Origin of the sequence: Xanthomonas sp. A1809 (assembly GCF_017746015.1) — a bacterium.
GTDB lineage: Bacteria > Pseudomonadota > Gammaproteobacteria > Xanthomonadales > Xanthomonadaceae > Xanthomonas > Xanthomonas euvesicatoria.
On the sequence record NZ_JAGHWZ010000010.1, the window covers coordinates 1 to 57,671 of the forward strand.

At 64.5% G+C, this 57,671-nt stretch carries 43 protein-coding genes and 7 pseudogenes; 29 read left to right on the forward strand and 21 right to left on the reverse strand.

Annotated elements, in window-relative coordinates; translation table 11 throughout:
• Positions 1 to 6: 6 nt before the first annotated feature.
• Positions 7 to 417, reverse strand: a complete 411-nt coding sequence (locus J7396_RS14365) for a hypothetical protein (protein WP_244669676.1) — start codon at positions 415 to 417, stop codon at positions 7 to 9.
• Positions 418 to 879: 462 nt separating this feature from the next.
• On the opposite strand from J7396_RS14365, the pseudogene J7396_RS22585 reads away from it, so the two are divergent.
• The 5 genes and pseudogenes from J7396_RS22585 (at position 880) to xopAF (ending at position 4,460) form a co-directional block, all read left to right on the forward strand.
• Positions 880 to 1,145: pseudogene (locus J7396_RS22585) on the forward strand (hypothetical protein).
• Entirely contained in the window at positions 1,142 to 1,537 is a 396-nt protein-coding gene (locus J7396_RS14370) for a SymE family type I addiction module toxin (RefSeq protein WP_029818555.1), read from the forward strand. The pseudogene J7396_RS22585 and the gene J7396_RS14370 overlap by 4 nt, the downstream one beginning before the upstream one ends.
• 856 nt (positions 1,538 to 2,393) lie before the next feature.
• Positions 2,394 to 2,636, forward strand: a pseudogene (locus J7396_RS22590) (peptidoglycan-binding protein); the annotation flags it as partial.
• Positions 2,637 to 2,950: 314 nt separating this feature from the next.
• Positions 2,951 to 3,157, forward strand: a pseudogene (locus J7396_RS22595) (XVIPCD domain-containing protein); the annotation flags it as partial.
• Between the two features lie 646 nt (positions 3,158 to 3,803).
• Positions 3,804 to 4,460, forward strand: coding sequence for a XopAF/AvrXv3 family type III secretion system effector (gene xopAF / locus J7396_RS14380; RefSeq protein WP_083347870.1), 657 nt, complete (start codon positions 3,804 to 3,806; stop codon positions 4,458 to 4,460).
• 484 nt (positions 4,461 to 4,944) lie between these two features.
• Here the strand turns inward: xopAF and J7396_RS14385 are convergent.
• Positions 4,945 to 5,103: pseudogene (locus J7396_RS14385) on the reverse strand (oxidoreductase); the annotation flags it as partial.
• On the opposite strand from J7396_RS14385, the pseudogene J7396_RS22740 reads away from it, so the two are divergent.
• The 3 genes and pseudogenes from J7396_RS22740 to J7396_RS14400 form a co-directional block, all read left to right on the forward strand.
• A pseudogene (locus tag J7396_RS22740) lies at positions 5,102 to 5,194 on the forward strand (AraC family transcriptional regulator); the annotation flags it as partial. The pseudogenes J7396_RS14385 and J7396_RS22740 overlap by 2 nt on opposite strands.
• Positions 5,195 to 5,470: 276 nt before the next feature.
• Entirely contained in the window at positions 5,471 to 6,238 is a 768-nt protein-coding gene (locus J7396_RS14395; protein WP_209261638.1) for a DJ-1/PfpI family protein, read from the forward strand.
• Positions 6,239 to 6,401: 163 nt separating this feature from the next.
• Positions 6,402 to 6,815 carry a hypothetical protein gene (locus J7396_RS14400; RefSeq protein ID WP_209261639.1) on the forward strand — a complete coding sequence of 138 codons (414 nt, stop codon included), beginning with the start codon at positions 6,402 to 6,404 and terminating at the stop codon, positions 6,813 to 6,815.
• 58 nt (positions 6,816 to 6,873) lie between these two features.
• Here J7396_RS14400 and J7396_RS22605 read toward each other — a convergent pair whose 3' ends face one another.
• Positions 6,874 to 7,218 (reverse strand): hypothetical protein, encoded by a 345-nt coding sequence (locus J7396_RS22605; protein WP_244669685.1) that lies wholly within the window; start codon positions 7,216 to 7,218, stop codon positions 6,874 to 6,876.
• A 42-nt stretch (positions 7,219 to 7,260) separates the two neighbouring features.
• A pseudogene (locus tag J7396_RS14405) lies at positions 7,261 to 8,370 on the reverse strand (hypothetical protein); the annotation flags it as partial.
• 302 nt (positions 8,371 to 8,672) lie between these two features.
• Between J7396_RS14405 and J7396_RS14410 the strand changes: the two are divergent.
• Together J7396_RS14410 and J7396_RS14415 are read left to right on the forward strand one after the other, a co-directional pair.
• Entirely contained in the window at positions 8,673 to 8,984 is a 312-nt protein-coding gene (locus J7396_RS14410; protein WP_209261641.1) for a hypothetical protein, read from the forward strand.
• Between the two features lie 440 nt (positions 8,985 to 9,424).
• Positions 9,425 to 10,012 carry a hypothetical protein gene (locus J7396_RS14415; RefSeq protein WP_031420895.1) on the forward strand — a complete coding sequence of 196 codons (588 nt, stop codon included), beginning with the start codon at positions 9,425 to 9,427 and terminating at the stop codon, positions 10,010 to 10,012.
• Between the two features lie 337 nt (positions 10,013 to 10,349).
• Here J7396_RS14415 and J7396_RS14420 read toward each other — a convergent pair whose 3' ends face one another.
• Positions 10,350 to 11,936 carry an SDR family oxidoreductase gene (locus tag J7396_RS14420; RefSeq protein ID WP_033479339.1) on the reverse strand — a complete coding sequence of 529 codons (1,587 nt, stop codon included), beginning with the start codon at positions 11,934 to 11,936 and terminating at the stop codon, positions 10,350 to 10,352.
• A gap of 360 nt (positions 11,937 to 12,296) precedes the next feature.
• Between J7396_RS14420 and J7396_RS14425 the strand changes: the two genes are divergently transcribed.
• The 3 genes from J7396_RS14425 (at position 12,297) to J7396_RS14435 (ending at position 14,681) form a co-directional block, all read left to right on the forward strand.
• A complete protein-coding gene (locus tag J7396_RS14425; protein ID WP_014089266.1) occupies positions 12,297 to 13,076 on the forward strand; it encodes an SPFH domain-containing protein in 780 nt (259 codons plus the stop codon).
• Between the two features lie 162 nt (positions 13,077 to 13,238).
• Positions 13,239 to 14,213 (forward strand): glutathione S-transferase family protein, encoded by a 975-nt coding sequence (locus tag J7396_RS14430; protein WP_042841487.1) that lies wholly within the window; start codon positions 13,239 to 13,241, stop codon positions 14,211 to 14,213.
• Between the two features lie 72 nt (positions 14,214 to 14,285).
• Positions 14,286 to 14,681, forward strand: coding sequence for a VOC family protein (locus tag J7396_RS14435; RefSeq protein WP_008577582.1), 396 nt, complete (start codon positions 14,286 to 14,288; stop codon positions 14,679 to 14,681).
• A 132-nt stretch (positions 14,682 to 14,813) separates the two neighbouring features.
• Here J7396_RS14435 and J7396_RS14440 read toward each other — a convergent pair whose 3' ends face one another.
• The 3 genes from J7396_RS14440 to J7396_RS14450 all read right to left on the reverse strand — a co-directional run bounded on the left by J7396_RS14440 (position 14,814) and on the right by J7396_RS14450 (position 17,175).
• Complete coding sequence (locus J7396_RS14440) at positions 14,814 to 15,275, reverse strand: membrane protein (protein ID WP_014089269.1); 462 nt, start codon at positions 15,273 to 15,275, stop codon at positions 14,814 to 14,816.
• A gap of 255 nt (positions 15,276 to 15,530) precedes the next feature.
• Positions 15,531 to 16,469 carry an alpha/beta hydrolase-fold protein gene (locus J7396_RS14445; RefSeq protein ID WP_041470000.1) on the reverse strand — a complete coding sequence of 313 codons (939 nt, stop codon included), beginning with the start codon at positions 16,467 to 16,469 and terminating at the stop codon, positions 15,531 to 15,533.
• A gap of 85 nt (positions 16,470 to 16,554) precedes the next feature.
• Positions 16,555 to 17,175, reverse strand: a complete 621-nt coding sequence (locus tag J7396_RS14450) for a YiiX/YebB-like N1pC/P60 family cysteine hydrolase (RefSeq protein ID WP_209261642.1) — start codon at positions 17,173 to 17,175, stop codon at positions 16,555 to 16,557.
• Positions 17,176 to 17,403: 228 nt separating this feature from the next.
• Here J7396_RS14450 and J7396_RS14455 point away from each other — a divergent pair, with 228 nt between their 5' ends.
• Both J7396_RS14455 and J7396_RS14460 read left to right on the forward strand, forming a co-directional pair.
• Positions 17,404 to 17,739, forward strand: a complete 336-nt coding sequence (locus J7396_RS14455) for a DUF3817 domain-containing protein (protein ID WP_071117402.1) — start codon at positions 17,404 to 17,406, stop codon at positions 17,737 to 17,739.
• Between the two features lie 47 nt (positions 17,740 to 17,786).
• Positions 17,787 to 18,091, forward strand: a pseudogene (locus tag J7396_RS14460) (prolyl oligopeptidase family serine peptidase).
• Positions 18,092 to 18,137: 46 nt separating this feature from the next.
• Here J7396_RS14460 and J7396_RS14465 read toward each other — a convergent pair.
• Entirely contained in the window at positions 18,138 to 20,465 is a 2,328-nt protein-coding gene (locus J7396_RS14465; RefSeq protein ID WP_209261643.1) for a S9 family peptidase, read from the reverse strand.
• Between the two features lie 415 nt (positions 20,466 to 20,880).
• Between J7396_RS14465 and J7396_RS14470 the strand changes: the two genes are divergently transcribed.
• A complete protein-coding gene (locus J7396_RS14470) occupies positions 20,881 to 22,314 on the forward strand; it encodes a GAD-like domain-containing protein (RefSeq protein WP_031420902.1) in 1,434 nt (477 codons plus the stop codon).
• Between the two features lie 41 nt (positions 22,315 to 22,355).
• Here J7396_RS14470 and J7396_RS14475 read toward each other — a convergent pair whose 3' ends face one another.
• Entirely contained in the window at positions 22,356 to 23,447 is a 1,092-nt protein-coding gene (locus J7396_RS14475) for a DUF1615 domain-containing protein (protein WP_209261644.1), read from the reverse strand.
• Between the two features lie 504 nt (positions 23,448 to 23,951).
• Between J7396_RS14475 and J7396_RS14480 the strand changes: the two genes are divergently transcribed.
• From J7396_RS14480 to J7396_RS14495, 4 genes are all read left to right on the forward strand, one after another.
• Positions 23,952 to 25,826 carry a GGDEF domain-containing protein gene (locus tag J7396_RS14480; protein ID WP_209261645.1) on the forward strand — a complete coding sequence of 625 codons (1,875 nt, stop codon included), beginning with the start codon at positions 23,952 to 23,954 and terminating at the stop codon, positions 25,824 to 25,826.
• A gap of 108 nt (positions 25,827 to 25,934) precedes the next feature.
• Positions 25,935 to 26,408, forward strand: coding sequence for an Rrf2 family transcriptional regulator (locus tag J7396_RS14485; RefSeq protein ID WP_008577562.1), 474 nt, complete (start codon positions 25,935 to 25,937; stop codon positions 26,406 to 26,408).
• A gap of 103 nt (positions 26,409 to 26,511) precedes the next feature.
• Positions 26,512 to 27,411: an NAD(P)/FAD-dependent oxidoreductase gene (locus J7396_RS14490; protein ID WP_029818568.1), complete on the forward strand. Its 900-nt coding sequence runs from the start codon at positions 26,512 to 26,514 to the stop codon at positions 27,409 to 27,411.
• Positions 27,412 to 27,771: 360 nt separating this feature from the next.
• Positions 27,772 to 27,966 (forward strand): hypothetical protein, encoded by a 195-nt coding sequence (locus tag J7396_RS14495; protein WP_057681184.1) that lies wholly within the window; start codon positions 27,772 to 27,774, stop codon positions 27,964 to 27,966.
• Positions 27,967 to 28,193: 227 nt separating this feature from the next.
• Here J7396_RS14495 and J7396_RS14500 read toward each other — a convergent pair whose 3' ends face one another.
• Together J7396_RS14500 and J7396_RS14505 are read right to left on the reverse strand one after the other, a co-directional pair.
• On the reverse strand, positions 28,194 to 28,739 hold the full coding sequence (locus tag J7396_RS14500) for a hypothetical protein (protein WP_209261646.1): 546 nt from the start codon (positions 28,737 to 28,739) through the stop codon (positions 28,194 to 28,196).
• Between the two features lie 194 nt (positions 28,740 to 28,933).
• The gene (locus tag J7396_RS14505; RefSeq protein ID WP_209261647.1) at positions 28,934 to 29,848 is read right to left on the reverse strand and encodes an SAM-dependent methyltransferase; all 915 of its coding nucleotides are present in this window, start codon (positions 29,846 to 29,848) and stop codon (positions 28,934 to 28,936) included.
• Positions 29,849 to 30,013: 165 nt separating this feature from the next.
• On the opposite strand from J7396_RS14505, the gene J7396_RS14510 reads away from it, so the two are divergent.
• Positions 30,014 to 30,889 carry a DMT family transporter gene (locus tag J7396_RS14510; RefSeq protein ID WP_008577555.1) on the forward strand — a complete coding sequence of 292 codons (876 nt, stop codon included), beginning with the start codon at positions 30,014 to 30,016 and terminating at the stop codon, positions 30,887 to 30,889.
• Between the two features lie 97 nt (positions 30,890 to 30,986).
• Here J7396_RS14510 and J7396_RS14515 read toward each other — a convergent pair whose 3' ends face one another.
• Positions 30,987 to 31,760, reverse strand: coding sequence for a transporter substrate-binding domain-containing protein (locus J7396_RS14515; protein WP_014089280.1), 774 nt, complete (start codon positions 31,758 to 31,760; stop codon positions 30,987 to 30,989).
• A gap of 298 nt (positions 31,761 to 32,058) precedes the next feature.
• Between J7396_RS14515 and J7396_RS14520 the strand changes: the two genes are divergently transcribed.
• On the forward strand, positions 32,059 to 32,274 hold the full coding sequence (locus J7396_RS14520) for a hypothetical protein (RefSeq protein ID WP_029818572.1): 216 nt from the start codon (positions 32,059 to 32,061) through the stop codon (positions 32,272 to 32,274).
• A 769-nt stretch (positions 32,275 to 33,043) separates the two neighbouring features.
• Positions 33,044 to 34,420, forward strand: coding sequence for a D-serine/D-alanine/glycine transporter (cycA, locus tag J7396_RS14525; RefSeq protein ID WP_209261648.1), 1,377 nt, complete (start codon positions 33,044 to 33,046; stop codon positions 34,418 to 34,420).
• An 86-nt stretch (positions 34,421 to 34,506) separates the two neighbouring features.
• Here cycA and xopV read toward each other — a convergent pair whose 3' ends face one another.
• Complete coding sequence (gene xopV / locus J7396_RS14530) at positions 34,507 to 35,493, reverse strand: XopV/AopV family type III secretion system effector (RefSeq protein ID WP_209261649.1); 987 nt, start codon at positions 35,491 to 35,493, stop codon at positions 34,507 to 34,509.
• A gap of 237 nt (positions 35,494 to 35,730) precedes the next feature.
• On the opposite strand from xopV, the gene J7396_RS14535 reads away from it, so the two are divergent.
• Positions 35,731 to 36,642 (forward strand): CorA family divalent cation transporter, encoded by a 912-nt coding sequence (locus J7396_RS14535; RefSeq protein ID WP_014089285.1) that lies wholly within the window; start codon positions 35,731 to 35,733, stop codon positions 36,640 to 36,642.
• Between the two features lie 165 nt (positions 36,643 to 36,807).
• On the opposite strand, the gene J7396_RS14540 is transcribed toward J7396_RS14535, so the two are convergent.
• The 3 genes from J7396_RS14540 to J7396_RS14550 all read right to left on the reverse strand — a co-directional run bounded on the left by J7396_RS14540 (position 36,808) and on the right by J7396_RS14550 (position 40,645).
• On the reverse strand, positions 36,808 to 37,503 hold the full coding sequence (locus J7396_RS14540; RefSeq protein WP_011346285.1) for an AIM24 family protein: 696 nt from the start codon (positions 37,501 to 37,503) through the stop codon (positions 36,808 to 36,810).
• 426 nt (positions 37,504 to 37,929) lie between these two features.
• Positions 37,930 to 39,603, reverse strand: coding sequence for an alpha,alpha-trehalase TreA (treA, locus tag J7396_RS14545; RefSeq protein WP_029818577.1), 1,674 nt, complete (start codon positions 39,601 to 39,603; stop codon positions 37,930 to 37,932).
• Positions 39,604 to 39,874: 271 nt separating this feature from the next.
• Positions 39,875 to 40,645, reverse strand: coding sequence for a DUF72 domain-containing protein (locus tag J7396_RS14550; RefSeq protein ID WP_057681177.1), 771 nt, complete (start codon positions 40,643 to 40,645; stop codon positions 39,875 to 39,877).
• A 104-nt stretch (positions 40,646 to 40,749) separates the two neighbouring features.
• Between J7396_RS14550 and J7396_RS14555 the strand changes: the two genes are divergently transcribed.
• Complete coding sequence (locus J7396_RS14555) at positions 40,750 to 41,502, forward strand: DNA-formamidopyrimidine glycosylase family protein (RefSeq protein WP_008577537.1); 753 nt, start codon at positions 40,750 to 40,752, stop codon at positions 41,500 to 41,502.
• A gap of 594 nt (positions 41,503 to 42,096) precedes the next feature.
• Positions 42,097 to 43,002: a hypothetical protein gene (locus J7396_RS14560; RefSeq protein WP_209261720.1), complete on the forward strand. Its 906-nt coding sequence runs from the start codon at positions 42,097 to 42,099 to the stop codon at positions 43,000 to 43,002.
• A 37-nt stretch (positions 43,003 to 43,039) separates the two neighbouring features.
• Here J7396_RS14560 and J7396_RS14565 read toward each other — a convergent pair whose 3' ends face one another.
• Together J7396_RS14565 and J7396_RS14570 are read right to left on the reverse strand one after the other, a co-directional pair.
• The gene (locus J7396_RS14565; RefSeq protein WP_008577841.1) at positions 43,040 to 43,969 is read right to left on the reverse strand and encodes a GAF domain-containing protein; all 930 of its coding nucleotides are present in this window, start codon (positions 43,967 to 43,969) and stop codon (positions 43,040 to 43,042) included.
• 563 nt (positions 43,970 to 44,532) lie between these two features.
• The gene (locus tag J7396_RS14570; protein WP_209261650.1) at positions 44,533 to 47,412 is read right to left on the reverse strand and encodes a pitrilysin family protein; all 2,880 of its coding nucleotides are present in this window, start codon (positions 47,410 to 47,412) and stop codon (positions 44,533 to 44,535) included.
• 257 nt (positions 47,413 to 47,669) lie between these two features.
• Between J7396_RS14570 and J7396_RS14575 the strand changes: the two genes are divergently transcribed.
• Positions 47,670 to 50,246 (forward strand): PAS domain S-box protein, encoded by a 2,577-nt coding sequence (locus J7396_RS14575; RefSeq protein WP_209261651.1) that lies wholly within the window; start codon positions 47,670 to 47,672, stop codon positions 50,244 to 50,246.
• 584 nt (positions 50,247 to 50,830) lie between these two features.
• Here J7396_RS14575 and J7396_RS14580 read toward each other — a convergent pair.
• Both J7396_RS14580 and J7396_RS14585 read right to left on the reverse strand, forming a co-directional pair.
• Positions 50,831 to 53,017, reverse strand: coding sequence for a methyl-accepting chemotaxis protein (locus J7396_RS14580; protein ID WP_209261721.1), 2,187 nt, complete (start codon positions 53,015 to 53,017; stop codon positions 50,831 to 50,833).
• 266 nt (positions 53,018 to 53,283) lie between these two features.
• On the reverse strand, positions 53,284 to 54,714 hold the full coding sequence (locus J7396_RS14585; RefSeq protein ID WP_039416984.1) for a glycoside hydrolase family 5 protein: 1,431 nt from the start codon (positions 54,712 to 54,714) through the stop codon (positions 53,284 to 53,286).
• Positions 54,715 to 54,926: 212 nt separating this feature from the next.
• On the opposite strand from J7396_RS14585, the gene J7396_RS14590 reads away from it, so the two are divergent.
• Both J7396_RS14590 and J7396_RS14595 read left to right on the forward strand, forming a co-directional pair.
• Positions 54,927 to 56,414, forward strand: a complete 1,488-nt coding sequence (locus J7396_RS14590) for a SulP family inorganic anion transporter (RefSeq protein WP_209261652.1) — start codon at positions 54,927 to 54,929, stop codon at positions 56,412 to 56,414.
• A 237-nt stretch (positions 56,415 to 56,651) separates the two neighbouring features.
• A complete protein-coding gene (locus J7396_RS14595; RefSeq protein ID WP_011346297.1) occupies positions 56,652 to 57,632 on the forward strand; it encodes a GGDEF domain-containing protein in 981 nt (326 codons plus the stop codon).
• Positions 57,633 to 57,671 lie beyond the last annotated feature (39 nt).

A 57,671-nucleotide genomic window follows, 5' to 3' on the forward strand; every position in this document is an offset into this window, starting at 1 on the left:
TCAAGTTTACGGGGAGTCGACATGCAGGGTTGCTGCCGGATACTTCTTCAGCCAACTCACCTCCTGCATAAATTGCTCTAGCTGATGATCAGTGCGCATTGCTTGATCTACTGTCCATCGACGTAGATCACTGACTATCCCATAGATGCTAATTATCATCAGGATGCCTAGCGCTATCAACGCAACCCAGAAGCCAGCCGTTGCTGCCTTCTTTAGCAACTGGGGAGGAACATTGGTAAAGCTTAAGAACGAAGCAACGAGGGTCAGGGCGATTCCTAATGCCATAACGATGGCGGCGCCGCGCACGAGGCGGCTTGGGCTGGCAGTGTCGGCAGGAAACTCTGGTAGCGCGCGCAGGCGTTCTTCTAATGCCTTGAAGGTCAAGGGCACGATCGGTCCCACATCGCTACTTTCCATGACACCTACCATCGTTGGGTGATACGGCAAGATTAAAGGTGTCAGGTCTACACAGCCAGGTAGAAGTGATGGGACGGCGCGAAATTTCTTTCGTAGTGCATCCGGTGCAAGCGTAGCGGGCCTGTGACCTCAAATATCTGATCACACAGATCGTGTGTCGCTACTTTTCGGATCTGCCTTCTGAGCACAGATGGCCTCGGTTGACATCGCGATTGGTGCGTTGCAATCTCCAGCCTAAGGAGCGTCGAAACTCCTCACACAGCGGTACCCACCTCCGTCAAACCGGTGGGTTTTTTGTGCCTGCATCCTGCAGGTACAAGCCGACGCGATGCCTGCGTCGGGAGGGCGGCTAATACAACACCCGCAAGGGAAATACGCCCGCCGGCTGTGTGCGGTTTCGAACCTCCCGACATCCCGTCGCCGTTGGCGGCGGTTCTTGGGTTGTTCCAGGAGGGCGTTGCCATGTCTACCGCACCATCCATGCCGGCATCTGTGCCGGTTGATCTATTGCCAGCTTCCGCTCACCGCCTGCTGTTAGATGTAGCCGAGGTGCTACGCCGGCTCGTCGCACGCGCAGCTGTTGAGCAGGCGAGCATCCATCCCGCGCATCCGCTGAGTCGCCAGCTTGGTGCGCTGCTGCACACCTTGCGCCGCCGGGTCGCGCGCAGTGCTGGGGGGTGCAGCAGCGCGTTGCCGCATCCACCAACCACCAGCCGGAGGTGCCATGACACGCCGCCGCCCACCCACGGCATCTGCCAGCGCACGGCCCACCCGCACGCGTGCGCGCCCCACGCCGCCCAAGCGCGTGCAGTGGGTCGTGGTGGAACCCGACCGCACCAAGCTGCCACCGATGCTGCCGCCCGACCCGGACGTCTCTCCGCAAGGCCCCGGCACGCTACGCGCAGCCCGCCGTGCCCGCCGCCCGCGCCAATGCACCGTCAGCTACACCCATTACCCCGGCGCCCACGACCACGCCGGCGACCAGCACGTACCGCACGTCCGCCTCAGCGGCCTATGGCTGGAACAACTGGGCTTTGCCATCGGCACCAAGCTGCGTATCACCGCCAGCGCGGGGCAGCTGTTGATGGAGGTGTTGCCACCGGTGGAGGTGCCGCTGTAGCCGCGGTGCTAGATGTTGCCCACGCAGCATGCAAGACAATCCGTCCAGAGGCATAAGACACGTGCTGCGTAATGATGTCTCTGCCTGATTAGTGCTTAGCTATAGTGGTCGCGCGCCTTCTATCAGGCTTGCGCGCCGACCATGACTACTGAGTAGAGGTAAGTATGCGGATGTTGACTGCGTTCCTTTCAGTTTCCCTTCTATTGCCTAGCTGCAGTGCGGTGTCAGCCACCAAGGCGCGGCACTCCATTGCATATCCCACAGAACTCCAGGGGATGTGGGATCTGGGGCCACAATCGTGCAAGCTACCCTTGAATCCTGATTCTGATTCACCCATACGCATCGAGAAGACCCGGCTGCGTGGGTACGAGCACGAGGAGGTTCCGGTAGCAATCAAGCTTGTTTCCACCGGCCCGCACGCCTGGGTTGTTTCCGCCAAGTCGGATATTGCGCCAGATATAAGAACTGATGACTTGTACATTTTGAAGGGCGAGCATCTAGTGATTTCCGACGGTGAATCAGTGAAGCAGTATCGTCGGTGTAAATAATTTAAAAAGTTATCGCATGATCAAGGAGAGACGTCATGGCAGGTGAAGACGGGAATGTCGTTCAACCTGCGCCGTACAGGCTGCAGCAGTTTCATAGCCCCAGGCTCGGCAATCAGCGTGTCGAAGATTTCGAAGGTTTGGTCACCCATCATCCAGGGGCAAATGCGCGTGCTCAAGTGGTGGACGGCATTCCTGTCAATGTCGAAAACCCGCGTACCCGGTCTTAGGGTGTGATTGGCGGGGAAATTCAGGAGCTGGAGACACGTAGAACTGACGGCGGATCTTCCAGCGCTCTGGGCGCGGATCAGATGCTCTTGACCAAGGATTTCTTGCTTGAAGATAGCCGGATCCCGCCAAGTGGTGCCAACGTTCGCGCCGTTGATGTGCCTTCGCCTGTTGCAGGCTATGTAGCCCGTGTTGATGCCGGCCGGTTTGGTGCCGTAGATATCTACGATCGCAAAGGCGGCGAATTGGTCGCGCGCATCTTGCATCTGGATCCAGTCGGTGTTTCGGTAGGAGACAGCGTGGAATACGGTCAGTTGCTCGGTACGCAGAGCAACAAGGGGCTCCCTAACGCCGGCAAGCATGTCCATATGGAGATGGACAAGCGTTACTACCAGCAATCCGAAGACTACATGGAAGACCCGCGAGCGGGCGTCTATCGGTTGATGCCCAGACACGGAGTGGTGGCATCGAGCCAAGGCCAATTGTGGACGATGGCACCATCCGCATTGGCGAATCGTCTGACATCGTGCGGCATGTGCAGCGCACATAGAATGCTGAGGGATTCCGAGGCGCAGATAACCAGCCGCTTCAGGAGGATGGCGTGTACCGTCTGTCGATGCAGCCGGCTGTCATCAACTACCAGCAAGTCTTCATTGTCCAAGGTGCCATCAACGACCCGGCACACCAGCGCGCACACATGCCGACCGTGGAAGCCGTGCAGACGCCAGAGATCCAGTCATTTGATCGCCTGCAGGCAATCAACCAGACCCAGGCGCGCGAACAACAGCAGGCGCTGGAGCAATCGCAGCAACCCGTCAGCCAAACCGGTCCATCAATGACGCGCTGAACGTCATGCCACGCGGCGACTTCTGGTCGTGGGCTTGCATCGCTTCCGTCGGGTTGGGAGATCGCACTTGGGTGACTGCCACTGCAGCCTTGCACGCGTCGGTTGCCGCCACGCTGGCCGATGCCGGACAGATAGATCGCCGACGACGCACTTACTCCTTGGGTTTCGATCGATACGCTGCTTAAACGGCAGGGAAGTAATTAAGCGAGCGACTCATGCAAGCCCGTGCGACGCTGTGCAATAGCGTGCCGGCTTCGCTTCCGTCACGATAATTTCTTCTTGAATGCGAGATGTTGGCGACGTCGCGTTAGCTGCGTCCGGACCTTTCCGTACCTGATGCGCGTCATCCAGCAGGGTGGGGATCGTTGTGGATCTTCTTGGCTGATGATCACCGGCATCACCAAAATGCCACGCACGATCTGGGTCACCGGGTAGGTTTGAAGGTGTGCTGGGCAGACCAAGTACATGTCGTCTGCGTGGGTGTCCTAGGGTAAGAGATTCGGGTGGTTCGATTGTCTCATCTGTTTTAACTCGCTCGTTTAATCTGCGGCGTTTTTCGGATTATTGCAGATAAGTTCGCGGCCACGTCCACTGGCGAGTGCGTATTTTGTAAGAATTTCTCTGTGGATCGATAGAGGTAATTTCCATGACAAGTAGTATCAATCGTTACTCATATAACCCAACTAATTTCCCTCAGTTTGAGCAACTGTCTGCCAGCCAGAACCAGGCCGAGCGAAGCCATCCTAGCGCTCCGCTCAAGGATCGCAGTCATGAAGAAGCGTTTCCCGTGCGCCTGGCATCTACACGGATAAAGAGATCCTCCGGAGCAGGTCGGGAGTTCGCATTGAACCGAAATAAGCCGATCAAGGGCGTTGGCTACTCGACCCAGCCTGCTGTAACAGCTTCAACCGGGACCTCTAAGCCTGGGGTTCTCTGCATGACTGACGGGATGGACCTTTGCGTTGGGGTTGCGGTCGGGGGAGAAAAACCCTCCCAGAATGCAGGCAAGGCGCGGGTGTTCCATGTTATGCCCGAAAATCGCAGAGCGCAGTGGGAAATTAAAAGCTATATTGAGAGTCTTCGTTCGCAGGGGTATGCCGCTAAAGCAGCAATCCATGGAGGCGATAGTAGCTCTCGCTCAAGCGTCTCAAAGATTCAAGCCATTGAGGCAACCCTTGGGGCGATGGACGTACCGATTGAATTTAGCAGCACCGGTGCTGGTGCCAATAATGGCAACGGCCCGCTGGGCGCCGTCGTAGAAGAAAACGGAACTGTAAGGTTCGTAACAAATCTCGTTAAGTAGTCATCTGGCGGATTAGCTCCACGTGCAGGGGCTAGTCCGCCATTCCAGCACTCTGTCTACTTATTGATCAACGGCGCGGCTTGCCGGGCCGATATGCTTTTGCTTCAGTGTCAGCGTGGACCACTGCGACCGTTCGCCCACATCCGATCAAGCGAATTTCGGCATCTGGGGATCAGCCATTGGCATGGCAGTTTTTGTCTAGGAATCGTATGTGTCACTGGCGCCACATTTGCGGGTAACGGTGCGCAAATTCCGTCTTCGTTAGAATCGATTCCTGGGAAATCAAGAAATTCGGCTGGTAGGGGTTAACGAGATGTTGCATTGCGTCCTGCTGCCCAGCTACAGCAGATCCCAGCCGACACATGTGCACGCATAGGGCGGGGACTCTGAGCATGCTTACAGCGCTGAGTGCGCCCGGTTGGCCTTCAAACCCTCAAGCGCTGCTAAAAAATGACATGCCAGCGCGTAAATGGATTGACGCCCACTACGCTTGCGACGTAGGGCGAATCACCAGGCTGCCGACCTCGACATCCTCTGGCTGATCGATCGCATCGGCGATGGCGTGCGCGATGGCCTTGGCAGGCAGGCCGCTTGCCTCGGACTGCGCCTGCAGGGTTTGCCGCAGCGTTGGGTCGCTCACGGTCGGTTACCAGTCGCCGAGCGCGTTCAGCCATGCATTCAAGCGCATGTTCGGGGCGGCACCCAGGCGCTTGGTGAGGCCGGGCGAGAGATAGCGCAGCAAGCAGCCGGTTGTGGCGATCATCAGGAGCCTTGTTTGCCTGTCCTGCGGCGCTGCCTGGAGAGGCGACCGTTGAAGTAGGCCTTGCGCGCGTCAACGCATGCGCGTGGAGCATGCCTGGCGGCCGCCACGCTGATGCGGGGCGTCCTCACACCGCACTGCGCAGCGGTGCATACAGTGGCCTGCGCACCACCGCAATCGCTCGCGCTGCAGTGCGGGCTCATCCATGCGCGACGCCAACACACTGTTGGTCTCATACAGAGGAACTGCCATGTCTATCGAACGGGAGCAGACCCATGCCAACCATTCGCGCCGTCTGGTGCTACGCACCGCACTGCTGGGCAGCGCTGCGATGATCTGCGCCGGCGCAACGGCCAACGATGCGCGTCCGGCAAGCGCGCGGCGCGACAAGGTGGCCTCAGCTACAGCGCAACTGACGCTAGGCATGTTGGTGTTCGAGGGCTTCCAACTGCTGGATGTGTTCGGGCCGCTGGATATGTTCGGCAATCTTGAAGGCAAGGTGAGGATCGTGATGCTCGGCGAACGTGTCGGCGCAGTCGCCAGTAGCGCCGGCCCAACGGTTGCGGTGGAATACGCGCTGGATTCGGCGCCCCCAGTCGACATCCTGATGGTGCCGGGCGGCATGGGCACGCGCCGCGAGGTGGACAACGCCGCGTTGGTTGCTGGCATTGCGCGCCTGGCGCACACGGCCCCGCATGTGGCCAGCATCTGTACTGGCGCCGCATTGCTTGCGCGCGCCGGCCTGCTGGATGGGCGGCGCGCCACCACCAACAAGCGCGCCTTCGCCTGGGTGACGTCGCAGGGCCCGAAGGCGGAGTGGGTGAAGCGTGCGCGCTGGGTGGAGGATGGACATCTATTCACGTCCTCAGGCGTGTCCGCTGGAACGGACATGGCGCTGGCGCTCATTGCGAAGATCTTCGGCCACGACGCTGCCAAGGAAGTCGCCAGCATCGCGGAGCACGTCTGGAACGAAGATGCCGGCGACGACCCGTTTGCCACCGCCCTCGCTGCCGGCTGAGTGGTGGATGCGCTGAGACTGTCCTGTTGATCCGGCTCAGCGGCAAGATGCGACCGTAGCCGCAATGCACCAGGTGGGGCCAGGCTGCGCGCTGATGGAGCGCCGTGCAGCGCTTGATCCTGGTCCACCTGTCTACCAGCCCGCAGCAAGGAGCCGCGCCCCCATGCCATTGGCCATCTTCCGTCGTTACCTTTCGTTCGCGGCCGCCGTTGCCGTTGCCACGCTTGCAGGATGCGGCATGACCAAGCCCCCGATTTCAAAAAAGCAGTTTTCGCAGAATGTTGCGGCACTGCTTGCAGGTAAGGAATCGGCTGTTGTCGAAGCCGGGAAACTGGCCGATGTTGCCTGGAGTCGGCTGTGCTTCGAGCGCGAGGACAGTTTGTTGCTCACGTTCGATCAGGGCGGTGAGACATCCGTACTGCCGTTGCCTTACGAAGAGTTCTTCGTTGATGAAGCCCATGTAGCCAATTCGCTGGAAAATAGCTGCATCACACCGGCCGACCGCATCCTGGTCAAGAGAAAATATTCGGGCGATCACGGGCGTATCGAGTTTCAAAAGGCGACGCAGGAGGGCTGAGCCATGGCCGAGGTCACCGATTCGAACGGTGCCAGCGCGGCCATGGCGGCGACCATGTTCAGACGGATTCACATGCGCGCAGGTGATTGAGCAGGAGGACGTGCTGCACTGGCGGCATCGGCATATCGCGCTGCTCCCGGTCCCATCGCTGCAGGAATGGGCTCAAATACGCGCGATGCCAGGCATTCAGACGCGTACGCGCGGCATGGCGTGCGCGCACGCGCTCAACCACCGCTGCCGCAGCGACGTCGTCCCCATGTTCCAGATGGTGGAACACAAACGCCAGTAATGTGCTGTCGGGACTGGCAAGCAGCACATCCTGGGCGATTGCCCCGGTGCTGTGGCGTTCCTCCATCGTGCGCATGACCATCTCGAGGTCGCGATCGAAGAATGGCCCAGACAACTGCTGCGCGATCACATCGAAGTAGTACACGTCCAGGGCAGGGAGGGCAGCGGCCAGACGGTCGAAGGCGTTGCCCAGCTGCGCATCGCTGTGAGCCGGGTCCAGTCTTAAGCCGCCATACGTGCCGATGTCCTTGGGGTTGAGCGCATGCTTGCCGAGCAGCGGTGCGGCGCGATCGTATATGTGCAGGTCGTGCAGTTGGGTGGTTGCCGAACGTTGCTGCCAGTCCAGCAGCCGGGCGTGCTGCAGGCCTGCCTGGACAATCAACTCCCCACACGTCGCGTCGTGGGTGGCCCACAGGCACTGGCGGCTGCCGTCGCGGTCGCGGGTCCAGCACCATGGATGCTCGGGTTGCACGGCAACCGCCGACCAACCCGCCTGCTGCAGCGCGGCGCTCAGGCGCTGCTCCACCAGCATCGGGATCAGTTCCTGCACGCGTGCGAGCTGGCGCAGGGTCCTGTTGCGTGCGGCCAGCAAGGCAGTGGGCGCGCGCTTGGGCTGCAGGAAGAAGCGCAAGCCGGCGTTTTGCTCGATCTCGCCAGGCTCCTGGCTCTCGCTGAGGTGAGGCAGCGCGAGATCTTCCGATACGCCGCGCCGGCGCTTGAGTCCACGCCGCGCGGCAATGCCACGGATTGCCTGCAGGTCATCGCAGGCGACAAGACCGTCCAGCGACGACGCCAGGCCGTCCTCGGCGGTGAATGTGGCGTCGAGCCAGCCGTTGACCAGCAGGCCATAGAAGTTGGTGAACAACTCGCCATCGTCGGCCTGATCGGCAAGCGTCAGCACGGCACGGAACAAGGCGGAAACCGGCATGGCGTGGCCGGTTCCCGTTTGCTGGTAGAGCACGGATGCGTTTTCTTCCAGGTGTAGATAGCCCGTGCCACGATCGCTCTCCAACCAGCACGATGTCTCGGCAGCCCTCGCTTGGGCGCGCAGCGCCGCATCGTCGATGGCCTCCACCGGCGTGCGCATCAGCACGCCGTGGCGCAGCAGCACCTCATGCATGCGCAGCCAGGTCAGGCCGGTGTCGTAGCGTGCCTGCAGGTGGAGCAAGGCGTGGATGAGCGCGGCCTGGTGCGCGGCGTTTTGCGTACTGCGATCGACCAGATGGATGGCGCGTTCGATCACGTCCTCGATCGCGTGCTGTGACATGGGCAACGTCCTTGCTGGGGGCCGCGACAATACGCACCATCGTAGCGGCTCGCGACAACCGATCAACGACTTCGCCGGCCTGCAGCATTTTGCGAGTGCACTTAAGTCCGCCTCTGGTGCCCATGTGAGTTGTCGCTAGCTCTGTGCAAGGCCGCTAACAGGCATTGGCTTTACCTGCTGGAAATCGCGTCTTCAACGGTGTGTCGTGATGACGTGAAGGGTGCGTGGTTGCGTGCTCTTGAAAGAATCCGCAGCCTCGTGGATCACAGCGCGGCGACGGCCTAGCGCCGATCATTGCCTGCATGAATATCGGGAACCAGATCACGGCGCGCACCGTGACCGTCACCTCGGGCGACACCGGGCGCGCGCACAGTAAAGTCAGTGTGGAATTGTCGGCGCGCCCTGATCCGCGGTGGCAATCGTGCTTCCACTTCGTCGTGCAGGGCCGCGATGGGTTCTACATGGAAGGCCGCCCCATCTTCGACCAGTCAAACTTCGAAGGTGTCGTGCCAGCCGGGCAGGTAGATGCCTTTCGGCACGAATTGCCGGAGGTTTTGGCCTTGACCAACACGCTTGCGCGCGCGCAAGCCATCAAGGATGCGGATCGGCGATAGCGCAGAGCCCGCGACGCCTGCCGGGACGATTGCAGCGTGAGTCGGCCAAGCACCGCGCGGCAAAAACTGCACAAGGCGCGGGTTCATCTGCTCTGCCACTGGAAGGAAGCTTCTTCCTTCTTGCGTAGATGCCAATGCAGGCGCGCCCGGCTGTTCGGAACACCTCTGTCCCCGCTTTACATCGTCAGATGCCGCTCAACAGCGAGGGCTGTCTGGAGACGGTGCGAACATGGCCGGTTTCTGTGTCGAAGGATGCAGAGCGTTGCGGCCACATCGCGGGCAAAAGCGCATCGCTCGGCCAGGCAGATGTGATGCCTTCGGTGATATGTGCCTCACTTTGGGCGTGGCACTTGCACCGGAGTTCAAGACTTCACGCAACCTGCCGTTAATCCACGCTCACCAGAAGGTTCGATGGAACTGTGGAGGCTGTGTTGAACGTGATGATTCGATTGCTCGTTGTGTCCTTGGCGGCTGCGTGTGTCGCCCCCGTACTGGCTGCCGAACAAGCGCCTGCGCGGATCGATGGCACGGGTGCGCGCATCCGGATGTTTGGTCAGAACGGCGTGGGAATCGTGTTGTACAAGGACGCTGTGTGTACCGCCACGTATGGCGAGAAGGTGCGTGCGTCCGGTTCGTTGGGGAGCGCGTTCGGCTCGCTGATGGGATCGGTGAAGAACCAGGCGATCGGCATCCCGGAGACCCAGAATACGCGCAACCTGCACGAGCGCAAGATGATCGGTTCCAAGCCGTTCTACAAGGAATATGCGATCGAAGCTGGCAAGCCGGTGGTGGTGGAAGCCGGTGCCAGTTCGCCGGCGCATTGGACCAGCACGCCGGGCTTCAAAAGCGGTTGGACATGCGGGCCGTTGCTGGCATCCACCTTTGTTCCGGAGGCGGGTGCCGATTACGAGGTTGCGTTGGACCTGGACTTTCGCAACTCGGTCTGCACCTTGGCGGTCAAACGGGTTGCCGTTGATGGACAGGTAACTCCTGTCGATGTGGCGCCCGTCTCCAAAGACTGCAAATAATCTCTCGCGTTGCATCAGCTCAGGATGTGGCCAGCGATGATGCAGGCCAATGACGAGACGTTGGCCTGCGTGATTGCAGCACGCGGGCAAAAAAGCAGGAATGGCATCCCTGACGACAGACGTGGCTAGATGGAAGACGAGTCGTTGATGCTGTCTGCCGCCTCTGCAAGGATGTGCTGACGATATGGTCGACACGTTTCTTGCACGCACTTGCAGTCTGTGTCACTGCGCATCGCGCCAATAGCGCCGGATGCCGACAGCGTCAACCGAACACCGTTTTTGCTGGTGGTGAGGAATACGCGTGCCGGTATGGATCGCCAGGCCCCGTCATCGCGCCTCACCAATCGGTTGGCGCGTAATCCTTCAAGAACTGCCCCCACACATGTTCGCCGGTGTTGAAGCCGTGGATGATCGGGTCGACGATACGCGCGGCGCCGTCGACGATATCCAGCGGTGGGTGGAAGCGTTCCTGCTGCACCTTGAGCGCGGCGATCTCTGCCGGGTCTTCGTCGGTGACCCAGCCAGTGTCCACACTGTTCATATGGATGCCGTCGTTCTGGTAATCGGCCGCCGAGGTGCGCGTCATCATGTTCAACGCGGCCTTGGCCATGTTGGTGTGCGGGTGGCGCGTGGTCTTGAAGTTGCGATAGAACTGGCCTTCCATCGCCGAGACGTTGACGATGTGCTTGTCGCGTTCGGGCGTGCGCAGCATCAGCGGCTTGAGACGCGCATTGATGATGAAGGGTGCGATGGCGTTGACCAGCTGCGTTTCCAACAGCTCCACCGACGGCACTTCGGCCATCAGCAGGCGCCAGGAATTGCGGCCGCGCAGATCGACCTGCTGCAGGTCCTGATCCAGTCGCCCATCAGGAAACAGATGCTGCTGGCCTACCAGCTCGTCGTCCAGCAACGCGATCTGCGAGAGTTCGGCGGCACGGGTGAGGCCGTCGGCGCTGTCGAGCCCACGGCCATGCACCGCGGGTAACGCGGTGGCCGAGGCATCGCGGAGCAACTCCGGGGTGCGCAGGCCTTCGTAATGACCGACAAGATTCCGCACGGTCTCCGGCAGTTCGTGCAATGCGGCGGTTTCGCCGGCCATCATGTGGGCGTAGAACTGCGGCGGGCGACGCACGGTCTGGCAGGCGTTGTTGATGATGAAGTCCAGCCGCTCGCGCGTGGCCAGCAGTTCATTGCAGAACGCTTCCACGCTGGGGGTATGGCGCAGGTCCAAGCCGAACACCTGCAGGCGATGACCCCACTGCGCGAAGTCCGGTTCCTGCGCATAGCGCGCGGCCGAATCGCGCGGGAAGCGCGTGGTGACGATCAACTCTGCCCCGGCGCGCAGCAACTTCAACCCCGCCTGGTAGCCGATCTTGACGCGCCCGCCGGTCAGCAGGGCGACGCGCCCGCGCAGGTCGGCGGTTTCGGTGCGCTTGAAGAAATTCAACTCCGCACAGGTGGGGCACATCTGGTCGTAGAAATGATGCAGCTCGGTGAACTTCTGCTTGCAGACATAGCAATGGCGCAGCTCGGGCGAATGCGTGGGCTCCGCCGCGGCAGTGGCGTTTTCGCCGTTGTGGGCATCGTGCAGGCCGGCGGCATGCGGCGGGAAATAGTTTGGCGTGCTGAATACCGGTTTGCGTCGTAGTGCGCGGATACCGCGTTGTTCCAGCAGCGCTTCGGCCTTGCGCACCTTTTCCTGATGGCGCTCGCGCTCGCGCTGCTTGAGCAACTGCCGCCGCGCCTTCGGCTCGGGGTGATAGACCTTGGCAACCACTTGATGCAGCCGCACGCGGTCGGCTTCGGGCAGGGTGTCCAGTACGCTGCGGTCGGCGTCGATGGCCTCCAGCACGTCCAGGGCCGCGCGCAGGCGGTCGGTCAGGGGCAGCTCGTCGTTGGGCACGGGTGGGACGTTGGTGTTCAAGGCAGATCCGGAATGGGCGGCTGGCAACGCAGGCACGATGGCCGGCAGCCAGCAGGCGAAGACGATGACAGGAGCAGGCGGGCAGGGCGCCGCTGCGCTTGGCCGCTGGCCGGGACGTCGGCAGGTGGACATTTTCGCCGATTGTGGGTGGCTGGCGCCAATACGGGCGGCTGAGCGGGTCAGCCAGTCTGTTGCCGCGCGCTCGGCTGGCGGCCTCGGGCGCTCCTTGAGCGACGAGCTGTGGGTGAACGTCCCTCAGCTGCCCGCAGGATGCGACTGGCCGGGTGTTTGGGTAATCTTCCGCCACACCGGCGCGAATTGGCGCCCGGGGCATTCAAGGGGACATCGATGAAGACTTCCATGCTGGCCATCGGGCTGGCCGGCTTGCTGTGTGCGTGCACCGTTGTGTCGCCCGATCCGGGGCAGCAGGCCGTGTTGGTGGATAAGCCCTTGTTCTTCGGCAAGGGCGGCATCCGCCTGGACGATGTGCGCGATCCCGGGCGCACTTACACCTGGCTGACCACGTCGGCCAGCTATGTGGATGTCACGCCGCAAACCGTGCAGGTGGCATTCGACGATTTTTCCTCCAGCGACAACATCCTGTTGGACTTCTCCACCCAGATCCAATACAGGATTACTGCGCCGGCGCTGCTGTTGTCCAGGTTTGGGCAGGATTGGTTCAAGAACAACGTGGCCAGCCAGTACGCGTCCATCGTGCGCGACCAGGTCAAGCGCTACGACATGACCAAGATGATGAGCGACCCGGACACCGCCAGGAAGATCGACGATTCGGTGACGCAAAACGTCAGTGCCTTGGTCAAGGAACAAGGCCTGCCGATCCAGATCCAGAACATCACCTTGGGCCGCGCACGTCCGAATCCGGATGTGTTGCAACAGATGAATCTGACTGCCGCGCAGCAACAGCGGGTCAAGACCCTGGTGGAGGCGACCACCGCAGAACGGCAGCGCGAGCAGGAGCAAGAGGCCAAGGCCGACGCCGACAACGCGTACCGCAACCGCATGGGGCTGACGCCGGAGCAGTACCTGGCCAGCCAGATCGCCGAGCTCAATGCCGAGGCCTGCAAGAAAGCGCAGGCGTGCTACATGGTGCCATCGGGAACGGCGGTGATTGCAAGATAGGTGCGTCTTGCCGGCCGCCAGGCGCACGCACCGGGTGACGCGCCTGCCTGCATTATTCCATGGTGATCGCGTGCCACGCTCGCGCACCATCGCGCTGCTCACGCAGCCTGCAACATCGCTGGGCTACGGTCGCCTGTGAGTGTTGCGGCGGGAGAAAGCACGATGGGTCTGTTGGTCGATGGCAAATGGCAGGACAGGTGGTATGACACCAGCAAGAGCGAGGGGCGGTTCGAGCGCTCGCAGTCGCAGTTTCGCAATTGGGTCACGCGCGATGGCAGCGCCGGGCCGCATGGCCAGGGCGGGTTCCAGGCGGCTTCGGGGCGTTATCACCTGTATGTGTCGCTCGCCTGCCCATGGGCGCACCGCACGCTGATCTTCCGGCGCCTGAAAGGGCTGGAGTCGATGATCGACGTGTCCATCGTGCACTGGCTGATGCGCGAAAACGGCTGGACCTTCGCCGATGGGCCAGGCGTGGTCGGCGACACCGAGAATCACGCGCAATATCTGTACGAGGTGTATCTCAAGGCCGACCCGCATTACTCGGGCCGGGTCACGGTGCCGGTGTTGTGGGACCGCGAGCGCAAGACCGTGGTCAGCAACGAGTCGGCAGACATCATCCGCATGTTCAATAGCGCCTTCGACGCGATTGGCGCTGCAGACGGTGATTTTTATCCGGAGCCGCTGCGCGAGCAGATCGATGCTGTGAACGCGCGTGTCTACGACACCGTCAACAACGGGGTCTACAAGGCGGGCTTTGCGACTACCCAGGCGGCCTATGACGAAGCGGTGTTGCCGTTGTTCGAAAGCCTGGACTGGCTGGAGGCGCGCCTGAGCGCACAACGCTATCTCTGCGGCGACCGGCTCACCGAAGCCGACTGGCGCCTGTTCACCACACTGGTGCGGTTCGATGCGGTGTACGTGGGGCACTTCAAATGCAATCTCCGGCGCATTGCCGACTACCCGCAGCTGTCTGGATTCCTGCGCGAGCTCTACCAGATGCCGGGGATTGCCGACACCGTGAACTTCCAGCACATCAAGGGGCATTACTACCAGAGCCACGACACCATCAACCCCACCGGTATCGTCCCGATGGGGCCGCTACTGGATCTGGATGCGCCTCATGGGCGTGGCGACTGATTCGCATGGTCGACATGGCACAGCGGGTATGGTGGCGTATGCTGCGCACCCGCGCGATCAACAGGCGACGTCATGCTCAATCATGTCATGGTAGGAACGAACGATATCGCGCGTGCGCGAGCGTTCTACGATGCAGTGCTAGGAGGTGTCTTCGGTGCGCCTGCGTCGTTCGTCAATCAGGCAGCAAGCGGGCACACGCGCCTGTTCTACCGGCATGCAGGCAGCACTTTTTGTGTGAGCGAGCCGATCAACGACGAAGCCGCCAGCCCGGGTAACGGTGCAACGGTTGGCTTCAAGTGCGACTCGCCGGAACAAGTGCAGCACTTTCATGACAGCGCGGTCGCTGCCGGCGGCATTTCCATCGAAAGACCGCCCGGTTTGCGTGAGAGCAGCATGGGGCCGACGTGGTTGGCGTACGTGCGCGACCCTGATGGAAACAAGCTGTGTGCGATCTATCGCCCGGCGTGAGCGTGGTCTGTCGCGCAGTCCGTTACAGGAATAGCTGGCTGGGTCGATGACGGCGACTGAGCGCTATGCGAGCACGGCCTGCGCAATCTGTGGCAGGCCTGCGAGCATCATGCGTGAATCCGTGGAGATGCGTTATCGCTTGGCCGCATCGCGCATGATCAGCGTCGCCGCACCCACCGTGATCGCATCTTCGACCACGCCGGTGCTGGTTTGGCCGTAGCGCTCGATCGCACGCATGCGTGCATTGAAGGTGAGATAAGCGGCGGCAACGGCCGTCGTCGCACCGAGCAGCGCGGCGATGCCGCGTTGTTCGCGCGGCGCCAATGCAGTGCCGACGATCACACCGGTGGCGATGCGCGCAATCATGCCGGGCAGCACGATGCGGTCGGGCGCGGTCTTCATCTTGTCGCCGGCCAGCTCGCCGCCAGCCAATGCCAACATGCCGGCCGATGCCAGTGGGTTGGCGAGCAGTGCCGGCGCACCATTGTCGGCAGGCAGCTTGCCGGTGCGTGCAGCATTGGCGACGGCCGCCAGCGGCGTCATCGACCGCATGCCGGCGACGACGCCCATCAGGATGGAGTGGATCAAAGCCATGTGCACCTCTGCATGTGCTCGACCATCGCAGGCGGAATGCCTGCGCGTGGCACGCTGTCATCGATCTGCGCAGACTAGGGCGTGGCGTGTGTGGGAGTTGGCAAGATGTTGTGCACGCTACGCATCGGTTGTGCTCGCATGCCGGCCGCTGCCATGCGCAAACCGCTGGCGCAGCAACCGGTGGTGTCCGTGGCTGACCGCTGCGGTGCATGCCATTGCCTTGGGCACTTGAATATCCCGAGGCCATGCCTTGCGTCAGCGCTCGCTCCGATCGGCAGCCTTGCTCCCGAGCAACACCTTCAAGCCGTGGGTGATGCCGCGCGGCCCGATGCTCAGGTGGTCCTCATCGTTGAGAACCTCAAGCGTGAGATGCAACGACGGATAGCCACGCGCACGCAACGCACGCGCCATGTTCTGGGTATCGATGACCATGTCGTAGGTCTGGTGATAACGCACTTGCTCGTACTCACCGACGTACATGTACACCTGCGCCGGCAGATCGCGATGCGTGGCTGCAAAGGTCTTTTCCTGCGCCACCATGGCATGTTCGCCATACCAGTACGACGGGCTCCCGAGGATATAGCCAGAAAACATCTCCGGGCTGCTGAGCAGGATGTCCGTGCCGAGCAGGCCGCCGTACGAATGCCCCAGATACAGGCGCCGCTGTTCGTCGGTTCGGTAGTGGTTGGCCACAAACGGCAAGACCTGCTCGCGCAGGTAGCGGATATAGGCAGCGCTCTTGCCGTGGGTCGCCACCGGCGCCGCGTTAGGGCCGTCTTCCGGCGTCGGCGTATAGTCGCGCCTGCGGCTGGGCATGGGTTCCTCGCCGACGGCGTAGGACAGCCCAACCAGGATGAAATCCTCGATGGCCGGGCCTTCGCCATTCAAGCGACGTGCGATCTGTTTGACCAGCGCAAACGCGTAGTCGCCGTCGGTGGCGTACAGCACCGGGTAACGCCGCTGCGGATTTTCCGCATAAGCGCGTGGCAGGGCGACGAAGACCTGATAGCGACGCCCCGAGACTGGATCCGGTACGTCCCAGACCTGCGTATCGGCCAGCTCATAAGGGTGGCCCTCGCCACGCTGGCTGCCCGGGGCATGGGCAGGCGTGCGCACTGCGACCGCTGCCTGCGGCGTTGCTGCTTTAGCCGGCGTCGGCGCTGGTGCCTTGCCGCAGCCGACCAACAGCGCGATCCCTAATCCTGCCAACATCGCATTCTTCAAAGCAGTCTCCTGCAGGGTCACCCCGGAATCGTCTGGGGACATCGGCACGCGGCGTTTAGTTCAGCCGACCCATCGAGGTCAACGCCGCCGTCGTGGCCATATCGTTCGGATTGGTGCCCGGCATGTCCTGCGGCACAGGCATGCCCTTGCTGCGGTAGAAATCGATCCAGTATGGCGAAATCTTGCCGGTCTGCAGGTTCTTGAAGTTCATCGGTTGCAGGGCGAACACGTGATGCGCGCGGAAGGCGCGCTCGATGAAATCCGAGCAGTAATAGCGGTTGTCGTCCTGCACGTAAGTGTCGTTGTAGGGCTTGCCAAGCATGCGCCGTGCCTGGGCAATGGCATCGGGGATGGCAGGACGATGTTCGGGGGTGAGCCGATACACGAAGATCTGCCGCTGCTTGGCGGTGGCCTCATCGATGAATGCCTGCAGTGGTTGCTCGCGCGAACCGTATTCGTCGGCATGCAGCACCACCGCAACGTCGCCTGCATGCGCCACCAGCGCGACATGGTCGAAGCTGGGTTGCCCCTGGGTGGAAGTTGCATCGTCGATGGCGCCGCTGAGGCCAGTGTGCGCCGCAGTGACGAACAGCAGATCGCCATCGCGCACCTTCAGCGCCAGCGCCGTGGCGGGCAATAAGGCGACCAGCAGGAACAACAGCAGTGCGATGCGCATGGTGCGAGGCTTGAGGACGACGGAGCCGGCATTATCGCCGGGATGTGCGGCGGCGGTGCCAAACGCATGTGGGCACTGGGCACGTATCACGCGCATCGGTCGCAAGGCGCATGCGCTTGCCTGGCCATTTAACCTCAGTGTCGTTGGGTTGGACTGTAGACTGGCCTTGCCAGCGGGCGTCGCCGCCGCCATCGCGTCGCGGCAATCCCTGTCCGTCTGGAGTGGTGTATGCGTGTGTCTTCTGCGTTGTCGCCGATCGGCCGTCTGTTTGCGTTGGCTGCATTTTTCGAAGGGCTGACCTGGGCCGGATTGTTGGTCGGCATGTTTCTGAAGTATGGGCTGCAGAGCACCGAGCTCGTGGTCTGGGTATTCGGGCGCCTGCATGGCGCGGCGTTCCTGTTCTATGTCGCGGTCAGCATGATTGCCGCACTGCGGCTGCGCTGGCCGTGGTGGGCATGGGCCTTGAGTCTGCTGGCGGCGTTGCCGCCGCTGGTGACGGTGCCGCTGGAGATGTGGTTCCGGCGTCTGGGCTTGCTGGGCCAGCGGCAACCTGTTGCGCACTGAACCGTTGCGCGCCCGGCGCGCGCAGCCCCCTGGCAGCACGTTCGCCGCTGACACCGGCCAATCCGATCAAGATGCCGGTGCTTCTTATGGCCGGTGGCAAGGACGAGCGCGCCGGTCGAACACACCCAACGGATGGAGTGCGCACTCAAGGATGCCCGCGTAATCGCTGTACTTCCCCAACGAGGGCCACGGGTTCTTCATCGAGCCGCATCGACGCGGGTACGACACGCGCGTGCTGGCGTTTTTGAGGAAGCACTTGGGTGGCAGTACGGCCAAGCGAGTGGCCGCCGTGTCATCCGGGTCTAACCGGATGACACATGTGGTGCGGCGCCTAGGCGCGATGACGCGTTAGCTGCGGACATGGCGCAGCAGCGGCCACCGTACCGCCTGTACGCCGCTCAATTGGCCGGCATCGGCTGCATCTGATACTGCGCCGGCGGGGTCGCACCGAGCAGGTACTGCACGAAGTAATCCCAGCGACGGCGGGTGACGTACGGGGTGAGATCGCCGTAGCCGTGCTTGGCGTTGGGCAGCATCAGCATGTCGAAGTTCTTGTTGGCCTTGATCAAGGCATCGGCCACCAACAAGGTGAGGTACGGCGGCACGTTGTCGTCCAGCGTACCGTGCACCAGCATCAGCCGGCCCTTGAGCTTGCTGGCGTGATTGGCGTTGGCCTGGTCGTCGTAATTGGAGGTACCGTCGGTGTTGACGATGTGCTCGCCGTGATACTTCTCGGCCCAATCGTCTTCGTAGCCGCGATTGTCGTGGTTGCCGCTTTCCGACCAGGCCACCTTGAAGAAATCCGGATAACGCAGCATCGCGCCGGTCGAGGCGTTGCCGCCGCCGGAATGGCCCCAGATGCCGACGCGATCCAGATCGATCCAGGCATAACGTTGACCCAGCTCCTTCAAGCCGGCGACCTGATCGGGCAAGGTGTTGTCGCCCATGTCGGCGTACCAGGTGTCGTGGAAGGTCTTGGAGCGCCACGGCGTGCCCATGCCATCGATGGCAATGACGATAAAGCCCAGTTCGGCCAGCGACTGGTTGTCGCCATGGCCGGCGAGGAAACTACGCCCGCGTACGGAGCCGGTCTGCGGGCCCGGGTAGACGTAATCGATGACCGGATACTTGCGGGTCGGGTCGAAATTGGCGGGCTTGAACATCAAACCGTACAACGTGGTCTTGCCATCGCGTGCCTTCACCGTGATGGGCTCGGGCGGCACCCAGCCCGCGGCTTTGAGACGGGTGATATCGGCTGTCGCAAGGGTGCTGACGGTGCGGCCGTCGCCGGCTTCGCGCAGCAACGTGACCGGCGGCGTGACCGAGGTGGAATAGGTGTCGACAAAACGTGCACCGTCGGGCGACAGCGCGATGCTGTGATTGGCCGGTTCCGGCGTGAGCAACACCGGATCGCCGCCATCCAGGCTGACTTTCCACAGCTGCTGGTAGTACGGGTCCACGCCTGCGCTGCGGCCGACGCCGACAAACCATGCGGTGCGCGTGACCGGGTCCACGCGCAGCAATTCGGTGACGTTGCCTTCGCCGGTGGTGATGGCGCGCTTGGGTTTGCCGGTGGCCAGATCGTAGAGATACAGCTGGCCCCAGTCGCTGCGTTCGGAGAACCACACCGCCTCGTTGCTGGCCGGCAGATACGCCCAGTTGGCGGCGACCTGGCCGCTTTCGTAATAGGTCTTGACGGTGTCGTCGAAGGCGGTGCGCACCGCGCCGGTGCTGGCATCGGCGATACGCAACCAGGTCTGCTTGTGGAAGCGCGAGGTGGAGGCGAATGCCAGCGTCTTGCTGTCCGGTGCCCACTTCACATCGTCCCACAGGCCAGGCGAGCAACTCACGTCGTCGCAGAGCGTGGAGCGATGTTGATCCGGCGGTGTTTTCAGGCGCAGCACGCTGCGGGTGGGCACGTCGATGATGACGCGCTCGATCATGGTCACGTCCTTGTCGCCGGCCAGCGGATATTTCCACGCCTGCAGTTCCGGATGTCCCAGCTTGGTGCTGACCAGGTACATGTCGCCGGTCTTGCGCTGGTCCTGCTGGAAGGTGGCGATCTTGCGGGAGTCCGGCGACCACGCCAAGATGGCATTGTCGGTGTGCTGCCAGCCGGCGTTATCGGTGGCGTAACCGAAGTTTTCCACGCCATCGCGGGTGAGCTGGGTTTCCTGGCCGCTGGCAAGATCGCGTATCCACAGGTTCCAGTCGCGTATGAAGGCTTCGCTGCGCTTGTCCGGCGACAGCACGCCCGGTTCCGGTTTGTCCTTGGCGTACAGCTTGCTGCAACGCGCACGCGCATCGCAGACCACGGCGGTGTCGCGCACGTTGAGGCGGTAGCGACCATCGGCGGTGACCTTGACCACCGGTGCGAAGGTGTTGGCCTTGAGCGGCTTGTCGCCGGTCTTCAATAGCTTGTTGAGCGAAGCAACCAGCGCAGCCTGTTTGAAGAGCGGTGCGGTCTTGCCGGTGCTGGTGTCCAGCTGCAGCAGCCGGTTGCCCTTGGCATCGTGATCGACATACGCCACGTGCGTGGCATCCAGCCAGTCGATGCGGGTGAGGGCGTGGTCCACCAGTGGCTGTGCGGCATAGCTGATCAGCCGTTCGGCGCGCGCGTAGTCGGCCTCGGTGACGGCAGGGGCTTGCGCGCCGGCAAGTGCCGGCAGAGCGGCCAGGGCGACGGCAAGGCACAGGTGCCGCAGCGGCAACGGGGTGGTGGGCATGAAGATTCTCCGGGATGAAAGGAGCGCGCAATGCGGTCGGCGCGACCGTCCGATGCTACCCGCCACGTGGGCTGGGCGCCTCTGCCAGAAGTCGTGCCCGCGTGGTGGCGTCCGTTGCGAGCCGCACCCGGCTCGCAACGGACGCCGCGTGGCCGAGAAAGCGGGCCGGCAATCGAGCGGTTGCCCAGCGGATCACCCAGGCCCTGCACCACCGCTGCGTGGCGGCGCGGGGTCGATCTCCATCGCCATCGCCATCGTGGGCGAAGACACCCACGGCCCGCACGTGCGCCGCTGCGCGATCAGCCACCGACGACGTGCCCTTGCGCGATGAACTACGCTTCTCCCGTGCCCCAGCATGGCCATGCGGCACGATATGGGGTGTTGCACGCACGCAATGTTGACTGGAGGCCGTCTGATGTCCTGGTTTCGCCGCTTGGCACTGTCCCGCTTCCTCAAGGCGCATCCGCCAGGCAGGACGCAGCCTGCCGCCATGGATCTGATTGCCGCATATGCGCCAGTGCTGCCTGCCAGTCTGCTCGAGCTATGGCGTAAAAAAGGGCTGGGGCATTATGGACGCATGCAATTGGCGCTGATCGACCCCCGGCACTGGCAGCCGGTGCTGGATCGCTGGATCGTCTCGCCACCTGACGCAGTACAGCGTATTCCGATCGCGCTCACGCCCTTCGGCGCACTGCTGTACTACCGCAAGCTCACTGCCACCGACGAAGACGTGGTCTATGTGGATCCGGTCTCCAAAGCCACCGGCGATCTGAGCTGGAACCTCGAGGACTTCTTCAACCAGTCCCTCTGCGATGCGGCGTTCTGCGATTCCCTGATTCCATCGGCCCGGCTTGCCGCCGCGCGCAAGGAGTGCGGCCCACTCGCTGCGGGCGAGGTCTACCAGATCGACCAACTGCTGCTCTCGATGCAGATGCTGCGGGTCGACAAGGTCGATGCGTTGGCGCTGCACACCCGGCTGCGCGACGCTGTCGATGCCCCCGCACCCGTGGCCGACGCGCCCGCGACCGTTGCCGATGCATTGCCTGCAGAGCAGCGCCCTGTGTTCGAGGGCATCTTCCAGCACCCACAGGCGAGCGGCGACCTGCACGGCCTGTACCTGTCGTCCTATATCGATTGGCATCGCATGCTGTCACTGGAACCCGACGGGCAATATCGCCTGCTGTTCTGGAAGATCGATCATCGCAGCCATGCCCGTACCGATGTGCGTGCGTATTCGGGGCGCTTTGAGGTGACGCAGACCGAAATGGGCGATCGCTACCTCACCCTGGACATCCGCTTGCGCCGCGATTCGAGCGGTAGCGATGCCAACGATGCACAACTGCTGGTCATGCGCTCGGGTACGGAGATGTTCCTGCTGCGTACCGACGAACTGGCAGACATGGCAACGGCCATGGAGGGCTCGAAAACACTCGGACGCAGCGAGTACTACTTCCGCAAGGTGGGGTTGACCGATGCGTTCGTCCCGGAGCCATCCGGCGGGCGCGCCGCGCCACCGCTTGCCGATCTTCCACACGTGTTGCAGCAACAGGTGAATGCCGAGGCGATCATCGCCACCATCACCCATGTAGACGAGATCGACCCGGACGCTGAAGACGACGGCGCCGGCACCGTCATGTGCACGCTGGATCGCGGCCAGGACGATGGCCTGCGCATGAACATGCCGCTACGCTCGCCACCAGGCACAGGGCGTGCCCTGGTTGGCTGGGTATGGGAGATGGACCCTGCCGCGTGTCGGGCCGGCATCAGGTATCAACGCGGCAGCGATGGCAAGGTGGAAGACGGCCCGGTTGTCGGCGATGTGTTGACCAATCGCCTGAGCACCGAATGAGGCGACAGAGCGTAGCGCCGGCAGCGCGGCGGCCCGCTCGTCTACTTGCTCATGCAGCGCTTCCAGCGTTCGTTCACCCGCTGCGCAAACCAGGCGGTGGTGAGCGTGCGGGTGATCTTTGGGCTTTCCAGGGTGATGCCGGGCAACACGGCACGCGGCAGCGGCTTGCCGGCGCTGCGCTCTGCCAACGCGAACACCTGGCGATACAGGTCGGAGTCGGCGAAATCTGCGGTGTTGCCGGCCTCCAGTGCGCGGCGGAGCTGGCGGTCGCTCATCGCCAACTGGCTGACCAGGCTGCGTGCGGCGCGCTCGGTGCTGCCGGGCGCATCCAGGCTGGCGCCCGGCGTGAGCAGGTCGCCGTCCAGGGCTAGCGCGATGCCGCTGGCCCTGCTCAGCGCGGCCTGGAAGGCGGCATTGCGGCTGGCGTACCAGCCGGCGTTGAAATCGGCGAAGCGGTACAGCAGCGCGTCGTAGTTGGCGGGATAGCCCAGCAGATGCTGGGTACCGAACCACAGCCCGCCACGGCGGCTGAAGACTTCGTGGCGGATCGAATCGCCGGGCGGGTAGGGGTAGCGCTGCGCATGCTGCTCGGCGAAGGCGATGCTCACCTGCATCGGCCCGGCGGTGTGCACCGGGTTGAACCCGTCGAACAGCCGCGCGCCCAGCGGCACGCTGCCGGTGAAGTCTTCGAAGATGCGGCTCAGTTCCTGTTCGGTGCGCGCGGCAGCGATGCGCGTGGCATAGCTGCGCCCATCCGGCGAACTCAGACGCAGGGCGGCATCGACCATGAAGCCTGGAATGTGATGCGCGCTGGCGCGGCGGTCGATCTCGGCACGCGAGATGTTGCCCAGGTTGGGCACGACCGGATTGGCCTGGTAAGTCGATTCCTGCTCGGTCACCGCCAGCACTGCGCAGATGTGCTCGGCGCTGGTGTCCAACCCCTGCGAGGACAGCGCCACATACACATCGCTGGCCCAGCCGGCGCGGTCGGGCAATGTTGCCGGCAGGCGCTGCGCGATATCGGCCTTGACCGCATCGGGCGAGCGTTGCGGGGCACGCGGGGCCTGTGTGGCGCAGGCCGACAGCAAGGCGATGGCGAGCAGGGTGAGCGCGCGGGGCAGGTGTGAGATCACGGCGTCTCCGGAAGATCGAGGGGCGGCAGCTGCCGTGCGGCAGTTTACGCGGCCGCGCCGGGGGAGCTTCACCCACCGGCGCGTGGGGTTGCCGTCTCGTCGCATCGCGATGGCAGGCGATCGAGCAGATGGGGTGGACTGCGTGTCGCCGTGCCTCAGGCGCATCGCGCGATAGCCAGGCGACGTGCGGGTCTGGCTGCCGTCTGCGCGCCCATGCGATGTGCTGCGCTCTCCCGTCATCCGGATTCAAGAGTGGCCCGCCTGGGCCGATAACGAACGCGACCGCTTGCGCGTCGATCACGTGCGCTGTCGTGTGCGTTGGTCATCATGACAGCCGCATCACCTCGGGAAATGGGCGTTTGGCCTGAAATTCCGCTGGATTCCATCGCCATCCAACCGTGGGAGTGCTTGAAATGCCGCAGCAACCAGCAAGCCGCCACGTATGCGCAGATGGTATCGGCTTGGCGTGCGCACGTTGCGGCCCGTCCTCGACGTGATGACGCGATGAGCATGTGCGTGGTCCGGTGGCGACATGGGCTCGCCGCGTTTGCCTTGCTGCTGGGCAGTGGCATGGCGTCGGCGCAGCCTCAGCCGTGGAAGACGATCGAAGCGGCGACCATCGACGACCCGGTGGTCGCCTTGCAGATCGCACAGGGCGCACTGCAGCGGGCTAGCGGCGACCACGACGTGGAGGCCGAGTTCTGGGCCTTGCTGGCGCAGGCGCGCGTGCTTATTTCGCTGGAAGACAGCGAACGCCGCCAGGTGGCGCTGACGCAGGCGCGCGGAAAGCTCGACCAGCTGCACGGCAGCACCTCGCAGGCGCAGCTGTGGCTGGATATCGTGCAGGCGCTCAGCGACGTGCGCGAAAACCCCAATCGCGTCATGGTGGCGCGGCTGGAAGCGCTGCGCCAACGGGCCAGCGCGCTGGGCCGCAACGATCTGCTGTGCGAAGTCGAGGCGGTCGACATGTGGAGCATGCTCGCCTCCGGCAGCAGCGATGAATCCTGGAGTGCGGCGCAGGCCAGCTATCAATGTGCGGCGCGCGAAAAACTCCTGGGGCTGGAGCTGGATGCGTTGACGCAACTGGGCGCATTGGCCAGCCGCGTCGGTGGTCGGCCCGCCGAAGACAGCGAAACCGAAGACTATCTGCAGCGTGCGCTTTCACGCCTGCACGACCAGCCGGCGCGCTTCCAGCGCAGTCTGATCGAATACGAGTTCGGCACTGCCTTGGCAACCAGGCAACCCGAAGCGGCGCTGCTGCATTTCAGGCGCGCCTTGGCGCTCAGCCGCGAACTGCGCGACCAGGCCGGCGTGGCTGCGGCGCTGACCAGCGCCAGCGAAGCCCTGATCGAAACCGGCGATGCCGCTTCTGCATTGACGATGGCGCGCGAAGCCCTGCCGTTGATGCAGCAGCAAGGCAATATCGGGCGCGTTGCGGCGTGTCATGCCGTCTTGCTGCAGGCCTTGATCGCGTTGAAGGCTGAGGGCCTGGACGCCGAAATCGTCGCCGCCAAGGCCGCGGACGATCCCAACCTGACCTTGAACCGTCGTGCGCAACTGGTGGACGCGATCGCCCAGGCGCTGGCATTCCGCGGCCGCCATGCAGAGGCCTACCAGGAACTGCAACGCGCCAACGCGCTGCGCGCGCAGAGCCTGGACCGCCAGCGCGATACGGTGATGTTGCGGTTGCAGGCGCGCTACGAAGACGCACGTCGCGGTGCCGAAACGGCCGAGCTGCGCCGCCGCAGCGAGACCGCGCAGCTGGCACTGCAGGCGCGCGAAGCGGGCCAGCGGACGCTGTGGATCGCGTTGTGCGCGGCCTGCCTGTTGCTGCTCGGTGCACTGGTGGTGCTGGCCTTCGGCGCACGGCACCGCCGCCAGTTGTCGCGGCTGGCGATGCGCGATGAACTCACCGGCCTGCCCAACCGGCGCGCCATTCGCACCGAGGCGCAGCAGCAGATCGAGCAGGCCTTGCGCTCGCACACGCCGGGCATGCTGGCATTGATCGATCTGGATCACTTCAAGCAGATCAATGACGTGTATGGGCACGCCACCGGCGATGCGGTGCTCAAGGCACTGGCCAATGCGTCCCGGCTCGCCTTGCGCGCGCAGGATCGCCTGGGCCGCCTGGGCGGCGAAGAATTCCTGCTGGTGCTGCCGGGCTGTGGCGAAGAGGAGATTCCCGCGGTGTTTACGCGCCTGCGCAGCGCGGTGGCAGCGATCGACATCGCCGGCCTGCCGCCCGACCAACCGGTGCGCTTTTGCATGGGCGCGGTGCGCATCGTCGCCGACACCGGGCTGGATGTGTTGCTGAGCCAGGCCGATCTTGCGCTGTACGCCGCCAAGACCGCTGGGCGCGATCAATGGGCGGTGTGCTGATCCTGGTGCACGCACCCGCGCTGCGACATCGAGGCGATGCTGCGGCACAATCTGCCGGCCGATGGCGACCGCTGGTTGCCGTGAACCGATCGAACGACCCAGGACCGCATGCGCACCGATAGCCGCCTTTCCCGCATGTTGCACGTGTTGCTCCACATGGCCAGAAGCCCGCAGCCGATGACCTCCGAGCAGATCGCCAGCATGCTGTCGACCAATGCGGTGGTGGTGCGCCGGACCATGGCCGGGCTGCGCAGTGCCGGCTATGTGCAATCCAGCCGCGGGCACAACGGCGGTTGGCAGATCGGCTGCGATCTTGCGCAGGTGACGCTGCTGGATGTGCATCGCGCGGTTGGCGGCCCGCACCTGTTCGCGATCGGTGCCGATCACCCGAATCCGCAATGTGGGGTGGAGCGTGTGGTCAATGCGGCAATCGCCGATGCGCTGGCCCACGCCGAAGCGCTGCTGTTGCAGCGCCTGGGCACGGTGACGCTTGCCGCACTGGCGAGCGAGTTCGATGCCTTGTGCAGCGCGAGGGCGCCATCTGGCGGCAACGCGACGGGCAAGCGCACGCGGCAGCGCTGAATCGGGTCACTGGATGCGCGGCGCGATACCCGTGGTGTCTGTCGTCGTCGATTAATGTAACATCGAAAGATGCATTAATCGGTGTCGGCACCCAGGAGCGACCATGCAGCACGAGGTGATCATCATTGGCGGCAGTTATGCAGGGCTGTCAGCCGCCTTGCAGTTGGCGCGGGCGCGACGCCGCGTCTTGCTGGTGGACAGCGGCCGGCGGCGCAATCGTTTTGCCGAAACCTCGCATGGCTTGCTGGGCCGCGATGGCGCATCGCCCGCGCGCATCGCCGATGAGGCGCGTGCGCAGGTGCTGTCGTATGCCAGCGTGCAGTGGGCTGACGGCGAGGTGGTCCAGGTCCGCGGGCAGGCGGATGCGTTCGAGGTCGTCTTTGCCGATGGCAGCGTGCATGCCACCCGCCGGCTGATTCTGGCCATGGGGGTGGTCGATCGTCTCCCTGCGCTGGCCGGTCTGGCCGAACGTTGGGGCAGGCAGGTGTTCGTGTGTCCGTATTGCCATGGCTACGAACTGCAGCAGGGGCGCATCGGTGTGATCGCGACCTCTGCGCTTGCTGCGCATCAAGCCGCCATGCTGCCGGATTGGGGCCCTACTTGGCTGTTCTTGAACGACACGCTGGTGCCGGACGAATCCCAGCGGGCGCAACTGGAGACGCGCGCGGTGCATGTGGTGACCGGCGCAGTGGCGGCGCTGCAAGGCGAGGGCGATGCGCTGGAGCTGGTGCTGCACGACGGCCAGAGGTTCGCGTTGGACGGGGTGTTCATCACCACCCAGACCGAGATCAGCCCGTTGGTGAGGCAGCTTGGATGTGCCACCAGCGAGGGGCCTTTCGGTCGCCTTCTCGCTGTGGACGCCATGCAGGCAACGACGGCGCCGGGCGTATTTGCCTGTGGCGATATCGCAAACCCGGCCGCATCGGTGGTGTTGGCGGCAGCCGGCGGCGCGATGGCCGGCGTCGCAACGCATCGCAGCCTGATCTTCGGCCTGGGTAGCTGACGATTGCGCCGGTAGCGAACGCGCGTGCACGCCAGTGGTGTGCGGGCTGCGACTCAGCGCTGCATTCCCGACTGGCGCAGGTCCTGCATTGGAATCCTGTGCCTGGCGAAAATAGCAGTGCAAGAGCGCCGCAGCCGGTGACGAATGACGGCCAAGCCCACCTGACGACTTCGCATTGGTTGGTCGCTCTGAGTGGGGGCGCGTAAACTTCGCTGCCATGTGGATAGAAATTCAGGCTTGAAAACACCTCGTCCATCACCGCTGCCGGCCTCTGAACGCAAGAGTTCACGCCTGATCGACTGGCTCGTGCGCGGCGTGGTTGGTATCGCGGTGATCGCATGTTGCGGACGTCTGTGGCGATTGTTCGAGGCAATCCTCGAAGGGCGCTATGTCAGCGTTATTCGTGGCCGGCCGGCACGGATCTTTCTGGTCGACAGCGACCCGCATCGCTTCTGGATTGCTGTTGGCTGGGATGCGCTGCTGAGCTGCGTACCGTTGCTGATCGTCGGCGGGTTTGCATATGCAAGTTGGCGCGCGCGCAGTCACGTGCGGTGATGGCACGGTTGGCGGCGATTGCAGTCTTCGTGCTGCATGACCCGGCGTGTGCGTGGCCGCCGATCATGCGACGTCGCTGCCATCCGACACCCAGCGGTTAAGGCGCGGCGGCAGGCAATCGTCTGCAGCGTGCAAATGCTGGTACGCGGCGCAAACGGCGTGTCGGGCAAACAGCGCTGACCAAAAGCAGGCCGGATTCGCATCGCCCCGCGGCGCTCGCGCAACCATCAATGCGCTTTTTGCTTGCGCGCAGGTCGCCGCGCACCGTGCCTGGGCCAGGTGTCGTAGCTGTAGACGAACTGCTTCTGGTCGGCGCCGGCGGTCGGGTCGCAATGCCAGGAACCGGCGACACCGCTGGGTTCCAGCACGCCGCCGATCTCGCGTACCGCCTGCGCTTCGAAGGCGCAGATGGGCCCGTAGACGGCCACATCCCAGTCTGGTCGCGACGTTGGATGCGCGTGCTGTACCAGCACGACGTCGCTGCCATGGAAGCGATGGACCTGCGCGGCATGTTGGCGATCGGTGCTGAAGTAGCAAGGTGCGCCGATGCTCAGTACCACGACGTCGCCGTCGCGCGACACCGCGCACTTGCCCTGGTGCTCGCCCAGGCGGATCACACGCCCGCCCACCGTTGCGGTGGTCACCGGATAGCGCGTGGTCACTTCCGACATCGGCTGTGATGCTGCGCTTGCCGATGCCGTCTGCGCGTGTGTTGGTGTCGCAGTGACCGGCAATAGCCAGGCCAGCAGGGCAATGATCAAATGGGCGCGCATGCAACGTCCGTGTCGAGGGCGCGGCAGTATCGCAGATCCCGCCGGCGGCACGCTGCAACCGCCGCGGTAACCGTCATGCCGGCCTCGCGTGATCATGCAGTGCGCATGCGTGCCGCGAGTGCACGCTGTCTTGCATTCGCCACGCGATGATCGCGCGGGCCGTATCGCCAGCGTCAATGGCGTGGAGGCACCACTCAGCGCCGTGCAGGCAAGCTCGCCAGCACGCCATCCAGGGCAAGTTGCGTGGTGAAGCCGGCCTTGGCCAGGCGCTTGCTCACTTCGTTGGGCACATCGCGCCCACTGGTGAGCTTGTTCGGCGCGCCGGTGTAATGAAACAGCCGCCCGCCTCGGCGCAACACGCGTGCCAGCTGACCGTAGAAAACCTGCGAATACAGCTCGCCCGCAATGCCGAAGCGGGGCGGGTCATGCAGGATGGCATCGACCGAATCGTCGGCCAGCGTGGCGATGTGCTGCGCGCTATCGGCATGGGTCAGCTGCAGGCGCCCGCCGGCAGCGGCGCCCTCCGGATCCGGCGACCACGGGTTGAGCGTGCGCAGCCACAGCACGTCGGCATTCTTTTCGAACGAGAGCAGCTGCGCGACCCCGGCCTCCAGGCAGCAGGCGGCGAAGTAGCCCAGGCCGCCGCAGGTGTCCAGCACGATCTTGCCGCGCGGATCCACCAACGCCACCTTGCGCCGCGCATCCTCAAACGGGGACAGCTGCGCGGACGGCAGCATCTTGATGCCATCGATCTCGAACGTGGGCGCGCCCCATTCGGTAGGCACCAGCTTGATCAATGCGCCGCTGTAGCGCGAGATCGGCGCGAAATCCTCGCCATCCCAGAAGTACAGCGTGCGCTCCTTGAGTTTGCCCGGATACGGGTAGCCCTGGCCGCGCCATTGCCAGGTCTGTGCATCGAGCTGGGCGGTATCGGTACTGCGGCCCAGGTCGAGCGAGCCGGTCCAGTGAGTCAGACCACTGCCGCGCGCGGCAAGCAGGGCTTGGGCATCGGCGAGAACGAGTAGGGGGCCGGAGTAGTGGGGCACGGCTGACAGCTCTGTGTGCGGCATGCGGCACGTGCCGCACCGCTGCAAGGAAGGGAGCGGCATCGTAACCGACCTGTTGCGGCCAGGCATCTGCTGCCGGGCCGCCACCATGCGCTCGCCACCGAGGTCGACTGCCCGCGCCGTTTCGCTGACACACGCTGCAACGCATACTGCATGCAGTCCGTATCGACACCTCGTCGGATCGGCGTCAACCGTGGAGTGTGGGCAATGCTGAAAGGTGTGTTGTTGGGGTTCGCCTGCTATGCGGCCTATTCGATCAGCGATGCGTTCGTGAAGCTGCTCGAGGGCACGCTGCCGGTCTATGAAGTGCTGTTTCTCGGCGCGCTGCTGATGTTGCTGGCGGTGCCGTTCCTGAAAAAGCCAAACGACCAGTTGCGCGAGCTGGTGATGGCCAAGCAGCCGGCACTGTGGCTGCTGCGTGCGCTCACCGGCGCCATCGGCAACCTCACCTCGGTGATCGCCTTCACCACCTTGCCAATGGCCGAAGCATTCGCGCTGATCTTCCTGATGCCGATCTTCGTCACCGTGCTGTCGGTGATCTTCCTCAAGGAAGAAGTGCATTGGCGGCGATGGTCGGCGGTGATCGTCGGGTTCATCGGCGTGTTGATCGTGCTGCGCCCGGGATTTCGCCATCTCACCCATGGGCATGTGGCGGCCATCGTGTGTGGCCTGGTCGGCGCCATCTCGGTGATCGCCTTGCGCATGGCCGGCCATAGCGAGAAGCGATTGACCTTGTACGGCGCTGGCGTGATTGGCCCGTTGGTGATGGGCGGGATCATGATGTTGCCGAGCTTCGTCTGGCCCACGCTGTCCCAGTGGGGCTTGTTGGCCGGCTACGGCTTGCTCGCCGGGCTGGCTGCCATCTGCATGATGTACGCCACGCGCATGGCCCCGGTCAGCCTTGTCGCACCGACCCAATACAGCCAGATGCTATGGGCCATCGCCTTCGGCTACCTGCTGTTTCACGATCATCTGGACTGGCCGATGGCCGTGGGCATCGCGCTGATCCTGGGCGCCGGTCTGTTCACCCTGGTGCGCGAGGAACAGGTGTCGCGTTGGTGGCGGCGAACCAAGATTGTTTGACGGCGGGGATTGGGGAGTCGGGATTGGGGATTTGTAACAGCGTTAGTCGACTTGACGTGCAGCTTTGCTGCTTTTCGAATCCCTAATCCCGGCTCATTCAGCGCGGCTGCCGCCAGCCTTCAACGATGCGTTGATAGTCGCCGCTGGCCTTGCTCAGGTGCAGCCATTGGTCCACATAGGCTTTCCAGGCGTGGTCGTCGCGCGGGAGAAGGAAGGCTTTTTCGCTGTATTGCAGCGGTTGCTCCGGTGCGATGGCGCACAGGCCTGGCAGCCTTGCCTGCTGATACAGCGCTTCGGAGGCGTCGGTGATCATGACGTCTGCGCGATGCGCCAGCAGTTCCTGAAAGATGGTGGTGTTGTCGGCGAACAGCCGCAACGTGGCCTGCGGTAACTGGCGGTGCGCGAAAGCCTCGTTGGTGCCGCCCGGTGGTTCGATGAGGCGCACCTCCGGCCGGTTGAGCTGTTCCAGACTGCGGTAGCGCGCCTGGTCGGCGCAGCGCACCAGTGGAATCTTGCCGTCCACATCCAGTACCGCGCTAAAGCTGGCCTGGCGTTGCCGCTGCAAGGTGACGGAGATCCCGCCGACCGCGATATCGCAGCGGTCGGCCAGCAAGTCCGGCATCAGTTGCGGCCAGCTGGTGCGCACCAGGCGCACGCGTGCGTCCAGGCTGGCGGCCAGCGACTGCACCAGGTCGATGTCGCTGCCTTCGAACTGCCCGTCGCCGCGCAGCAACGAATAGGGACGGTAGTCGCCGGTGGTGCATACGCGCAGCACCCCCGATTGCAGCACCGCATCCAGGCGCGACGCCGGTGTGGCGGCGTGCGCCGTGCCGCAGCTCAACAACAATGCAAGGCAGATGCGATGGCGCATGGCATGGTCTCGGCGAGGTCTGGGCATGATAGCGGTGGCTGCGGCGGCCTGCGCTGCAAGGCGTCGCATGCGCGCCAGGTCAGGCTTGCTTACCGGCTTGGACGTGGCCGTCTGCGGTTGTGGATGCGCGACCGCGCAAGAGGGCCTTGTGCGCCGTGCGATGTCGAGTGTGATCATTCGCGCCATGTCGGCTGCGCCACGTCAACAGCATGTCACGCAAGCTCATTGCAGGCTCACGGCGGAGTAGCGCGATGCAGCCTAGCGTTAACGCTCCTGTCGAATTCCATCGGAGCTGCTCATGCATCTGAATCCACGCACCGCGCGCACCATGACCAACGCCGACGCCGCTGTTCTGGCACATGGCACGCCCGATCCCGATACCAACGAAGAAGACACGCCGCTGGAAGAACAGCCGCCGCAACGCGGTGGCCTGAACGATGAGGTCGGCGATCCGGAGCAGGAGGACGACGGAGCGCTGCCGGGGCGGGTAGGCGGCGGCCTTACGGGTGGTTGAGTACTGACGGTGCGACTGCGCTGGTATGAGCTCTACCTGCCGTCACCGTGACAGCACGTCGCATGCCGGTCCCACTTGTCGGCGCGTGTCTTTCAAGACACGGGCGTCCACGCCTATACCGCGTTTTGTTCTCTTGATAGTAGCGCCAACGAAGAGTAGGTCAGTGTCGCGTTTGGCCCTGCTTCCTGTTGGCCATTTTTCGCCTGGCGTCGTGTCTCTGCGTGCTCGTCCTCCGTCTTGTGCGCTCGACGTTGCTTGTCACGCGTGCGGTCGGGAAAGCGGGCGGGAGCATGGCAAGTGCATGCCGCGTGCGGCTGCGCTGCAATGGGGCAGCGCTAGCGGCGCCATGTTGTGATCTGAGGCGCGGCTGCAGGCTTGATCTATTGCATGTGGTGCTGTTGGCGTCGTCATCAATGCCGTGCACTGCCTTGCTGCCCCGGCGATGACCTCGCGACAACGGGCATTGCGGCAAGCGATCCGTCAGCGCAGTTCCGACCGGCACGAGTTGGCGAATCAGGCGGGCGCGAGCCGGCTGTCCGATGCGCAGCGACTGGGTACCCGGGTGCCCGATGCGCACAGCGCCCACGCGTTCGGTGCTTGTCTCGACAGTGGGTGTCTACACGCCACCACCGACGCACCATGATGGGGCGAGCTGCCCACCATGCGCCGGCGCATCCATGCCCTTGCGGTTGCCGCGGCGCAAACCCCTGGTATGCGTCGGCGCGATCTCGTATTTTTGACGGCTTGTTCACTTGCCGGTGCCGTGCCCATGTCTGACCCGTCCGCGCCCGATCATCTGCAACGCAGCCTGTCCAATCGCCACCTGCAGTTGATCGCCATCGGCGGGGCGATCGGTACCGGCCTGTTCATGGGCTCTGGCAAGACGATCAGTCTGGCCGGGCCGTCGATCCTGTTCGTCTATCTCATCATCGGCGCGATGCTGTTCTTCGTGATGCGCGCAATGGGCGAACTGCTGCTCTCCAACCTGGAATACAAGTCGTTCATCGATTTTTCCACCGACCTACTCGGGCCGTGGGCCGGGTTTTTCTGCGGGTGGACGTACTGGTTTTGCTGGATCATCACCGCCATTGCCGATGTCATTGCCATTGCGGCCTATGCGCAGTTCTGGTTTCCGGGATTGGCGCCGTGGATTCCCGCGATCTTGTGCGTGTTGTTGCTGCTGAGCCTGAATCTGGTCACGGTGAAATTGTTCGGCGAGATGGAATTCTGGTTTGCGCTGATCAAGATCATCGCCATTGCCACATTGATTATCACCGGCGCCGGGCTGGTGGCCTGGGGCTTCCGTTCGCCGTCGGGCAACGTGGCCTCGCTGTCGAATCTGTGGAACGACGGCGGCATGTTCCCCATGGGCATCGGCGGGTTCTTTGCCGGCTTCCAGATTGCGGTGTTCGCCTTCGTCGGTATCGAGCTGGTCGGCACCACTGCTGCAGAAACCGCCGATCCGCGCCGCAATCTGCCCAAGGCGATCAACTCGATCCCGGTGCGCATCTTGATTTTCTATGTGCTTGCGCTGATCGCCATCATGGCGGTGACGCCGTGGCGACAGGTGGTGGCCGACAAGAGCCCGTTCGTGGAGTTGTTCGTGCTGGCCGGCGTGCCGGCGGCAGCGAGTTTGATCAACTTCGTGGTGCTGACCTCGGCCACCTCCTCGGCCAATAGCGGCATCTTTTCCACCAGCCGCATGCTCTACGGCCTGGCCGAAGAACAGCATGCGCCCAAAGGCTTTGCCAAGCTGTCGCGCGCGGCGGTGCCGGCGCGCGGCCTGCTGTTTTCCTGCCTGTGCCTGCTGCTGGGCGCGATGCTGGTGTATCTGATTCCCAACCTGGTCACTGCGTTTACGCTGGTCACCACGTTGTCGGCGGTGCTTTTCATGTTCGTGTGGTCGCTGATCCTGTGCGCCTACATCGCCTACCGCCGCAAGCGCCCGGAGCAGCACGCCGCCTCGGCGTTCAAGATGCCCGGCGGCGTGCTGATGTGCTACGTCTGCCTGGCATTCTTCGGCTTCGTCATCGTGCTGCTCACCCTGCAGGACGACACGCGTCAGGCATTGCTGGCCAGCCCGGTGTGGTTCCTGCTCCTGACCATTGGCTATGCAGTCAAACGCCGCGGGAACCGGCAGCGTTGAGCGATCGGTGCGAACTCATCGCGTGTGCAGCGTGCGGCGGTGACCGCACGCTGCGAGCCATCATGGCGATGCGCGTGGCCGGTGGATCATTCACCGCTTGGGTCAGGATGCGCCGCTTCGCCTTTCTCTGCCGGGCTCGGTGACGCGATGGCCGCCCCGGCGGGCACACGCTGCAACGGAATCTGTTTCTTTGCTTTCCATTCCGGCGTGACCGGCAGACCGTAGTGCTGAAAGAGCTTGGCAACGTTTTCGAGATGGTCTGACGTTCGGTCGGCATATTCGCTGAATCGCCCCGAATCGTTATCGATGCAGAGCTCGCCGTCCGTGTTGTAGTACAGGGTACCGCTGATGCGCGCTTCCGGTATGCGGCGATTTTCCTGCCAGGGGGTCTTGTTCCATGGTTGGCCGCCCACGAGGGTGACATGGCCTTGCGCGTATGGCTGTTTCTTCTTGCGCGCGTCCTTGCTTGTCATCGGCTCGTCCAGGACCACGCCAGGATGCCCTTCGCCGATGACCAAGCTACCATTGCTGGCGATGTTCCATTTGTACTCCACCTTCTTGTCGCGCAGATCGTCCAGGCGCAGGCGCTGAGCCAGTGGCGTACTGGGCGGGACGTCGGTTGCAGTCTGTCCGCGGAACGTCGGGGTGCTCCTGATGCGATCGATGGCGTCCTCGCTCAGCCCGAGATCGTTGGATAGCTTGGCTGGATCGAGACGATGCAGCGTCTTCAGTGCCGGACCGGTCGAGACGAACAGGCGTGTTGGATTGATCTTGACGTGCTCGGGAGCCTCCGTTATTTCCTGAGCCTGGATCGGCGTCCGGTGGGTACCGTCTTTCAGATGCTTTCCGCGCGCAGGCTGGGTGCTGCCGAACAGCGTATCGAGATGGCTGCTGTCTGCGACGAACGCCGGCGATCGCCCCTTGGCTGATGCGCTTCGGCGCAGGCGGGGCAGCTCGCGAAGCTGGGAATGGACGCCGATTTGGATGTCGTCGCACACCGCTGGGGCCTGTCGCGGATCCACATGACCGACAGGCTCGTGTAGCCCGCCAGACGCCGAGCCGGAGATCTTCATGCGCGTACTCCTGGAATGCGTGAGCGGAAAATGTAAGACAGCCAGAAACTGCATACCGCGCACAGCAGAATCGATGTGCGATTTGGCGAACGCTTTCGCTGCCTTGCAGAAGCCGCACGGCGAATTGCAGGTGTGACCAGGGACGGCCGTCGTCGCCGTCGCCGATGAGCATGTGCCGGCGTTGACGCCATGGTGGACGCGGAGGATGCTTGGACTCTTTCACCTCACCGTCGATGCATGATCACGATCCACCCGATTGCCGGAACCCAGCACACCCCAGGTTGCTGGGTCGACCTGTGCCAGCCAAGCCCGCAGGAGCTGGCGCAAGCCGCTGAGAAAGTGGGGTTTGCCTTGCCTGATCGTGCGGCGATCGGCGAGATCGAATTCAGCAGCCGGGTGCGTCGCCAGGGCGATGTGTTGTTTCTCAATGTGCCGCGTTTCCAGGACGAGGACGGCCCCACGGCGCCTTTGGGGTTTGCGCTGTCGCCGACCATGCTGGTGACCTTGCGCGAGCAGCGCATCGGCTCATTGGAGGCCCTGACGACGCGGCTGGAACACGAGCCCTGCCACAGCTCTGACGATTTGCTGCTACGCATGTTCGATCAACTGGTCGGGCGTCTGGCGGATCGGCTTGAGGGACTGGAAGCGGCGGTCACCGAAACCACGCGGCTGGTATTCGACAGCCCACACAAGACCAAGGGCCTGGAGCGCATGTTGCACCAGGTCGGCGACATGGGCCGCCAGCTTGGCGGCCTGCACAACGCAGGGCAAGGCATGCTGCGCCTGGTCACCTATCTGGATGGCGCCGCCCCGGACTGGTTCGGGGCCGATGCAGCCAAACGCATCACCCTGCTGCACAAGGACCTGACCACCTTGAGCGAATTCCAGCAGCACATGGACGACCGCATCGAGTTCCTGCTCGACAGCGTGCTGGGCATGATCAACATGGACCAGAACAACGTGATGAAGGTGATGGCGGTGGCGTCGGTCGTCGGCATTCCGCCCACCGTGCTGGTCGGCATCTGGGGCATGAACTTTTCTTACATGCCCGAACTCAAGGGGCACGACCATTACTTCTGGGCGCTGGGCATCATCGCGCTGAGCGTAGTGGTGCCGCTGGCGTGGTTTCGCAAGCGTGGCTGGGTGTGACGCATCAGCGCCCGTAAACCGTGGGAGCGCTGCTGGGCGCGCTATGGCGTGACCGGGAAGGCCCTCGCGCCCAGGGGCGCTCCTACGGGGTTGGCCGGGAAACTGCCCGGGTGCATGGCGTGCAACCGGGCAATGTGCAGTGCTTACTGCTGTCGGGCGGCCTGGTCAGCCCTTGGCCTGGAAGCTCGCTTCTTCGTACGGCTGCACCACCACCCAGCCTTCGCCGGCAAAACGCATCTGCAGGCTTTCGCCCGAGCCGCGGCCGAACAGCGTGCCGATCGAGACGTCGGTGACCAGCTCGGGGGTCAGCGTGCCGGACCAGGCGACGGTGGCGTTGGGGTCGGTGAACACCGGACCGCTGGCGGCGGTGACCGGCAAGGTCAGCGGCTCGTAGTGCGAGGTGATCGCCACGATGCCGTGGCCGCTCAGGCGCACGTTGAACAGCCCACCGGAGAGCATGCCGGCCACTTTGCGCATCATGGTGATCTTGTGCTCGATGCCGGATTCGAACGCCAGCACGTCGTTGCCGTTGACGAAGATCGCCTCGCCGTTCAAGCGCAGCAGCGTGATCATCTTGCCGACATCGGCCAGATACACGCGGCCCTGGCCTTCGGCCTTCATCAACTGCATGCCTTCGCCGCTCACGGCTTTTTTCAGCAGATTGCCCAGGCCCTGTTCCAGCAGTCCCTCGCGGGTGAACTTGACGTTGCCGGTGCGCGCCACCATGGCGCCGGCCTTGGACCACACCATGCCGTCGAGGCGCACTTCCAGCAGATGCGGGTTTTCCAGTTCGAACGGATCGGGGCTGACGTCCTTTTCCTTGGAATGGGCGAGAAATTCGTTGAGCGTGCGTACGGCCATGGGTCCGTCCTGGAGTGAAAGAGTGCGCATGATACGCGGCCCTCTGCGGTGCAGTCGCGGGCCGGCGCCGGGAGCATAAGTGCTGCGCATCGCCGCACGCGATGACAGCGGCAATGTGGCGATCAGCAATCGCGCTCTACGCTTGCGGGCGAACCAGGTGCGGATCGAAGAGCTGCGCTCCACGCGGCTGCGCACACCATCAGAGCGCGTCGCCGGTGCGCAGGATCGCCATGGTGGCCCGTCTGCCACGGTTCGTGCGGGCAATGCCTCATCGCACGACTGCTCGCAACGTGTTGCCAGCAAAGGCAGAGCGCGTCATGTCGCCGCGACGGCGGTGCTGCGCATCGGTAACGTGCACCGTCCGAGACCCGACGCCAATGATCCGACCCTGCCGCTGCCACGCACTGCGCGGCAGCGGCACCATCCTCAGCGCGCGGCCGCCTCGGGCTTGCGCACGCGCTTGGCGGGTGCGGTTTTGGCATCCTTGCCCGGATACAGGTTCAGCAGCATCAAGGTGACGCCGTTGGTCCAGCCGAAGCCGTCCTGCAAGGCGTATTCGCCACCGCCGCCGCCGGCCGCATCGGTCTCCAGGCCGTACTTTTCGACCAGCTTGTGCTCGCGTGCGAACAGCGCCTGTACCTGGGCCAGAAAACGTTCGCCAATGGTGCGTGCCAGCGCGTCTTCGCCGTAGCGCCGCAGGCCATCCACGGCCACCCATTGCAGCGGCGCCCAGCCGTTGGGTTCGTCCCATTGCTGGCCGGTCTTCACTGCGGTGGTCGCCAGGCCGCCGGGGCGCAGCAGCGTTTTACGCACGGTGCTGGCGGTGCGCTTGGCGTGATCGTCCGAGGCCAGGCCGGCGAACAGCGGGTACAGCGCGGCGGCGGTGACCTGGTTGCTCAGCGTGCGCGTCTGCCAGTCGTAGTCGGCGTAGTAGCCGGCGGCATTCCACAGATGCGCGTCGATGGCCTGCTTGCGCTGTTGTGCAAGTGCGGCGTAATCGCGGGTGCACTCTGCGCCGGCTTGCGCGCAGGCCTGCGCCAGCGTGCGCTCGAGGTGGTAGAGCAGGCTGTTGAGGTCGATCGGGAGGATGGCCGTGGTGCGGATGGTGCGCAGGTTCTGGCCGTCGGCCAGCCAGCGGCTGGTGTAGTCCCAGCCACTTTCGGCGCCGGCACGCAGGTCGCGGTAGACCTCGGCGGCCGGGCGGTCTTTCACTTCTGCGGCGGTACGGGTGTCGTGCAGCCAGGCCTCCGGGCGCGGGGTGTCGCGCTCGTCCCAATAGCGGTTGAGCACGCTGCCGTCGGCCAGGCGCACCACGTGGCGCGCGGCCTGGCCGGGCTGCAGGTCATCGCTGCCCTGCATCCAGTAGGCGTATTCCTTCTGCAACTGCGGCAGGTAGCGCTGATACACCGCCTCGCCTTCCACGCCGGCCTGCAGCTCCACCATGTAGGAGAAGAACGGCGGCTGCGAGCGGCTGAGGTAGTAGGTGCGGTTGCCGTTGGGAATATGCCCGTAGGTGTCGATCAGGTAGGCGAAGTTGTCCAGCATCTGGCGGCTGAGCGTGGTTTCGCCGCTCTTCACCAGGCCCAGCATGGTGAAGTAGGAATCCCAGTAATACACCTCGCGGAAGCGCCCGCCCGGCACCACATACGGATGCGGCAGCGCCAGCAGGCTGCTGTGCGGCGGCACGTGGTTCTGGCTGCGCACCAGCTTGGGCCACAGCAGGTCGATGTGCTCGCGCAGCGCGGTGTCCTGGCGGATCGCGTCGGTCTGCACCGGCGGCGATTCTTCGAAATTGGCATCCACGAACTTGCGCAGGTCGAAACCGGGGTGATCGTGCTGCGCCAGATAGTCGGCATTGATCAGCGCCGGGTCACGCAGCGGCAGGAAGTCGACAAAGTGCTTCTGGTCGTCGAACAGCTCACCGCGCTGCACGGCCTGGAACAGTTCCGGGTAGGCCAGGTCGGGCGTGGGTGGCGTGGGCGCCGGCGCATTGACGACCGGAGGGTCCAGCGGCGCGGCGGTCAGCGTGCCCGGCGCAACAAACATGCTCAGCGACAGGCCAAGCAGCGACGTGCAGCACGGGGGCGCGGCAGAACTCATGACATCTCCAGAACGGGCAGTGGCGTAGGGCATGGTAAACGACCGATGTGGCGGGCGGGACCGAGCGGGGTGCCGGCACGCCGACAGGCTTCGCACGGGGACGACTGGATTCAGCAAGCTGATCGGCGTGGTGCCGCAACGTGCGTCTGTCCAGGCATATCGGCGCGGCACTCAGGCAGCTTGAATGGTGGCGCGCCGGCATCCCTGCAGTCTGGCTGCTGCAAGATGCGCGCCAGTGACGTGCCGGAAGACCGCCACCTGCCCGCTTGCGCTAGCGCTCGTTCTTCAGCAGGCGCTGTAATTCCAGCGCATTGGAGGTGGCGCACCCGGCTGCGGTGTTGTCGAAGATCACCCAGCGTTCGGGCGGTGGCGGCGTGCTATCCGGGTGGCTGGCGCGCACCGTGGCGGCCAGTGCCTGCAGTGCGGTGTGCGCGTAGCTGCTGTAGTAGACACGCGGGGCGCCATGCCAGCGCCAGTAAAGCGGCGCAGCAGCCGGGCTCGGGAGGGAGGCCGCGGGCACCGGCGCCGGGTCGGCGGCGCAGCGTGCAATGCGATGGCGTGCCAGCAGCGCCTGCGCAGGTGCGGCGAACCAACTGGCGTGGCGTGGTTCGCAGACCACGCCGCCGTCCCAGCGCCGGCGCAGCATCGCGAAAAACCGCGAGGCCACCGCGGCATCGAAGGCCGCGCTGGGCGGCAGTTGCAGCAGCAGGCAGCCCAGTCGTGTTCCCAACGCGCCGGCCTGCGCCAGGAAGGCATCCAGCAGCGGCCCGGTGCCGTGCAGGCGCGCGTCGTGGCTGATGCTGCGCGGCAGCTTGACCGAAAAACGAAAGTCCTCCGGTACGCTGTCGGCCCATCGTGCGTAGGTGCTGGCGCGATGCGGGCGATAGAACGAGGAATTGATTTCCACCGCGTCAAAACGCGTGGCGTAGCGCTGCAACACGCTGGCGCCCTCGCCGAACTGTGCACGGTCGGCGGCAGGAATCGACCAGCCCGCGCAACCACAACGCACACGTGCAATGGCACCGGATGGACGAGCTGGCATGGCAGGCAAGCGGAGGGTGGCAGCACTCTATGCATGCGCGTGCGTCAGGATGTCGTGTGCATCGCGATCACGGGCGAATCACGCAGCGCTTCGATACTGGGCGCATGCCAGAAGGTCCCTCACTTGTCATCCTGCGCGAAGATACCCAAGCGTTTGTCGGTCGCAAGATCGTGCGCGTGTCCGGCAATAGCAAGCAGGACATCGCCCGTCTGGACCAGCAAAAAGTGCTGGCACTGCGCAGCTGGGGCAAACACTTCCTGATCGAATTTGCGCACTTCAGCGTGCGCATCCATTTCCTGCTGTTCGGCAGCTACCGCATCAACGAAGACAAGCCCAATGCGGTGCCGCGCTTGTGCCTGGAATTTTCCAATGGCCAGCGGCTGAACTTTTATGCCTGCTCGGTGCAGTTCATCGAGCGCCCGCTGGACGAGGTCTACGACTGGACGGCGGATGTGATGAACCCGCTCTGGGACCCCGCGCAGGCACGCCGCAAATTACGCGCCGCGCCGGCACTGCTGGCGGCCGATGCACTGCTCGACCAGACCATTTTTGCCGGCGTGGGCAACATCATCAAGAACGAGGTGCTGCATCGTATCCGCGTGCATCCGGAAAGCACCGTGGGCGCGCTACCGGCGCGCAAGCTGGGCGAACTGGTCACCCAGGCACGCGACTACAGTTTCGACTTCTACACCTGGAAAAAAGCCTTCGTGCTGAAGAAGCATTATCAGGTGCACACCAAGACCAGTTGCCCGCGCGACGGCGCGCCGCTGCAGTACCGCAAGCATCTGGGCAAGGCCGGGCGTCGCGCGTTTTTCTGCGAGGTCTGCCAGCGTCTGTACCGCGCCGACGAGGCTTGAGCTGCGCCGCGCCGCGGCCGGGAAAGCGGCGGGCGGATCGGGTAAGGCCTGCCGACGGATTGCGGTCACTCAGCACCAGCCCGCACTGGCCGACACATGCGTGCGCCTGTCGTTGGCTTGCCAATGAGCGGACGGCGATGCGTCTTCGGTGGGAGCGCTGGCGTACCGGTGCAACAGCGTTCGGGCAGATGCACTGCGCGGTTGGGCGTCGCCGGGTGCGCAGTTTTTCGCGGTGCTGGCGGTTGGCCTGCGCATCGCATGGCCGGCGATGTGCCTTGCCTGTTTTCGGATGCTGGTGTCGACAGCGGCGCGCCCGCTGTTTGGCCCGTGGCGCACTGGCAATTCGCTTGCGCAACCTGCGGCGCAATGTGAATGGCGGCTGGCCCTGCCTGGCCAAACAACGAATTCCAAACGCGCGCCGGCGCGGCGCCGGCTAGATTTGCGCGTCGCACACCAGGGTTCGCCGTGTGCGGCATCGGCACTCTCATCTCATCGGTCTCCCGCATTGTGATTACCCGCAGGAAGGAAGCGCTTGTCCCGCATGTCGCCGCTGTCGCATGCACGGGCGCCATCCTGTTCTTTCTTGCCTGCCTGTTGCTGTACATGCCGCCGCCGCGCGAAACCACGCAACACGAGGACACGTTGCAGGTGTATTTCGTGCCGCGGCCGCAACAGACGCCGCCGGCACCGCAGCAACCGCCGCAGGAGCCCGAGCGCAAACCGCGCGTCGCATCGGCCGCGCGTGCGACGCCGCCGGCCACGCACACGCCGCCACCGCCGCGGCAGCCGGCCGCCGCCACTGCCCCTGCCAGCGATTCGATGTCGGCCCAGCTGTATACCCGTGACGGGCGCCTGCGCATGGCGCAGGTGGACCCCATGGCGCAGACCGGCAGTGCGGTGCCGCCGGGGATGGCCGACGAACGCGCGCAGGCCAAGGCGCGCAAGATCATGGAGCGGGTCAACCCGGTGCAGTACCAGCAAACCCGCTTCGCCAAGGACTGGAAGAGCGATGGCACCCTGGGCGATGTGGCGGTGCAGGAAATGAATCGCGGCATGAAGAAGTTCAACGACATGCTCAACGGGCCGCAGACCCAGGTCGCCAAGGCGCGGCCGCCGCCGGATGTGCGCTTCAATCCCGCGCTTGCCGGCAATCAGGCCGAGATGGGCAGCGAGGCGACGGGCGATGCCTATAAATCGGCGCCGATTGCGCATGAAACGCTGCCCGACCTCAAGGGTGAAGCCAGCCGTCGCATCCGCGAGGCATTGGCGGCGCTGGAACAGCGCAGTGCGCGTTGCGATGCCTCCAGGCGCACATCGCTGTTGTCGCCGGTACGCACGCACCTGTCGGATCTGGAACGCGCCGAGCACGCCTTGAACAACGGCGCCGACCCGGTGATGGCCGCACAGATGTTGCCGCGTCAGGCCGACAGCGCCTACGACCTGGCCCGCCGCGCGCTGTGGTACGCCGATCGCCAGTTGAAGCAGTGCGCGCTGGGGTGAGGGTACGTCTGCGACGCAGCAGGCCGGTTCGCAGGCCTCAGGCCAGACTCTGCCGGTAACGGTCCTTTTCTGCGCTCAGCGCGACCTCGGCACGTAGAAACACCTGGCCGATCGGCTCGTCCGGGGCAGTGGATTGCGCTTGGCCCAACAAGACGGTCAGGCCCAGCGCATGTTGTTGCTGGGCGATCTCGCGCAGGCTCTGCAAGGTGCGCTCGGCGTCGGGGCCGCGCAGCACGGCGATGAATTCCGCACTGTCGGTGACGCGGTCGATGCTGTTGCCTGGCCCCTGCACCAATGCCGCGAAGGCCTGGTCGAGCTGCTGCAGGTTGCGCCCGAGCAGACGTTCGCTCTGGCGCTCGGCCAGTGCGGCCAATTCCTGCACTTCCAGAATCACCAGGTGATAACCCGTGTCGGCAACGGCCTGGCTGGCGACCGGGACGACCGGCTGCAGGATGGCATCGCGCTCGAGTTGCAGCTCGCGCTTGCGCTCGTCGAGCAGGCGCATGGCCACCCGTGCAAGCGCCTGCAGGCCGGTGCGCTGCAACTCGGTGAGCGTGCGTGGCTCGGTGTCGAGCACGCAGACCGTGCCCAGTGCAACGCCTTCTTCGGTGACCAGCGGCATGCCGGCATAGAACCGCGCGCCGGTGTCGCCGGTGACCACCGAGATATCGGCAAACCGGCTGTCCTTGCGCAAGTCGGGTACTTCCATCAACTGATCGGGGCTGCGGATGGCGTGGTCGCACACTGCCTGGCTACGTTCGGTCTGCTGCAGGCCCAGCCCCAGCCGCGCCTTGAACCATTGGCGGTCGCGGTCCACCAGCGACATCAGCGCGATCGGTGTGTCGCACAGGGACGCGGCAACCTGCACGACGTCTTGATAGGTGTCCTCCGGCAGGCTGTCGACGATGCGATAGCCATCCAGGACGTGTTGGCGAGAGGATTCGTCAGCCACGGGCATGTCTTTCATCGAATAAGCCAGGCAAGCGCGAACGCGAAAGCCGCAAGCATACCGGCAGCGCCGGTAACGTGGCGTGGATGCCGCCCCGCGGAGCGCGCAGCGTGAGACACCAACACCGCATGCCGACAACGACCGCACGTGTCGTGGTTGCGTGCCGAGCGGGCAGGGCTGCCATGGCGCACTCGCTACAGGCGAGGTGTTCGACATGTGCTGGGTGTACCGCCCGCTCTGGCGAGGTTTCGCCCGGGCCGTCTGCAGCAAGATTGCACAGCGGCAGACGGGCCCACCCGGCAGTGGCGAGCCAATGCGATTGCTGCTTCAACAGCACAGCGCATGACAGGCACTCTGCCGTATCCCTGCTGCTGTCGAGCACGCCTGCAGGCCGCGATCTCAGGGCAGCGGTGCATGTGCCCCTGGTGCTGTCGCGCCACAGCCACGCGGGAACACCCGCGGTGGCGACGCTCGTTCGGGCAGCGACTGACGCGGCGGACAACCACACGCTGCATCACACATACCCCCTGCCGGCACCGGCCACGCTGCATGCAGCAGCGCAGCCGGTGCGGCAGGTGCGATCAGCGCTTGACCGGCTTGCCGTCCACGTCCAGCACCTGCACTTGGCCCAGCTTGAGTGCACGCACCGGGGCTTCGATCTTCTTCAGGTCGCCGACGATCACCCAGGTCATCGCCTCCGGCTTGATGATTTCCTTGATGGCCTTTTGCGCGGCCGGCTGGTCGATCGCTTCCAGGCGCGGCTTGAGCGTCTGCACGTAGTCGTCGGGGCGGTCGAACTGCACGATGCCTTCGATCGCACCGAGCACCGCACCGGTGGTTTCGAAGCTGCCGGGCAGGGCGCGGATGCGCTGGTTCTTGATCTTCTCGATTTCCTCGCTGGTCAGCGGCTTGTCGCCGATGATGGCGGTGGCTTCCTTGAAGATCTCGTTGGCCGATTCGGCGGTCTTGTCGGTCTGCACCGGTGCCGAGAACAGATATGGCCGCTGGCCCTGCGCGTCCATCATGCGGGTGCCGGCGCCATAGGCCCAGCGCTTGTTCTCGCGCAGGTTCATGTTCAGGCGCGAGGTGAAGGTGCCGCCGAAGGCGCCGTTGGCCACGCCGATCGCCAGGTTGTCCGGCGCCTTGGTCGACGGTGCGAGCAGGCCGGCCAGAATCACCGACTGCGGCGCATCCGGGCGGTTGATCAGGTACACGCGCGGCTTGGGCTGCGCGGCGACGTTGGCCAGGTTCTTCTTCGGCAACGGCGTGGCAGGCGCCTTCCAGTCGCCGAAGGCGGCATCGAGCTGGGGAATGATCTGCGCCAGCGTGGTATCGCCGGCCACCAGGATGCGCAGGTTGTCCGGGCGCAGCCACTGGCTGTGGAAATTCTGCAGATCCTGCGCTTTGAGGCTCTTGATCGCCGCCTCGGTGCCACTGCCGGTGAGCGGGATGCCGTACGGGTGCTGGTTGCCGAACAGCAACGGCGGCAACGCACGCAGCGCCAGGCTGTTGGGCTGGGTTTTTTCCTGGGCAATGCCGGACAGCCACTGGCCGCGGACGCGTTCGATGTCGGCGGCCTTGAATGCCGGGTTGCGCACGATGTCGGAGAACAGCTGCAGCGAGGGCTGCAGCTGGTCGTTGAGCGCATCCAGCGAAGCGCTGCAGCTGTCCAGATCGCAGCCGACCGCCGTGATCGCGCCCAGGCGCTGGCGGCGCTGCGCCACTTCCACCGAATCCAGCGCGGTGGTGCTCTCGTTCATCAGCGCGGCACTGAAGCTGGCGGTGCCGAGCTTGTGGCCCTGGTCGGCGGCGTAGCCGGCGTCGAACAGCAACTCCACCTGGGTGACCGGGATGGTGTGGCGTTCGGCCAGGATCACCTCGATGCCGTTCTTCAACTTGCCGCGCTGCAGCTTCGGAAAGCTCAGGTCCGGGAATCGATCGGTCTGCGGCACGCCCTTGCTGCGGTCCAGCGTGGAGGCGGTGACCTTGAACGTGCCCGCGGCCGGCAGCTTGGGCGCCGGCTTGCCGGGTTCTTCGCCACGTGCCACCACCGCCTTGTCTTCGGCGGCCGGGTCGAAGTCCTTGCCGGCCGGCAGCACGGTCAGCAGGTAATCGCCCTTGCCGAACCAGGTGGCCGAGGCCTGCTTGACGCTGTCGGCGGTGGCGGCCTGGGCGCGCTGCAGATCTTTCTTGTAGGCGCCGGGGTCGCCGCGATAGACCTGGCCCTCGGCCAGGATCACCGCCTTGCCGGTGAAGCCGCCGACCTTTTCCAGCCCGCGCACGAAGCCGGCGCGGTAGGCCACCTGCGCGCGCTGCAGTTCGTCGGCGGTGGGGCCCTGGGCGATGAACTTCTTGAGTTCTTCGTCGATGATTGCCTCGACCTTGGCCGGGTCCACGCCGTCCTTCACGTCGGCCTGGATCTGTACCTGGCTGGACAGCGCGAACGGCTGCACCGAGGCGGAGACGTCGTCCACCAGATTGTCCTGATAGACCAGGCGCTGATACAGCCGCGAGGTCTTGCCGCCGCCGAGCACGGTGGTGGCCAGATCCAGCTGGATGAGGTCGTCGGTGCCCAGTTGCGGTGCGGCCCAGGTGCGGTAGATGCGCGGCTGCGAGACATGGTCGTGCTGCACGCCGCGCTTCTGCGCCGCCAGCGGGGTCACCCACGGCTGCTGGCGCGCCACCGGCTTGCCGGACGGGATATCGCCGAAGTACTGCAAGGCCTTGGCGCGCGCCTGCGCCACGGTGATGTCGCCGGCCAGTACCAGGGTGGTGTTGGCGGCGCCGTAGTTGTCGTTGAACCATTGTTTGACGTCGGCCAGCGAGGCCGCGTCCAGGTCTTCCATCGAGCCGATGGTGTCGTGCTGGTAGGGATGGTTGGCCGGGAATAGGTTGGACAGGATGTTCTGGTCCACGCGGCCATACGGGCGGTTCTCGCCCTGGCGCTTTTCGTTCTGCACCACGCCGCGCTGGGTATCGAGTTCCTGCTGGCCGATCGCACCGAGCAGGTGGCCCATGCGGTCCGATTCCAGCCACAGTGCGGTATCCAGCGCGGTGGTCGGCACGGTCTCGAAATAGTTGGTGCGGTCGAACCAGGTGGTGCCGTTCATGTCGGTGGTGCCGACCTTTTCCAGCGGCGCGAAGAAGCTGCCCTTGTTGTTTTCCGAGCCGGAGAACATCAGGTGCTCGAACAGGTGGGCAAAGCCGGTCTTGCCGGCCGGCTCGTCGCCGGAGCCGATGTGGTACCAGATGCTCACCGCCACCACCGGCGCCTTGTGGTCTTCGTGCACCACCACGGTCAGGCCGTTGGGCAGGGTGAAGCGGGTATAGGCGATATCGGGAATGGCGCTGCTGGCCGCGCTCTTGGACAGGCTGGCCGGGGCGGCAGCAACGGCGGGGGCGATGGAACCGGCAGCGACGCCAAGCACACCGGCGATCAACAGGGACAGCGGACGCAGCATGTGACACTCCAGGACAGGGCAATCGGCCGAGGGTAGTGGCTGCTTGGCGGCGGGGCAAATGCGGATCGGCAGGGGCCGGCCTGGCGGCTCACCGCGTTCGGTGCCGGGCAGGAGCCGGGCGCCGGCGCGTCGCTCGCGCGGCGCATTGCCACGGCACGACGGCCAGGCGAGCGCCAGCGCCACGACTCAAGTTGCTCGTCGCCTCGCCGTTACCTGGGGCGACCTATCCTGACCAGACGCCGCCTGCCGATCACGCCATGACCGTCCTGTTGCCGCCCGTGCCGATGCCCGTCGATGACGCCCTGCGCGTGGAGGCGGTGCGCCGGCTGGGCGTGCTGGACACCGAGGCCGAGGCCGAATTCGACGATATCGCCTGGCTGGCTGCACACGTCAGCGGCGCCACGATGGCGCTGGTGTCGCTGCTGGATGCCGACCGCCAGTGGTTCAAGGCGCGTTGCGGCACCGATCTGGAAGGCACCCCGCGCAGCGCCTCGTTTTGCGCCCACGCGATCATGGGCACCGAGTTGATGGAAGTGCCCGATGCCGAAGCCGACCCGCGCTTCGTCAACAACCCACTGGTGATCGCTGCCCCCGGCGTGCGCTCGTATGTCGGGGTGCCGTTGATCGGGCGCGAAGGCTACGCCTACGGCACCTTGTGCACGCTCAGCACCCAGCCGCGCATGCTCGAGGACAGCCAGAAACAGGCCCTGATCCGTCTCGCCCGCCAGGCCGCCAAACAGCTGGAAGCGCGGCGCGACCGGCTGGACGCGCAGGCGCAGCGGCAGACCTTGAGCATGTTGCTGGAAGCCATGCCCGACGGCGTGGTGGCGTGCGGCACCGACGGCTTGCTGCGCGAGTTCAATCACGCCGCCCGGCAATGGCATGGCACCGATCCGCGCCTGCTGCCACCTGAACAATGGGCGCTGCATTTCGATCTGTACACCGCCGATGGCAACAGCCTGCTGCCCACCGAGGAAATCCCGCTGCTGCGTGCCTGGCGTGGCGAACACGTACGCAATGCCGAATTGGTCATTCGCGCCACCAACCAGCCGCCGCGCAGCGTGCTCTGCAATGCGGACCCGGTGGTCGGCGACAAGGGCACGGCGTTGGGCGCGGTGTGCGTGATGCACGACATCACCCAGCTCAAGGATGCCTCGGCCGCACTGGCCGGCGAACGCGCGCGCCTGCAGGCTCTGGTGGACGCCTCGCAGGACGTGGCCATCATGGCATTCGACCCGCAGGGCCGTCTGGAACTCTTCAATCCCGGCGCCGAGCGCCTGCTCGGTTACCGGGCCGAGGAGGTGCTGGGCACCTGCCCGGCGCAGTTCCATCTGCCGGCCGAACTGGAGCGGCACATGGCGACGCTGGCGTTGTCGCCCCCTTCGTACCTGAAACTGGCTGCGGCCGCGGCTGGCGATGTGCTGGCCGAAGAACTCTGGACGCTGGTACGCAAGGACGGCGATCTGCGTCGCGTGCGCCTGTGTTTCAACGTGATCCACGATGCGCAGCAGGGCCTGGCCGGGTATCTGGCGATGGCCATCGACGTCACCGCCGAACTGCAGGCGCAAGCCGCCGCGCAGCTGGCCGCCGAACGGTTCACCGGTGCATTCGAAACAGCGCCACAAGGCATGGCCATCGTGTCGCTGGAAGGTGAGTGGCGCGACGTCAATCCGGCGCTGTGCGGCATCCTGGGCTATTCGCGCGAGCAATTGCTGCGCACCACCTTCCAGCAGATCACCCATCCCGACGATCTGCAGATGGACCTGCAATTGGTCCAGGACCTGATCGACGGAAAACGCGACAGTTACAGCCTGGCCAAGCGCTACATCAGCCAGCACGGCGCGGTGATCTGGGCGCAGCTGTCGGTGTCGCTGGTGCGCGATAGCAGCGGTGCGCCGGTGCATTTCGTTTCGCAGATCCAGGACGTGACCGAGCGCCACGTGGCCGCCGAGCGGCTGGCCGAAAGCGAAGCGCGCCTGCGCGCGATCAGCGACGCCACGCCCACCCTGGTGGCCCAGTTCGATGCCGGGCAGCGCTACCTGTTCGCCAATGAAGCGCATCGCCACTGGCTGGGCGTGGAGCCTGCCAGCCTGGTCGGTCGCCACATTACCGAAGTCCTGGGCGAAGACCTCAGCACCGCCGCGCGCGCTGCGCTGGCACAGGTGGTGGCCGGGCAGCGCGCCAGTTTCGAACATGTCCTGGGCGGCAGCACGCCGCGCGATGTGGAAGTCACCCTGGTGCCCGAAACGCAGACTGCCACGCCCACGCAGGGCTTTTTCCTGATGGCGCACGATGTCACTGCGCACAAGACCCTGCACCGCCTGATGCACGAGCGCGCCACCCGCGATGCCTTGACCGGCCTGCCGAACCGGCACGCATGGTCCGAAGCGTTGCAGGTGGCGGTTGCGCAGGCGCAACAGCAGCAATGCTCGGTGGCGGTGATGTTCCTGGATCTGGACGGCTTCAAGCGCATCAATGATGTCTACGGCCACCGTGCCGGCGATGCGGTGCTGGTGGCGTTCGGCAGCTGCTTGCAACGCGCGGCGGGCGAGCGCTATCTGGTGGCGCGCCTGGCCGGCGACGAATTCGTCGTGTTGCTGGACGGGTTGCAGGATGCGCAGGCCGAATGCGCCGCGGTGGCAGAGCGTATCCGCACGCTTGCCGCAGAAGGCGCCACGTTTGGCGATGAGCATCTGCCGATCCAGCCCAGCATCGGTGTGGCCTGGCAACACGGCGCACAGGCCGAGGCGTCCAGTTTGATGCATGCCGCTGACGAGGCGATGTATGCAGCCAAGCGCGCGCGGCAGCCAGATGGGCAAGCGCCTCGATCTTAGGCGTGGCGTGGTGTGGGTGCGGGGCAGCTCATGCGCACTGCCGGAAACTGCGTACTTCTGCTGTTAGGTGCAAACCCAAACCGCAAAACGCAAACCGCAAACCGCAAATAGCCAGTGCCTGACTGCGTGACGGTGGGCATCGGATCGGCGCGGCAGCCAACGGTTGCCGGCGGCGTCAAGCGAGTGGGACGACGCAGAGCACACCGATGGCACACGCCAACGGGCTATCGCGTGGGACAGCCTCGCCGGGAAGACGCCGCGCCCGCGTCGCAAAAAGGCAACGATACGCGTCCGTGCCTGGGGAACGCTCGATAGAGCGCGTCGAGACCGACCCCGGCACGTTGCGCGCCGCGGTTGATGCTCAGGTGCCCGGTCAGTCGCTTTACAGCACCCCACCATCGCTTCGCGCAGGCTGGCGTGGTGGGGTCGGCCCACGATTGCGGCGAACCCTGATGCGGACGCACGGCAGATGGCGGTCTTCTTGTGCCGATCCCAAACCATCAGTCGCCGTGATTGCTGCACATGCCACCGACATCGCCTGCCGCACAGGCGCGAGCGCTCGTGTGCGTGGCAGGCGATATCGCTCACGCACGTCGCCTGTGCTCGTGCACAGCGTGCTTGGCGGCCGCCGGCTTCGTAGCGGCAAGCGCGTTCGTTGCGCCACGTACCGGCGGTGTTCCGGCATCCGATGTCAGCCGGAACACCGCCACGGCGCGGGTCAGGTCTGCTGCCTGGTCTTCCATGCTGCGCGCGGCCGCGGTGGCTTCTTCCACCAGTGCGGCGTTTTGCTGGGTCATTTCGTCCAGCTGCATCACCGTGGTGCTGACCTGTTCGATGCCGGCGCTTTGTTCGGTGCTGGCCGCGGTGATCTCGGCCATGATGTCGGTCACGCGCTTCACCGAGCTGACCACCTCGGTCATGGTGCTGCCGGCCTGTTGCACCAGCTCCGAACCCTGCGCCACTTTTTCCACCGAATCGGAAATCAGCTGCTTGATTTCCTTGGCAGCACCGGCCGAGCGCTGCGCCAGGGCGCGCACTTCGGTGGCGACCACGGCAAAGCCACGGCCTTGCTCGCCTGCGCGCGCTGCTTCCACGGCCGCATTCAGCGCCAGGATGTTGGTCTGGAAGGCGATGCCGTCGATCACCCCGATGATGTCGGAAATACGCGCCGACGATTGCGTGATCGCCTGCATGGTGCTCACCACTTCCTGCACCACGCGGCCGCCGCTCTCGGCCACATCGCCGGTGCCCTTCACCAGTTGGTTGGCCTGGCGCGCGTTTTCGGCGTTCTGGCGCACGGTGGAGGTGAGTTCTTCCATCGAAGCGGCGGTTTCTTCCAGGTTCGCTGCCTGATGCTCGGTGCGCGTGGACAGGTCGGCATTGCCGCTGGCGATCTCGCCTGCCGCGGTATTGATCATCTCGGCCGAGTGCTGGATGCCCTGCACGATGCTGGTCAATTGGATGGCGGTGCGGTTGGCTGCATCGGCCAGGCGACCGAACGCGCCTTCGTAATGCGACTCCACGCGCTGCGACAGGTCGCCGTCGGCGATCGCGGCCATGATGCGGCCCACATCGTCCAACCCGGCGTCGGCCTGCTGCATCAGCCGGTTCAGCGCCTGCACCATTTCCGCAAACGCGAACTGGTAATGCGATTGGTCGCCACGTGCGGAGAAATCGCCGCGCGCAGCTGCATCGGCCAGGCGCGCGATGTCGCTGTTGATTGCAGACAGATTCTCTTTCACCGTATCCAGCGCCTGATGCAAGGCTGCGCGCTGGCCGGGCAGGCGACGCATGTCGCGGCGCAGATCGCCACGGCCGTAGTCGCTCATCACGTCCATCGCTTCGTTGATGGCATCTAGATGTTCGAATACCACCGTGTTGACGCCGTGCGCCAGCGTGCCGTAATCGCCGGGGAAATCTTCCGGAATGCGGTGCGCGATGTTCTCGCCCTGCTGCAGGCGGATCATGGTCTGCATCTCGCCGTTGAAGCGCTGCAGCTGGGTCTGCATCTGCTGCATGCTGTGCATCAGCTGGCCGGTTTCATCGCGCGATTCCACGCGGATGTCGTTGTCGAAGCGGCCCGAGGCGATGGCTTCGGCAGTGCGCGAGGCAGCGCGCAGCGGCGCGGCCATGGCCGAGGCGATCAGCCAGCACAGCCCGATCACCAGCGCCACCAGGGCGCCGCCGATCAAGGTCAGGGTGCGCGTGAAACCCCACGCCTGCACTTGGATGTCTTCGGCATACACGCCCATCACCAGCACCCAGTTCCAGGCCGGAAAGGTCTTGGCATAGCTGATCTTCGGTAGCTGTTCCTTCTTGCCCGGCTTGGGCGCGTCGTAATAGCTGAAGCCGTCGCCGCTATCGATGGCGGTCTTGATGTCGCGATACACGTATTGCCCGGCATCGCTCTTGTAGTCGGTCATGTCGGTGCCGACCGGGCGCTTGGGATGCATCAGGATGCGCATCTGCGGGTCGACGATGAAGAAGTAATCCACCCCGTCGTTGGTGCGCATGTCGGCCAGCGTGGTGCGCGCGGCTTCCTTGGCTTGCTCCAGGCTCAGCTCGCCGGCTTTGACCTTGTCGGCATAGTGCTGCATCACCGTCAGGCCCATCTCCACCTCGGTCTTGACGCTGAGCTTGCGCGCCTCCACCAGATCCAGATATTGCAGGCGCGCGGCGGCCATCGCCAGCAGGATCACGCCCACGGTCAATAGCGTGCACAACAGGACGAACTTTCGGGTGAGCGGGAGATTGGCAACAGAACGACGCAAGAGGGAAACAACAGGCATGACAACGACATCCAGAACGCGCGCACGGCGCTACATCATGGATAGCGGCTGATTCACATGCAGGTTGAATACTAACTGCGGCAGCGTCCGCTCAGGCGATGCAACAACGTGCCAATGCAATGTAGGAGCGCACCGGCCGCGACAAGACGTATCGGTAACGTTCCTCGCGCCCGCGCGCTGCTACGGAAGCATCAGCATTGGTCCATCGATGCAACGGCGGACACGCACTGCGTGTCCGCCGCATTGCATCAACCTGCAGCGCAGAAGCCGAACTCGGCAGTGGCGCCGGGCGCCAGCGTGCGGTTGAAGTCCACGCCGCTGGCCTGGAGTGTGGTGCCGCTCTGTGACCAGGTAACGTTCCAGGCGTTGTTGACGGTGCCGGTGACTGTCAGCGAGATCGACCAGTTGCCGCTGGCGGTGCCGGTATTGGTGACCTGCACGCGGTTGCAGTAGCCTCCGTTCCACCTACTGTCCGGGATCACCTTGGTACTGAAGCCCGCGCTTGGCGTCGGGGTTGGCGTCGGTGTCGGCGTGGGGGTCGGCGTTGGCGTCGGTGTGCTGTTGCTTACCGTTCCCCACAGCGTCCGCAACAAGGTCATCTTGTCTTCGCGCACGCTGATCCAGTCGTCGCGCAGGATGCCGCCGGTATCGCCGCTATTGGGGTTCCACGACCAATAGAACCCTTCGTTGATGCCCTTGCCACGCAGGTACTTCACCAGCGCGTCCTGCCAGACTTTGTCGCGCGCATCGCCTTCGCCGTACTTGCCGCCGAATTCGCCCAGCAGCAGTGCGTGATTGCCGGCAAACTGGCCGAAATGGCGGTCCCAGATCGCAGGCATGTTGTTGGGGAAGTTGCTGTCGTTGAAGTACGACTGCACGAACACGTCCGGGCCGTACACATGCGGTGCCAGCAACAGTCGGTTGGCCGGAATGTTCAATGGGGTGCAGGCCAGCGGCTGCAGGCTGCCACCCCAGAAGATGCCGCCATTGGTCGAACACACCGGGTTGTCGGTGATGCCTTCCACCGCAATGATCCACTTCGGCGCCACCGCAAGCACGGCGGCAGAACCGCGCTCGGCGGCCTTGTTCCAGTCGGTGGCGGCGTTGCCCGTGCCCCAGGTCGCGGCGCCGTGCGGCTCGTTCTTCAGATCCACGCCGATCACCCTCGGCACGTTCTTGTAGCGGTTGGCGACAAAGCGCAGATCGTCCAGCCATTGCGCTTCGGAATATGAACTGGTGTACCACAGCTCGGAAATCGCCGCGCAATCGGGCGTGTGGTGATCCAGCAGCACATACATGCCGCGTGCGTTGAATTCGTTGATCACCTTGTCGAGGATCTGCAGCGAGGTCAGGCCCTGCAGATCGGCGTTGCGGCTGTAGTCGATGCTGCTGGGCATCTGGCCGCTACGCAGCGTGGCCGGGCAAAACGGCAGGCGCACCGCGTTGAAGCCCAGGCCCTGCATCTGGTTGATCATCTCCTTCCAGTTGCGTGCCCACAGGCCATGCATGACATGGTTGCCGGTCTCGAAGCCGAACACGTTGACGCCCTTGAGCTGAACCACGTTGCCGTTGTCGTCGACGATCTTGTTGTTGCTGACCGAATAGCTGAAAGCCGGTGCGGCTGTGAGCGCTAACATCGTTGCCAATGCGAGCGTACTTGCAGTCCTGAAAATGGACATGATGGTCTCCCTGGATGACCGAACTCGACGGCCGAGTGCGGTGAGGGGGGCATCTTGGTCTTCGGCTGCGCCGTGTGGCGTGACCGCTGCCACAGAAGAGCGCAGTGGCGCACCGATCACACGCAAGCTGCGGGCGAGGTCGCTTTCCCGCACACTATCGCTGCTGCGTGCTGTCCGCAGGCTGTCCTTTTTGTCCCCCGGAGTGTCCCTCAATGTCCTTGTTGCGTGCCGAAATGGCGCAATGGCGCGCCTCCCCCGCGCGCGAACTCATGGCCGGTGCGGTCGCCACATTTGCGCTGATTCCCGAAGTGATTGCATTCGCGTTCGTCGCCGGGGTGGATCCGCAGGTGGGCCTGTTCGCATCCTTCGTGATCGGCATCGTGATCGCGTTTTGCGGGGGGCGGCCGGCAATGATTTCGGCTGCGGCCGGCTCGGTGGCGCTGGTGGCTGCACCGCTGGTGGCCGCGCACGGGTTGCCCTATCTGCTGGCCGCCGGCCTGCTCGCTGGCATGGTGCAGATTCTGTTCGGGTTGTTGCGCCTGGGCGTGCTGATGCGCTTTGTCAGCAGTTCGGTGCGCACCGGTTTCGTCAACGCGCTGGCCGTGCTCATCTTCGCAGCGCAACTGCCGCATCTGCTCGGGGCCAACCTGACCACCTGGGTCATGCTGGGCGCAGGCCTGGCCATCATCTACGGCCTGCCGCGTCTGCGCCTGCCGGGGCTGTCGGCGATTCCCTCGCCCCTGCTGTGCATCCTGCTGCTCAGCGTGGCCGGTACCGCGCTGCATCTGCCGCTCAAGACGGTGGCCGATCTGGGCAAGCTGCCCAACGCGCTACCGTTCCTGCAATGGCCGGCGGTGCCGTTGACGCTGGAGACGCTGCGCATCATCGCGCTGCCGGCACTGGCCATTGCCATGGTGGGCCTGCTCGAGTCGATGATGACCGCGCGCGTGGTCGATGAGCTCACCGACACGCCCAGCAACAAGAACCGCGAATGCACCGGCCTGGGCATCGCCAACGCGGCGGCCAGCCTGTTCGGCGGCATCGCCGGCTGCGGCATGATCGGGCAGACCGTGGGCAACGTGAAATACGGCGGCCGCGGCCGGCTGTCCACGTTGTTTGCCGGCGTGTTCCTGCTGATCCTGATGGTGCTGCTCAAGCCGTGGGTGTCGCAGGTGCCGGTGGTGGCGCTGGTGGCGATCATGGTGATGGTGTCGGCAGAGACCTTCGACTGGCGCTCGATGCGCACCGTGGTGACCCACCCGCGCACCTCCAGCGTGGTGATGCTGGCCACCGTGGCGGTCACGTTGTTCACTCACAACCTGGCGGCAGGTGTGGCGGTCGGCGTGCTGCTGAGCGGGGTGTTCTTCACCTTCAAGGTGGCCGGGCTGCTGCAGATCGCGCATCACGATGGCACGGACGGCGTGCGCACCTACAGCGTGCGCGGGCAGGTGTTCTTCGCCTCGGCCGATGTGTTCATCGACGCCTTCGACGCACGCGAGGTGCCCGGCCGCGCAGTGGTGATCGATGTCGGCCGCGCGCACTTCTGGGACATCACCGCGGTGGCGGCACTGGACAAGGTGGTGCAGCGTTTGCGTCATCACGGGCTGGACGTGCAGGTGAAAGGCCTGAATGCCGGCAGCCGCCGCCTGATGCAGCGGCATGCCTTGGGCGAAGACGCGCTGGAATCGGCACTGCCTTAGAGCGTGTTATTCACGTTGAGATGGAATGCGCCTGGCACGCCTGCAGCGCGTCATCCCGGGTTGTCCGTGCGCTGAGCGCGGCTGCGAGCGAATTCAAGTTCCGGCGGGCGACGCCGATGATTCGGCATCCTCATTGCCGGTCGTCGCTGTGATGCCAGTGGGTTTCAGCCCGAGATGTGTACCTGCGTGCCAAGCCCGGCATGACGGGTTCGTGTCCGCCCGCCGGAGGGCGCAGCCGTGACCAACGCACCGTTGCTGGAACGGATGGTGGACCTGACCGCCATCCGCGATGCGGACCTGCTCGATCTGAGCCTGTTGCGCACCGTGCGCGAAGTCTGCGCGGCCGAAGAACTTTCGCTGCTGCGCATCGCCCCGGACAGCAACAGCATCGCCGAAACGCGCCTGCGCGACGATGGCCGGCTGGCGTTGACGGTGGCGGAGATCCACGATGCGCGCACGCGCATCCAGCTGGCCGAGGTGCATGGGCCGGGCGATGTGGTGCAGCTGCACGAAGACGGCCGCGCCCTGCTGGTCTACCCGATGATGGAAGCGCGCGGCATCCGGACCTGCCTGCGGGTGGGCGGGACGCGTATTCCCGGCGTTGCCGAGCAAGCGATGCTGCAGGGCTTTGCGCGCTTCTTCCAGAACTACCGCAGCCTGCTCGACGACGCCCAGCGCGATGCGCTGACCGGCCTGCGCAACCGCAAGACCTTCGACGATGTGATCCTGCGGCTGTTTGCCGGTGGTGCCGACTCCGCCGCAGAGCAGGGCGTGTGGCTGGGCATCGTGGACATCGATCACTTCAAGCGCGTCAACGACACCTTCGGGCATCTGTATGGCGATGAGGTACTGCTGCTGGTCGCACAGCTGATGCAGCGTGCCTTTCGCCAGGACGACCTGCTGTTCCGCTTCGGCGGCGAAGAGTTCGTGATCGTGTTGCGCGGCGTGGACCGCGACACGGCCGTGAGTCTGTTCGAGCGATTCCGGCTGGCGGTGGCCGAGCACCTGTTCCCGCAGGTGGGGCAGGTCACGCTCAGCACCGGCATCGTCGAACTGACGCACGGTCGGCTGATCAGCGAAATGCTGGACGAAGCCGACAAGGCGCTGTACTGGGCCAAGCAGAACGGCCGCAATCGCGCGGCGGTCTATGCCGAGCTGATTGCCGGTGGGCAATTGCAGCAGGTTGCGCAACCAGTGGGCAGCATCGATCTGTTCTAGGCGCCAGCGCGGCGCTGAAACAGGCCAGAGCTCTTGGCC

Bases quoted from the DNA above. Each gene is read 5' to 3' on its own strand.
- J7396_RS14490 (WP_029818568.1), top strand. From the start codon at position 26,512: ATGCAGCACGAGGTGATCATCATTGGCGGCAGTTATGCAGGGCTGTCA.
- J7396_RS14435 (WP_008577582.1), top strand. From the start codon at position 14,286: ATGCTCAATCATGTCATGGTAGGAACGAACGATATCGCGCGTGCGCGA.
- xopV (WP_209261649.1), bottom strand. From the start codon at position 35,493: ATGAAGATCTCCGGCTCGGCGTCTGGCGGGCTACACGAGCCTGTCGGT.
- J7396_RS14485 (WP_008577562.1), top strand. From the start codon at position 25,935: ATGCGCACCGATAGCCGCCTTTCCCGCATGTTGCACGTGTTGCTCCAC.
- J7396_RS14550 (WP_057681177.1), bottom strand. From the start codon at position 40,645: ATGCCAGCTCGTCCATCCGGTGCCATTGCACGTGTGCGTTGTGGTTGC.
- J7396_RS14570 (WP_209261650.1), bottom strand. From the start codon at position 47,412: ATGCTGCGTCCGCTGTCCCTGTTGATCGCCGGTGTGCTTGGCGTCGCT.
- J7396_RS14410 (WP_209261641.1), top strand. From the start codon at position 8,673: ATGAATATCGGGAACCAGATCACGGCGCGCACCGTGACCGTCACCTCG.
- J7396_RS14365 (WP_244669676.1), bottom strand. From the start codon at position 417: ATGGAAAGTAGCGATGTGGGACCGATCGTGCCCTTGACCTTCAAGGCA.
- J7396_RS14505 (WP_209261647.1), bottom strand. From the start codon at position 29,848: ATGCCGCTCCCTTCCTTGCAGCGGTGCGGCACGTGCCGCATGCCGCAC.
- J7396_RS14440 (WP_014089269.1), bottom strand. From the start codon at position 15,275: ATGGCTTTGATCCACTCCATCCTGATGGGCGTCGTCGCCGGCATGCGG.
- J7396_RS14590 (WP_209261652.1), top strand. From the start codon at position 54,927: ATGTCCTTGTTGCGTGCCGAAATGGCGCAATGGCGCGCCTCCCCCGCG.
- xopAF (WP_083347870.1), top strand. From the start codon at position 3,804: ATGACAAGTAGTATCAATCGTTACTCATATAACCCAACTAATTTCCCT.
- J7396_RS14575 (WP_209261651.1), top strand. From the start codon at position 47,670: ATGACCGTCCTGTTGCCGCCCGTGCCGATGCCCGTCGATGACGCCCTG.
- J7396_RS14430 (WP_042841487.1), top strand. From the start codon at position 13,239: ATGGGTCTGTTGGTCGATGGCAAATGGCAGGACAGGTGGTATGACACC.
- J7396_RS14395 (WP_209261638.1), top strand. From the start codon at position 5,471: ATGTCTATCGAACGGGAGCAGACCCATGCCAACCATTCGCGCCGTCTG.
- J7396_RS14555 (WP_008577537.1), top strand. From the start codon at position 40,750: ATGCCAGAAGGTCCCTCACTTGTCATCCTGCGCGAAGATACCCAAGCG.
- J7396_RS14465 (WP_209261643.1), bottom strand. From the start codon at position 20,465: ATGCCCACCACCCCGTTGCCGCTGCGGCACCTGTGCCTTGCCGTCGCC.
- J7396_RS14455 (WP_071117402.1), top strand. From the start codon at position 17,404: ATGCGTGTGTCTTCTGCGTTGTCGCCGATCGGCCGTCTGTTTGCGTTG.
- J7396_RS14370 (WP_029818555.1), top strand. From the start codon at position 1,142: ATGACACGCCGCCGCCCACCCACGGCATCTGCCAGCGCACGGCCCACC.
- J7396_RS14480 (WP_209261645.1), top strand. From the start codon at position 23,952: ATGAGCATGTGCGTGGTCCGGTGGCGACATGGGCTCGCCGCGTTTGCC.
- J7396_RS14510 (WP_008577555.1), top strand. From the start codon at position 30,014: ATGCTGAAAGGTGTGTTGTTGGGGTTCGCCTGCTATGCGGCCTATTCG.
- J7396_RS14425 (WP_014089266.1), top strand. From the start codon at position 12,297: ATGCTGGCCATCGGGCTGGCCGGCTTGCTGTGTGCGTGCACCGTTGTG.
- J7396_RS14535 (WP_014089285.1), top strand. From the start codon at position 35,731: ATGATCACGATCCACCCGATTGCCGGAACCCAGCACACCCCAGGTTGC.
- J7396_RS14400 (WP_209261639.1), top strand. From the start codon at position 6,402: ATGCCATTGGCCATCTTCCGTCGTTACCTTTCGTTCGCGGCCGCCGTT.
- treA (WP_029818577.1), bottom strand. From the start codon at position 39,603: ATGAGTTCTGCCGCGCCCCCGTGCTGCACGTCGCTGCTTGGCCTGTCG.
- cycA (WP_209261648.1), top strand. From the start codon at position 33,044: ATGTCTGACCCGTCCGCGCCCGATCATCTGCAACGCAGCCTGTCCAAT.
- J7396_RS14540 (WP_011346285.1), bottom strand. From the start codon at position 37,503: ATGGCCGTACGCACGCTCAACGAATTTCTCGCCCATTCCAAGGAAAAG.
- J7396_RS14520 (WP_029818572.1), top strand. From the start codon at position 32,059: ATGCATCTGAATCCACGCACCGCGCGCACCATGACCAACGCCGACGCC.
- J7396_RS14500 (WP_209261646.1), bottom strand. From the start codon at position 28,739: ATGCGCGCCCATTTGATCATTGCCCTGCTGGCCTGGCTATTGCCGGTC.
- J7396_RS14470 (WP_031420902.1), top strand. From the start codon at position 20,881: ATGTCCTGGTTTCGCCGCTTGGCACTGTCCCGCTTCCTCAAGGCGCAT.
- J7396_RS14450 (WP_209261642.1), bottom strand. From the start codon at position 17,175: ATGCGCATCGCACTGCTGTTGTTCCTGCTGGTCGCCTTATTGCCCGCC.
- J7396_RS14585 (WP_039416984.1), bottom strand. From the start codon at position 54,714: ATGTCCATTTTCAGGACTGCAAGTACGCTCGCATTGGCAACGATGTTA.
- J7396_RS14565 (WP_008577841.1), bottom strand. From the start codon at position 43,969: ATGAAAGACATGCCCGTGGCTGACGAATCCTCTCGCCAACACGTCCTG.
- J7396_RS14415 (WP_031420895.1), top strand. From the start codon at position 9,425: ATGATTCGATTGCTCGTTGTGTCCTTGGCGGCTGCGTGTGTCGCCCCC.
- J7396_RS14515 (WP_014089280.1), bottom strand. From the start codon at position 31,760: ATGCGCCATCGCATCTGCCTTGCATTGTTGTTGAGCTGCGGCACGGCG.